Origin of the sequence: Rubricoccus marinus (assembly GCF_002257665.1) — a bacterium.
In the GTDB taxonomy this organism is placed as follows: Bacteria; Bacteroidota; Rhodothermia; order Rhodothermales; family Rubricoccaceae; genus Rubricoccus; species Rubricoccus marinus.
The window spans coordinates 2,890,619-2,945,023 of sequence record NZ_MQWB01000001.1 but is presented as its reverse complement, the minus strand read 5'-3'; the positions used below and the strand labels follow the sequence as shown (position 1 = coordinate 2,945,023).

64 protein-coding genes and 2 pseudogenes (1 of these 66 running past the window's edge) are annotated in these 54,405 nt (G+C 67.2%); 58 read left to right on the top strand and 8 right to left on the bottom strand.

All coding sequences use genetic code 11. The annotated features are described in order from the left end of the window. Both BSZ36_RS12480 and BSZ36_RS12475 read left to right on the top strand, forming a co-directional pair. Positions 1-399, top strand: the 3' portion of a protein-coding gene (locus tag BSZ36_RS12480) for a carbonic anhydrase family protein (RefSeq protein ID WP_094549442.1). 363 nt of this gene lie to the left of the window's left edge; only the last 399 of its 762 coding nucleotides appear in the window; its start codon lies off the left edge, out of view; its stop codon occupies positions 397-399. Positions 400-470: 71 nt separating this feature from the next. Beyond that, entirely contained in the window at positions 471-1,610 is a 1,140-nt protein-coding gene (locus BSZ36_RS12475; protein ID WP_143536887.1) for a hypothetical protein, read from the top strand. Between the two features lie 252 nt (positions 1,611-1,862). Here the strand turns inward: BSZ36_RS12475 and BSZ36_RS12470 are convergent, their stop codons facing one another. Together BSZ36_RS12470 and BSZ36_RS12465 are read right to left on the bottom strand one after the other, a co-directional pair. Continuing rightward, positions 1,863-2,492 carry a response regulator transcription factor gene (locus tag BSZ36_RS12470; protein WP_094549438.1) on the bottom strand — a complete coding sequence of 210 codons (630 nt, stop codon included), beginning with the start codon at positions 2,490-2,492 and terminating at the stop codon, positions 1,863-1,865. Positions 2,493-2,540: 48 nt separating this feature from the next. Further along, the gene (locus BSZ36_RS12465) at positions 2,541-3,326 is read right to left on the bottom strand and encodes a DUF2279 domain-containing protein (protein WP_143536886.1); all 786 of its coding nucleotides are present in this window, start codon (positions 3,324-3,326) and stop codon (positions 2,541-2,543) included. 229 nt (positions 3,327-3,555) lie between these two features. Between BSZ36_RS12465 and BSZ36_RS12460 the strand changes: the two genes are divergently transcribed. From BSZ36_RS12460 to rplQ, 43 genes and pseudogenes are all read left to right on the top strand, one after another. Beyond that, positions 3,556-4,245 carry a response regulator gene (locus BSZ36_RS12460; protein ID WP_094549434.1) on the top strand — a complete coding sequence of 230 codons (690 nt, stop codon included), beginning with the start codon at positions 3,556-3,558 and terminating at the stop codon, positions 4,243-4,245. 102 nt (positions 4,246-4,347) lie between these two features. Continuing rightward, the gene (gene pyk / locus BSZ36_RS12455; protein ID WP_094549432.1) at positions 4,348-5,790 is read left to right on the top strand and encodes a pyruvate kinase; all 1,443 of its coding nucleotides are present in this window, start codon (positions 4,348-4,350) and stop codon (positions 5,788-5,790) included. A gap of 387 nt (positions 5,791-6,177) precedes the next feature. Then, positions 6,178-9,558: a tetratricopeptide repeat protein gene (locus BSZ36_RS12450; protein ID WP_094549430.1), complete on the top strand. Its 3,381-nt coding sequence runs from the start codon at positions 6,178-6,180 to the stop codon at positions 9,556-9,558. 196 nt (positions 9,559-9,754) lie between these two features. Continuing rightward, positions 9,755-11,854, top strand: coding sequence for an ATP-dependent zinc metalloprotease FtsH (ftsH, locus tag BSZ36_RS12445; RefSeq protein WP_218827659.1), 2,100 nt, complete (start codon positions 9,755-9,757; stop codon positions 11,852-11,854). A gap of 18 nt (positions 11,855-11,872) precedes the next feature. Continuing rightward, positions 11,873-12,196 carry a T9SS type A sorting domain-containing protein gene (locus tag BSZ36_RS12440; protein ID WP_094549427.1) on the top strand — a complete coding sequence of 108 codons (324 nt, stop codon included), beginning with the start codon at positions 11,873-11,875 and terminating at the stop codon, positions 12,194-12,196. A 307-nt stretch (positions 12,197-12,503) separates the two neighbouring features. After that, a complete protein-coding gene (gene rpsL, locus BSZ36_RS12435; RefSeq protein WP_094549425.1) occupies positions 12,504-12,878 on the top strand; it encodes a 30S ribosomal protein S12 in 375 nt (124 codons plus the stop codon). 107 nt (positions 12,879-12,985) lie between these two features. After that, positions 12,986-13,456 (top strand): 30S ribosomal protein S7, encoded by a 471-nt coding sequence (gene rpsG, locus BSZ36_RS12430; RefSeq protein ID WP_094549423.1) that lies wholly within the window; start codon positions 12,986-12,988, stop codon positions 13,454-13,456. A 58-nt stretch (positions 13,457-13,514) separates the two neighbouring features. Then, a complete protein-coding gene (gene fusA, locus BSZ36_RS12425) occupies positions 13,515-15,614 on the top strand; it encodes an elongation factor G (RefSeq protein WP_094549421.1) in 2,100 nt (699 codons plus the stop codon). A gap of 50 nt (positions 15,615-15,664) precedes the next feature. Continuing rightward, a complete protein-coding gene (gene tuf / locus BSZ36_RS12420; protein WP_094549419.1) occupies positions 15,665-16,852 on the top strand; it encodes an elongation factor Tu in 1,188 nt (395 codons plus the stop codon). Positions 16,853-16,920: 68 nt separating this feature from the next. Then, positions 16,921-17,229: a 30S ribosomal protein S10 gene (gene rpsJ / locus BSZ36_RS12415; RefSeq protein WP_094549417.1), complete on the top strand. Its 309-nt coding sequence runs from the start codon at positions 16,921-16,923 to the stop codon at positions 17,227-17,229. A 72-nt stretch (positions 17,230-17,301) separates the two neighbouring features. Then, positions 17,302-17,925 (top strand): 50S ribosomal protein L3, encoded by a 624-nt coding sequence (rplC, locus tag BSZ36_RS12410; protein WP_094549415.1) that lies wholly within the window; start codon positions 17,302-17,304, stop codon positions 17,923-17,925. Between the two features lie 68 nt (positions 17,926-17,993). After that, positions 17,994-18,686 (top strand): 50S ribosomal protein L4, encoded by a 693-nt coding sequence (gene rplD, locus BSZ36_RS12405; RefSeq protein WP_094549413.1) that lies wholly within the window; start codon positions 17,994-17,996, stop codon positions 18,684-18,686. Positions 18,687-18,697: 11 nt separating this feature from the next. Further along, the gene (rplW, locus tag BSZ36_RS12400) at positions 18,698-18,988 is read left to right on the top strand and encodes a 50S ribosomal protein L23 (RefSeq protein WP_094549411.1); all 291 of its coding nucleotides are present in this window, start codon (positions 18,698-18,700) and stop codon (positions 18,986-18,988) included. 73 nt (positions 18,989-19,061) lie between these two features. Further along, positions 19,062-19,892 (top strand): 50S ribosomal protein L2, encoded by an 831-nt coding sequence (rplB, locus tag BSZ36_RS12395; RefSeq protein WP_094549409.1) that lies wholly within the window; start codon positions 19,062-19,064, stop codon positions 19,890-19,892. A 6-nt stretch (positions 19,893-19,898) separates the two neighbouring features. Then, positions 19,899-20,183, top strand: a complete 285-nt coding sequence (gene rpsS, locus BSZ36_RS12390; RefSeq protein ID WP_094549407.1) for a 30S ribosomal protein S19 — start codon at positions 19,899-19,901, stop codon at positions 20,181-20,183. 72 nt (positions 20,184-20,255) lie between these two features. Then, entirely contained in the window at positions 20,256-20,615 is a 360-nt protein-coding gene (gene rplV, locus BSZ36_RS12385; protein WP_094549405.1) for a 50S ribosomal protein L22, read from the top strand. An 82-nt stretch (positions 20,616-20,697) separates the two neighbouring features. After that, positions 20,698-21,516, top strand: coding sequence for a 30S ribosomal protein S3 (gene rpsC / locus BSZ36_RS12380; RefSeq protein WP_094549403.1), 819 nt, complete (start codon positions 20,698-20,700; stop codon positions 21,514-21,516). 28 nt (positions 21,517-21,544) lie between these two features. Continuing rightward, positions 21,545-21,946, top strand: a pseudogene (rplP, locus tag BSZ36_RS19875) (50S ribosomal protein L16); the annotation flags it as partial. Positions 21,947-22,452: 506 nt separating this feature from the next. Next, positions 22,453-22,650 carry a 50S ribosomal protein L29 gene (gene rpmC / locus BSZ36_RS12370; protein WP_094549399.1) on the top strand — a complete coding sequence of 66 codons (198 nt, stop codon included), beginning with the start codon at positions 22,453-22,455 and terminating at the stop codon, positions 22,648-22,650. Positions 22,651-22,980: 330 nt separating this feature from the next. After that, positions 22,981-23,283 (top strand): 30S ribosomal protein S17, encoded by a 303-nt coding sequence (gene rpsQ, locus BSZ36_RS12365; RefSeq protein ID WP_094551310.1) that lies wholly within the window; start codon positions 22,981-22,983, stop codon positions 23,281-23,283. A 21-nt stretch (positions 23,284-23,304) separates the two neighbouring features. Beyond that, on the top strand, positions 23,305-23,673 hold the full coding sequence (gene rplN / locus BSZ36_RS12360; RefSeq protein ID WP_094549397.1) for a 50S ribosomal protein L14: 369 nt from the start codon (positions 23,305-23,307) through the stop codon (positions 23,671-23,673). A gap of 4 nt (positions 23,674-23,677) precedes the next feature. After that, on the top strand, positions 23,678-24,070 hold the full coding sequence (rplX, locus tag BSZ36_RS12355; RefSeq protein ID WP_094549395.1) for a 50S ribosomal protein L24: 393 nt from the start codon (positions 23,678-23,680) through the stop codon (positions 24,068-24,070). A 121-nt stretch (positions 24,071-24,191) separates the two neighbouring features. Next, the gene (gene rplE / locus BSZ36_RS12350) at positions 24,192-24,764 is read left to right on the top strand and encodes a 50S ribosomal protein L5 (protein ID WP_094549393.1); all 573 of its coding nucleotides are present in this window, start codon (positions 24,192-24,194) and stop codon (positions 24,762-24,764) included. Between the two features lie 14 nt (positions 24,765-24,778). Further along, the gene (rpsN, locus tag BSZ36_RS12345; protein WP_094549391.1) at positions 24,779-25,048 is read left to right on the top strand and encodes a 30S ribosomal protein S14; all 270 of its coding nucleotides are present in this window, start codon (positions 24,779-24,781) and stop codon (positions 25,046-25,048) included. A gap of 116 nt (positions 25,049-25,164) precedes the next feature. Beyond that, entirely contained in the window at positions 25,165-25,566 is a 402-nt protein-coding gene (gene rpsH / locus BSZ36_RS12340; protein WP_094549389.1) for a 30S ribosomal protein S8, read from the top strand. Positions 25,567-25,584: 18 nt separating this feature from the next. Continuing rightward, entirely contained in the window at positions 25,585-26,151 is a 567-nt protein-coding gene (rplF, locus tag BSZ36_RS12335) for a 50S ribosomal protein L6 (RefSeq protein WP_094549386.1), read from the top strand. A gap of 99 nt (positions 26,152-26,250) precedes the next feature. Beyond that, entirely contained in the window at positions 26,251-26,604 is a 354-nt protein-coding gene (rplR, locus tag BSZ36_RS12330; RefSeq protein ID WP_094549384.1) for a 50S ribosomal protein L18, read from the top strand. 18 nt (positions 26,605-26,622) lie between these two features. Then, the gene (gene rpsE / locus BSZ36_RS12325) at positions 26,623-27,168 is read left to right on the top strand and encodes a 30S ribosomal protein S5 (RefSeq protein ID WP_094549382.1); all 546 of its coding nucleotides are present in this window, start codon (positions 26,623-26,625) and stop codon (positions 27,166-27,168) included. A gap of 73 nt (positions 27,169-27,241) precedes the next feature. Beyond that, positions 27,242-27,421: a 50S ribosomal protein L30 gene (gene rpmD, locus BSZ36_RS12320; RefSeq protein WP_094549380.1), complete on the top strand. Its 180-nt coding sequence runs from the start codon at positions 27,242-27,244 to the stop codon at positions 27,419-27,421. A 174-nt stretch (positions 27,422-27,595) separates the two neighbouring features. Beyond that, complete coding sequence (locus BSZ36_RS12315; RefSeq protein WP_094549377.1) at positions 27,596-28,003, top strand: hypothetical protein; 408 nt, start codon at positions 27,596-27,598, stop codon at positions 28,001-28,003. Beyond that, positions 27,987-28,151, top strand: a complete 165-nt coding sequence (locus tag BSZ36_RS19465) for a hypothetical protein (protein ID WP_179271172.1) — start codon at positions 27,987-27,989, stop codon at positions 28,149-28,151. Before BSZ36_RS12315 ends, BSZ36_RS19465 begins: the two co-directional genes overlap by 17 nt. 125 nt (positions 28,152-28,276) lie before the next feature. After that, positions 28,277-28,675: a hypothetical protein gene (locus BSZ36_RS12310; protein WP_143536885.1), complete on the top strand. Its 399-nt coding sequence runs from the start codon at positions 28,277-28,279 to the stop codon at positions 28,673-28,675. A 270-nt stretch (positions 28,676-28,945) separates the two neighbouring features. Beyond that, the gene (rplO, locus tag BSZ36_RS12305) at positions 28,946-29,404 is read left to right on the top strand and encodes a 50S ribosomal protein L15 (RefSeq protein ID WP_094549373.1); all 459 of its coding nucleotides are present in this window, start codon (positions 28,946-28,948) and stop codon (positions 29,402-29,404) included. Positions 29,405-29,455: 51 nt separating this feature from the next. Then, positions 29,456-30,769, top strand: a complete 1,314-nt coding sequence (gene secY / locus BSZ36_RS12300; RefSeq protein WP_094549371.1) for a preprotein translocase subunit SecY — start codon at positions 29,456-29,458, stop codon at positions 30,767-30,769. A gap of 9 nt (positions 30,770-30,778) precedes the next feature. Continuing rightward, positions 30,779-31,636, top strand: a complete 858-nt coding sequence (gene map, locus BSZ36_RS12295) for a type I methionyl aminopeptidase (RefSeq protein WP_094549369.1) — start codon at positions 30,779-30,781, stop codon at positions 31,634-31,636. A gap of 25 nt (positions 31,637-31,661) precedes the next feature. Beyond that, positions 31,662-31,880 (top strand): translation initiation factor IF-1, encoded by a 219-nt coding sequence (gene infA / locus BSZ36_RS12290; protein WP_094549367.1) that lies wholly within the window; start codon positions 31,662-31,664, stop codon positions 31,878-31,880. A 55-nt stretch (positions 31,881-31,935) separates the two neighbouring features. After that, positions 31,936-32,052: a 50S ribosomal protein L36 gene (gene rpmJ, locus BSZ36_RS12285; protein WP_094549365.1), complete on the top strand. Its 117-nt coding sequence runs from the start codon at positions 31,936-31,938 to the stop codon at positions 32,050-32,052. 69 nt (positions 32,053-32,121) lie between these two features. Beyond that, complete coding sequence (rpsM, locus tag BSZ36_RS12280; protein WP_094549363.1) at positions 32,122-32,502, top strand: 30S ribosomal protein S13; 381 nt, start codon at positions 32,122-32,124, stop codon at positions 32,500-32,502. Positions 32,503-32,507: 5 nt separating this feature from the next. Next, positions 32,508-32,714 (top strand): hypothetical protein, encoded by a 207-nt coding sequence (locus BSZ36_RS19460; RefSeq protein WP_179271171.1) that lies wholly within the window; start codon positions 32,508-32,510, stop codon positions 32,712-32,714. Then, complete coding sequence (rpsK, locus tag BSZ36_RS12275; protein ID WP_094549361.1) at positions 32,707-33,102, top strand: 30S ribosomal protein S11; 396 nt, start codon at positions 32,707-32,709, stop codon at positions 33,100-33,102. Before BSZ36_RS19460 ends, rpsK begins: the two co-directional genes overlap by 8 nt. A gap of 212 nt (positions 33,103-33,314) precedes the next feature. Further along, positions 33,315-33,917, top strand: a complete 603-nt coding sequence (rpsD, locus tag BSZ36_RS12270; RefSeq protein ID WP_094549359.1) for a 30S ribosomal protein S4 — start codon at positions 33,315-33,317, stop codon at positions 33,915-33,917. 138 nt (positions 33,918-34,055) lie between these two features. Further along, the gene (locus tag BSZ36_RS12265; RefSeq protein ID WP_094551308.1) at positions 34,056-35,015 is read left to right on the top strand and encodes a DNA-directed RNA polymerase subunit alpha; all 960 of its coding nucleotides are present in this window, start codon (positions 34,056-34,058) and stop codon (positions 35,013-35,015) included. A 71-nt stretch (positions 35,016-35,086) separates the two neighbouring features. Next, a pseudogene (gene rplQ / locus BSZ36_RS20105) lies at positions 35,087-35,638 on the top strand (50S ribosomal protein L17); the annotation flags it as partial. A gap of 294 nt (positions 35,639-35,932) precedes the next feature. Here rplQ and BSZ36_RS12255 read toward each other — a convergent pair. Together BSZ36_RS12255 and BSZ36_RS12250 are read right to left on the bottom strand one after the other, a co-directional pair. After that, positions 35,933-36,445: a hypothetical protein gene (locus tag BSZ36_RS12255; RefSeq protein WP_094549354.1), complete on the bottom strand. Its 513-nt coding sequence runs from the start codon at positions 36,443-36,445 to the stop codon at positions 35,933-35,935. Positions 36,446-36,929: 484 nt separating this feature from the next. Next, positions 36,930-38,075, bottom strand: coding sequence for a glycosyltransferase (locus BSZ36_RS12250; RefSeq protein WP_179271170.1), 1,146 nt, complete (start codon positions 38,073-38,075; stop codon positions 36,930-36,932). 158 nt (positions 38,076-38,233) lie between these two features. Between BSZ36_RS12250 and BSZ36_RS12245 the strand changes: the two genes are divergently transcribed. The 5 genes from BSZ36_RS12245 to rlmB all read left to right on the top strand — a co-directional run bounded on the left by BSZ36_RS12245 (position 38,234) and on the right by rlmB (position 43,637). Next, entirely contained in the window at positions 38,234-39,133 is a 900-nt protein-coding gene (locus BSZ36_RS12245) for a TerC family protein (RefSeq protein WP_094549350.1), read from the top strand. 129 nt (positions 39,134-39,262) lie between these two features. Next, entirely contained in the window at positions 39,263-40,060 is a 798-nt protein-coding gene (locus BSZ36_RS12240; protein WP_094549348.1) for a class I SAM-dependent methyltransferase, read from the top strand. A gap of 176 nt (positions 40,061-40,236) precedes the next feature. Beyond that, the gene (locus tag BSZ36_RS12235) at positions 40,237-41,256 is read left to right on the top strand and encodes a prolipoprotein diacylglyceryl transferase (RefSeq protein ID WP_094549346.1); all 1,020 of its coding nucleotides are present in this window, start codon (positions 40,237-40,239) and stop codon (positions 41,254-41,256) included. Then, positions 41,253-42,680 (top strand): pyridoxal phosphate-dependent decarboxylase family protein, encoded by a 1,428-nt coding sequence (locus BSZ36_RS12230; RefSeq protein ID WP_094549344.1) that lies wholly within the window; start codon positions 41,253-41,255, stop codon positions 42,678-42,680. The genes BSZ36_RS12235 and BSZ36_RS12230 overlap by 4 nt, the downstream gene beginning before the upstream one ends. 114 nt (positions 42,681-42,794) lie before the next feature. Continuing rightward, positions 42,795-43,637: a 23S rRNA (guanosine(2251)-2'-O)-methyltransferase RlmB gene (rlmB, locus tag BSZ36_RS12225; protein WP_094549342.1), complete on the top strand. Its 843-nt coding sequence runs from the start codon at positions 42,795-42,797 to the stop codon at positions 43,635-43,637. A gap of 52 nt (positions 43,638-43,689) precedes the next feature. Here rlmB and BSZ36_RS20025 read toward each other — a convergent pair whose 3' ends face one another. Beyond that, positions 43,690-44,202, bottom strand: coding sequence for an acyl-CoA carboxylase biotin carboxyl carrier protein subunit (locus tag BSZ36_RS20025; protein WP_094549340.1), 513 nt, complete (start codon positions 44,200-44,202; stop codon positions 43,690-43,692). A gap of 79 nt (positions 44,203-44,281) precedes the next feature. Here BSZ36_RS20025 and aat point away from each other — a divergent pair, with 79 nt between their 5' ends. The 6 genes from aat (at position 44,282) to BSZ36_RS12190 (ending at position 49,299) form a co-directional block, all read left to right on the top strand. Beyond that, positions 44,282-44,920 (top strand): leucyl/phenylalanyl-tRNA--protein transferase, encoded by a 639-nt coding sequence (aat, locus tag BSZ36_RS12215; RefSeq protein WP_094549338.1) that lies wholly within the window; start codon positions 44,282-44,284, stop codon positions 44,918-44,920. Between the two features lie 347 nt (positions 44,921-45,267). Next, positions 45,268-46,233 (top strand): N-acetylmuramoyl-L-alanine amidase-like domain-containing protein, encoded by a 966-nt coding sequence (locus BSZ36_RS12210; protein ID WP_094549336.1) that lies wholly within the window; start codon positions 45,268-45,270, stop codon positions 46,231-46,233. A gap of 189 nt (positions 46,234-46,422) precedes the next feature. Beyond that, positions 46,423-47,406: a 6-phosphofructokinase gene (gene pfkA / locus BSZ36_RS12205; RefSeq protein WP_094549334.1), complete on the top strand. Its 984-nt coding sequence runs from the start codon at positions 46,423-46,425 to the stop codon at positions 47,404-47,406. A 101-nt stretch (positions 47,407-47,507) separates the two neighbouring features. After that, on the top strand, positions 47,508-48,173 hold the full coding sequence (locus tag BSZ36_RS12200) for a response regulator (protein WP_094549332.1): 666 nt from the start codon (positions 47,508-47,510) through the stop codon (positions 48,171-48,173). A 91-nt stretch (positions 48,174-48,264) separates the two neighbouring features. Then, positions 48,265-48,747, top strand: coding sequence for a C2 domain-containing protein (locus BSZ36_RS12195; protein WP_094549330.1), 483 nt, complete (start codon positions 48,265-48,267; stop codon positions 48,745-48,747). Positions 48,748-48,807: 60 nt separating this feature from the next. Further along, positions 48,808-49,299, top strand: coding sequence for a hypothetical protein (locus BSZ36_RS12190; RefSeq protein WP_094549328.1), 492 nt, complete (start codon positions 48,808-48,810; stop codon positions 49,297-49,299). A 61-nt stretch (positions 49,300-49,360) separates the two neighbouring features. On the opposite strand, the gene BSZ36_RS12185 is transcribed toward BSZ36_RS12190, so the two are convergent. The 3 genes from BSZ36_RS12185 to BSZ36_RS12175 form a co-directional block, all read right to left on the bottom strand. Next, on the bottom strand, positions 49,361-50,629 hold the full coding sequence (locus BSZ36_RS12185) for a glucose-1-phosphate adenylyltransferase (RefSeq protein ID WP_094549325.1): 1,269 nt from the start codon (positions 50,627-50,629) through the stop codon (positions 49,361-49,363). Positions 50,630-50,714: 85 nt separating this feature from the next. Further along, the gene (locus BSZ36_RS12180) at positions 50,715-52,163 is read right to left on the bottom strand and encodes a glycogen synthase (RefSeq protein ID WP_179271169.1); all 1,449 of its coding nucleotides are present in this window, start codon (positions 52,161-52,163) and stop codon (positions 50,715-50,717) included. Positions 52,164-52,256: 93 nt separating this feature from the next. Further along, on the bottom strand, positions 52,257-52,814 hold the full coding sequence (locus BSZ36_RS12175; protein WP_094549321.1) for a ComEA family DNA-binding protein: 558 nt from the start codon (positions 52,812-52,814) through the stop codon (positions 52,257-52,259). 140 nt (positions 52,815-52,954) lie between these two features. Here BSZ36_RS12175 and recO point away from each other — a divergent pair, with 140 nt between their 5' ends. Continuing rightward, entirely contained in the window at positions 52,955-53,713 is a 759-nt protein-coding gene (gene recO / locus BSZ36_RS12170) for a DNA repair protein RecO (protein WP_094549319.1), read from the top strand. A 77-nt stretch (positions 53,714-53,790) separates the two neighbouring features. Next, on the top strand, positions 53,791-54,405 hold a 615-nt coding region (locus BSZ36_RS12165), incomplete at its 3' end, for a LexA family protein (protein ID WP_094549316.1).

Below are 54,405 nucleotides of genomic sequence, written 5' to 3'. Positions count from 1 at the left end.
TTCGTGAACACGGACATCCTGGGCTCGCTGGAGTTCGCGACGGCCGTGGCCGGTGCCAAGGTGATCGTCGTCCTCGGCCACACGGAGTGCGGCGCCGTGAAGGGCGCGTGCGACCACGTGGAACTGGGCAACCTCACCAGCACGCTCGCCAACATCTCGCCTGCGGTCTACGCGATCAACGACTTCGAGGGCGAGCGCTCGTCCAAGAACAAGGACTTCGTGCAGGCCGTCGCCCACGAGAACGTGGAAATGACCGTCCGCAACATGGTGGACCGTAGCACGGTGATGCGCAACCTCGTGCAGGAGGGCAAGCTCATGGTCATCGGCGCGATGCACGACGTGGCGACCGGCGAAGTGATGTTCATGGAGGAGTCGATGATCACCGCAGAGACCCTCTAAGCGACCGTTCTCTTCTCCTTGACGGCCCGGAGCGCACGCCCGTGCTCCGGGCCGTCCTGCATCTGACTCCCATGATCCGACTCCCGATTTCCGCCAGAGGCCCGCGCTCTTCCAGAGGGCCCCGCCTCTCCAGAGGCCTCGCAGTGCTGGCTCTGGCCGCTCTTTTCTCCGCCGCGCCCGCAACGGCGCAGCGCCTTTCGATTGCGCCGGACCTGGACCTCGAGGTTTCCGGCGGCGTGCAGCCGCGCGTGAGCCTCGGCGTGCAAGACCGCGCCGACGAGGACGACACCCGCTACGGCGCCGGCCTGCGCCGCGCTCGCATCCAGGCGCGCGTGCTCTACCGCGACCTCGCCGGGGTGGAATACGATGTCGACGGGGCCTCTGGCGCCGTCGAGAGCGTGGACCTGTTTGCGTTCGCGAACCTCTCCAAGAGCGTGCAGGCGCGCGTGGGGTACTTCCCCATCGCGCAGCCGCGCGGCGGCGTGCTCACGCCATACTTCCTCATCGACGCCGTAGACCGAGCGGCCACGGTCGAGCGGTGGCTGGGCGGCACGCTGGGCGGCGACGGCCGCGATATGGGCGCCGACCTCACGTACCGCTCCGGTCCGGCCTTCGCGTCGCTCGCCGTCCACAACGGCGCGGGCACGTTTGGGCGCGAGGCGGGCAACTACCGCGAAGGAATCTCCAGCCCGGATGTCGTCGGCGGACCCGAGACGGGCGGCCTCGCGGTCTCCGGAGCGGCGTCCTACACGCTGGCCTCTGGCGTCGAGGTCGGCGCCTTTGGGAGCGTCAACGGCGCGGACCCTGCGCGGACGGCCCGCGGGAGGGGCGGCCGGGACTACACGAGCGGCGGCGCGCACCTGTACTGGGGCGCCGAGCCCGGCAGCCAGCCGGTCCGCCTCAAGCTGGACGCCCTCGCGCTCCGCTACGCCGACGACGGCGGAGGCGCGCAGGAGGTGGCCGGCCTCTCGGCCCTCGCCGCGCTCGGCCTCGGGGCCTCTGGCGAAGCGTTCGCCCGCGCCGAGAGCTACTGGAGCGACGTGGACGCCAGGGGCGACACGTACCTCACGGCGGGCGCCAGCTACAGCCCCAGCGCCGCGCTCGGTGGCCCGTACCACCGCGCGCGCCTCACGCTGGCCTACCAGTACCGCGATGGCGCGTTCCTCCCCGACGCGCACCTTGTCATCCTGCAAGGACAACTGGCGTTCTAGCACGCGGGAGCCGCTCACGGGGCCTCTGGCGACGGAAGGGGCTCCTGCCTTCTCGGGACGCCAGAGGCCCGGCGCGTGCGGCTACACGCGGATACGCTCCCGCCCCTACGGCGCTCGCATGCGCTCTTGCCTGCCGCATTAGGCCTCGCGCCAAAGGCCATCGCCCGCGTGAGCCGGACGGTCGCGGTCCGTACGCCCTCAGGTGGACTGCAAGCGCGCCGCTGCTCCCGTGGACGCCTCTGGCGTGCCGATCTAGTCTCCGCTCGTCTCGCCCACCAACCCTCGCTTCCAGGCCCACGCAATGGCCTCGCGCCAGGAGCCCACGTCCAGCTTCTCGTAAATAGAGGAGACGTGGTTGCGGACGGTGTACGGCGAGATGCTTAGCTCGGCGGCGATCTCAGCGTTGCTCTGCCCACGCGCCATGTGGCGTAAGACCTCCACCTCGCGATCTGTAAGGGGCGGCTCGTCGGCCTCCGGCGGCACGACGGAGACAAACCAGCGGCCTTCGCCTCTGGCGACGGCCTCCACCGCCTCGGCAACAAGCGCGATGGGCTTGTCCTTGGTGATGTAGCCTGCCGCGCCTGCCTGCAGCATCGCGGCGACGTAGGCATGATCGTCGTAAGCGGAACAGGCCAGCACGCGCGTGGAGGATTCGGCCTCGCGAAGCGCCTGGGCGACGGCTACACCATCCTCCTCAAGCATCTCCACGTCCAGCAGGATCACGTTGGGTTCCATCTGTGCGACGAGCCGGCGCGCCTCGGCGCCAGAGGCGGCTTCCCCAACGACGTCGATGCGGCCTGTGGCCTCCAGGGCGGCTCGTACCCCGGCGCGGAGTGCGGGGTGATCGTCGGCGATGACGAGGCGGACGGCGGGCGTGCTCATGCGAGTACGGCCACCAGGGGCGAGTTCTCTCGCGTTCTCGCCAGAGGATCAGTACGCCAGCACGAAGCTCGGGCGCGGCGTGAGCCGGATGCCCGGCGCCGGGAGGTGCACGCGCTGCAAGAACGGCAGGACGGCCTCCCAGACCGGCCCCGCCAGAGGCAGCCCTGCGGGCTCGAAGTCCAACGCGAGCGTGACGTGGTTCTCTTCGAAGCCGCCGAGGGAGACGCTGCCTTCGCGCACGCCGTAGCCCAGCGCCACGTTGATCCACGGCGGCAGCCACTCGGCCTCTGGCGCGAAGGCGCGCGGGTTCACGGCCAGCCAGGCCGTCTGCCCGGCGTAGTCGCACGTGGCGTCGCAACTGTCGCCGGATGGCCAGTAGGAGATCTTGAGGCGCGCGGCTTCCAGTTCGGGGACGTAAGCGCGCGCGGCCACGAGCCCGGCGCCCGCGGCGTTGGCGGCGAGGTCGGTGGGGTCGAACACCTCGTGGCTGCCGTAGCCGTCCAGGATCTCGTAGTGGAGCATCCACGCGAACGACGTGGCCGCGCCCCACGTGGCGGAGCTCTTTCTGGAATGGCCCGCAAGGCGGTAAGCGGCGGCGTACCCCTCAGCCTGCACGCCAGAGGAGATCATGTGCCCCAGCTTGTCTGCGCCGTCGGCATACGCCCACTCCACCTCCACGTCGAACGGGCCGGTCAGGCGCCGGTCGTCCTGCGTGCGCCGTGCCGTCTCCAGCACGCCCAGCGCGACGGCGCCAGAGGCCACGGCGACGGTTCCCCACGTGCTCGGTCCTCTGGCGGGGCGGAGCGTGTCCGCGACGGCCGGAGTCTCCATCATGGGCTGGGCGCTGGCGACGGAGGCGGCGAGGATCCCCAGCAGGAGGAGGGGCAGCCGAGAAGGGCGAGAGAGCACGAGCGGAAGAGGAAACGGCCAGTTTACGAGGGGATAGGTGGCCGCTGGCTAGAGGGAATGCCCTATGTGTACATTCGGCGTGTCGTCAAGACCCGAGCGGGGGGACGACGTCAGACCCCTCTCCCCTGTACAGCCGTTGTGCTGCTGTTCTTGTATGGCCTCTACAGGCACCCCCACGCGCATTCTCGTCGTCGATGATCACGCCATCGTGCGGCACGGTTTGGAAAAGCTGTTCGAAGCCGAGCCCGACCTCGTCGTCGCGGCGGAGGCGGAGTCGTCGGATGACGCGCTCCAACTCATCGACAAGCAGTCGTTCGATTTTATCACGGTCGACATCGGCCTCAAGAAAGGCTCTGGCCTGGACCTCATCCGCCACATCCGCGCGCGCGATGAGAAGATCCCGATCCTGGTGCTCTCCATGCACCAAGAGGCGTACTACGCCGAGCGCGTGCTCCGCGCTGGGGCGCAGGGCTACCTCTCCAAGCAGGGCGACCCCGGTGCGATCGTGCCCGCCATCCGCCGCATCCTAGGCGGCGAGCTGTATGTGTCGCCTTCGCTGGCGGACGACATGGTGCGGCGCACCATCGAGGGGGGAGAGGGCCGCAAGGCTGTCGAGGACCTTTCGGACCGTGAGACAGAGGTCGTGCGGTTTATCGGGCAGGGGCTGTCTACGCGAGAGATCGCCGAAGAGCTGAGCCTATCGGTTAAAACCATCGAGAGCTACCGCGCCAACGTCAAGCGGAAGCTGGGCCTCCAGAGCGGCGCCGAGCTGGCGCGCTTCTGCTACGACTGGACCACCAACGCGCTCGGGCTGAGCACCGGCGACTCGCCAGAGGCGCTGTAGACGCGGAGTGATGCCCGGGTGGGGCGCCAGAGGCCGAGAAGGGGCCGCGGGCGGGCGGGGAGGGCGCGTAGCTTTGTGTCCTTCCCGACTCCCCCTGTGCCCATGCGGACCCGCCGCACCAAAATCGTCTGCACCCTCGGACCCGCCTCCGACAGCCGCGACGCCATCTCCGCGCTTATCAAGGCGGGCATGGACGTTGCCCGCATGAACTTCTCCCACGGCTCTCACGCCGACCACGAGCGCCGGATCGGCATCGTGCGGGAGGAGGCGAAAAAGCAGGGCCGCGTGGTGCCCATCCTGCAAGACCTCCAGGGCCCGAAGATCCGCTTGGGCGCGATGGAGGAGGGCGGAGCGCTTATCCACGCGGGCAACACGATCCGGCTCACGGCGCAGCCTGTGGCTATCGGGACCGAGGAGCGCGTGCACGTGAGCTACGACGCCCTCGCGGAAGAGGTGGTACAGGGCGGCCGGATCCTTATCGATGACGGCAACATCGAGCTGAAGATCATCGACGTGGACGGTCAGGACGTGGTCACCGAGGTCGTGATCGGCGGCGTGCTCAAGACCAAGAAGGGCGTCAACCTGCCGCAGATCGTGGCGGCGCGGCCGGGCATGACGCCAAAGGACATCGAGGATCTGGCGTTCGGGCTCACCCAGGACGTGGAGTTTATCGCGCTCTCGTTCGTGCGGACCGCCCGCGACATCGACAACCTCGCGCAACGCATCCGCTCGGAGGGCAAGTCGGTCGGCATCATCGCGAAGGTGGAGAAGCCGGAGGCGGTGGAGAACTTCGACTCGGTTCTCCGCGCGGCGGACGGCATCATGGTCGCCAGAGGCGATCTGGGCGTCGAGATCCCGATCCAGCGCGTGCCCATCGTGCAGAAGCAGCTCATCCGCGGCTGCCTGCAAGCGTCGAAGCCGGTCATCACGGCCACGCAGATGCTGGAGAGCATGATGGAGAACCCCCGCCCGACGCGCGCCGAGGCCACCGACGTGGCAAACGCTGTTTTGGATGGGACCGACGCGGTAATGCTTTCAGGCGAGACGGCCGCCGGCAAGTTCCCCGCACGGGCCGTCGAGATCATGGACGAGATCGTGCGCGAGGCGGAGAGCAACCGCCGCCGCTTGGGCGGGCGTCAGGCGCTGGACAGCGATACCGCAGACGCCTCGCAGATCACCCGCGCGATCTCGTCGCAGGCCGTGGACCTCGCGGGCGCTATTGAGGCGCGCGCGCTGTGCTGCCTCACGCACTCGGGGAGCACCGCGCGTGAGATCGCCAGCCACCGGCCAGACATGCCGATCTACGCGTTTACCGACAGCGAGAGGACCGTTGGGCGGATGGGCCTCACGTGGGGGACCGAGGCAGTCAAGATCCCGTTCCAGGAGCACACCGACGACGGTATCCGCACTATCCACCGCCGGATGATGGAGGAGGGACTGGGCAAAGCCGGTGACCACGTCGTTGTCACGGCGGGCCTGCCGCTCGTGGCCGTGGGCAAGACGAACATGGTGCACGTGACGACGCTGGGCGAGGACTGGGTGTAGCCGCGCGGTCCCGCCAGAGGCGTGGTCTCGCCGCCAGAGGCCTCTGGCGGCAGTGCGTGCCCTGGCGGTGTGCGCGTTGCAACACGCACCTACGGGTTGCTCATCCGAGGGAGGTTGGCGTTGCGGTGGGGCCGCACGCCCCGATGTCCTGAGCGTCGTCCGATGGATCACCTTTAAGAGGAAGAGCTCGGAGCCTCTGGCGCCAGAGGCGGGGCGGGACTTGATACGGATAACCGAGACTCGCCAGAGGCCCGCACACGCATCGCGGCGGTACTCCGTTCGTGCCCTCTGGAGCGCGGGCGGGCGCCGTAGTTTTCGGGCTCCCTCCCCGGTGCGCGCCCCCGACGTTCCCTACCCTCGCAGTTTCGTCCCCCACCTCCCGGATTGATGCGCCCAGCGCCGTCGGCCCGCCGCGCCCTGTTCTCCGCCTCGCTCTTCGCGAGCGCGTTCCTGCTCGCCGGTTGCGGCGCGCTGTTCGGGAGCCGGTACAACGACTTCCGCGCGTACTACAACGCGTACTACAACGCGGAGCGCGTGTTGGAGGAGGGGGAGAGCCAGCTCGACCGGCAGGACCAGGCCATCGACCGGACAAAGCTGATCTCGCTGTACCCCTCGGCCTCTGGCGGGCGCGGCTCGGGGTTTCAGGAGGCCATCGACAAGAGCAGCGAACTGCTCCGCGCCAGAGGCGACTCCAAGTGGGCGGATGACGCGCTGTTCCTGATCGGGAAGGCGTACTACTACCAGAACAACGCGGTCGGCGCGGAGCAGAAGTTCCGCGAGACGATCGAGCTGGCGACCGTGCGCAACAACGACCGCCTGGCCGACGAGGCGCGGATCTGGCTGGGCCGGACGCTGGCCTCTGCGCAGCGTTACGAGGAGGGGACGGAGATCCTGCAGGACCGTCTAGCTGCCGCCGAGGGCAACCGGGGCGACCTCGCGCGCATCCGGCTCGTCCTCGGCGAGCTCTACGCCCGCGAAGGCCGCTACGCCGATGCGGCCGAATCCATTCGCATGGGGCTTGAGGACGAGCGCGACAGCGACTTCGCGGCCCGTGCGTCCATGCTTCTCGGGCAGGTGCTGGAGGCCGATGGCCGCTACGCCGAAGCGGCCGACGCCTACCGCGAGGTCACCCGCCTGGCGCCACCGTATGAGCTGGCCTACGCCGCCAACCTCAGCCGCGCCCTCGTGCTCGGTCTGGACGCGGAACAGACGCCAGAGGCCATTGACCTCATCCGCCGCATGCGGCGCGACGACAAGAACTACGCGCACCGCGCCGAGGTGGAGTTGGCCTACGGCCGCCTGCTCGCCGCCTCTGGCGAGCCGCAGGAGGCGCTGACGGCCATGCGGTCGGTGTTGTACGATCCGCTGATGGCGGGGGGCTCCCTGCGCGGCGAGACCCACGCCCGCCTGGCGGAGTTCTACCGCGACGCCAGAGGCGACTTTGTCCGCGCTGCGGCGCACTTCGACACCGCGTCTACGGTCCTGCGCACATCGATCGCGCCTGGCGACACGCCGACGCGTGCGGCGCTGCTGGACGTTCGCCGGACGGCCGGGGCCTTTAAGGCGTACTCCACGGTCGCGGTCCGGCTCGCGGAAGCCGATTCGCTCTACGAGCTAGGCAGCCTGGACGACGAGGCGTTTGCGGCGCGGATCCAAGAGATCGAGGCGCAGCGTTTGGTGGAATTCGAAGAGGAGCAGCGGAGGCTGGCTGCCTCGCGGGCGTCTCAAGACTTCGCAGGCGGTCAGAGCGCGTTCCAGGGCGGAGGCGTGGCGGGGGGCGATATCCCGGGAGCGGGGGCGAGTGCCGCGGCAGCGTCGAACGCGGGCGGTCGGGATCTGGGCTTCCTGAGCTTCCGCGAGCCTTCCAGCGTCCAAGCCAACCTTCTCAACTTCCAGCGCGTGTGGGGCGACCGTGGCCTCGTGCCCAACTGGCGCCGCTCCGCAGCAATCGAGGCCGGCGGCGTCGCGACCGTCGTGGGGCCTGGGTTGGATCCGTCGCGTTTGGGACGCCGCTTTCCCGGCAACGGTCCGCCACCGCTCGACCTGACGCCGATCCCGCGTACCCCCGCGGCCTTGATCAAGCTGCGCTCGGAGCGTGCTGCGCTGCGCTACGAAGCGGCCAACAGCCTCTTCTTCTCGCTCGCGCGGCCCGATTCTGCCGCGGCGCTCTACGCCCTCGCGCTTGAGGATGGGCCTGAAGACGAGGTTGCCGGTCAGATCCGGTTCGCGCTTGCCGAAGTGGAGGCCGCCAGAGGCCGGGCCGACCGCGCGAGCGAGCTGTACCAGTCGCTGATCGACGACTCGCCGGACTCCGACCTCGCGGCGGCGGCGCGTCTCCGCCTCGGCATGGAGGCGCCGCCAGAGGTCGTCGCGGTCGACTCCACCTCAGAGGCGTACGAAGCCGTGCGGAGCCTCTGGCGGCAGGCGGAATACCCCGAAGCGGTCCGCGGCTTCCTCGCGCTCGCGGCGGACTCCTCGCGCGCCACGACCGCGCCCCGCGCGCTGCTCGCGGCTTCGGCCACGTACATCGAGTGGGCCAACGTGGACGGCTTCGAGCCTCTGCGGCCCCTGCCCGACTCGCTCGTGCCGTCCGGCCTGTTCCCCACGCGCGCGGCCAACGCCGCCGCGGCAGGACCCGCGCCAGAGGCCTCTGGCGCGACGCCACGCATTGGCGTGATTCCGCAGCCAGCCGATGCCGCGCGTCCCGGAGCGCCGCCACCCCCGCCGCCGGGCGGGATCCCAGACAAGCCGTCTCGTACTCCCCAGGAAAACGGGATTCCAGACAAGCCCTCTCGCGTTCCGCGTGCAAGCGGGACTCCAGACAGGCCTGTAAACCCGCCAGGGGCGCAACCCGAGCGCCCCGCGACGCCGCTGCGCGCTCCCGAAGTCCAACCTGCTCCCCAGCGCGAGCTTCCTCCTGGGGAAATCGCTCCAAGCGAAGAGAGGGGAGGGAGCGAGTCGCTGCGGATTGGCAACGATGCCACCATCACGCTGGGCGACGTGACTGTTCGGCAGCCGGGAGACCAAGAGCCCTCTCCGGTTTCACCGCTGCCGGCAGGTTCGGACCCTGTCCTTCTGGACAGTGCCGCCGCGCTGGACACCACCATCGTCCCAGACGCCGGAGCTGTTCCGGCGGACTCCACAACGGCGCCAGAGGCCGAAGCCGTGCTCACGGACTCTACGGAAGCGCCAGAGGCGGAGCCAATCGCTGAACTGCCCCTCGACGAGAGCAATGAGGAGCCTCTGGCGGCAGACTCCGCGCAGGTGAATCCGGTACGGTCCGATTCCACGACCGCTGTACCGACCGGCCCGACGGTGATGGACGTGCTCGCCCTCGTGGAAGAGCGCGCGCCCAGTACTCCGTACGCTCAGCGGGCCGCTACCCTTCGTGCCGGCCTCACACCCTCGTCAGAGGCGGAGGCCTCCGAGAGCGCGCCCGCGGCCTCTGGCGCCGCGCCGGGCACGTACGGGTTCGAAGGGCGCGATGCGCTCAACGCCTCTCTCGGCGGGTTTACGTGGCGGGCGCAGCGCATTCCAGATACGGCCTCGGCGTACACGATTCTCGCGGACTACCTCTCCCGAAGCATTCGCGCCGCCGCCGTACGAGACGGCGATGCGTACCGGATCGTGGTGGGGCAGTTCGAGACGCGGCCCGACGCGTTCGGCGTGCGCGAGGACCTGCCTGCCGAGGTGCAAGGAGCGGGGGCGAGCATCGTGCCCCTCACGGATCTCGTGCTGCTCGGACTAGACGATCTGATCGGGCAGTAACACGGAGCGCGCCGCGTACGTTCGCCACCCGTTGCCTCTGGCGTGCGGGGGTGCAGACGAAGAGGAGGCGTAGGGGCACGCACGTTCGGAACTTGCCCGTTTGCCACCCGGTATCGCTCGGCCCCGTTCTGTGCGGGGTCATCCGCCGCGCATGCGGCGTCCGCTTCCCCGGCGCGCTTCACGCCGCGCCCTACGCATGGCTCGTCAGAAGAAGACCCCCACTCCTCAGAACCCCCGCGACGGTCAGAACGGTCGCTCTCCCAAGCGGCCCCGGTTGTCGCTCGGCGGGTTCTACCTCTTCGTCCTCCTCGCGCTCGGGCTCCTCGCGCTCCAAACCGTCTTGCTCGGCGGCAGCACCTCCAAGGAGGTGGATTACTCCGAGTTCCTCGATCAGGTGCAGTCTGGCGCCGTCGCGGAGTTCACCGTGGTCAACGGCGCCGATATCACGGGGCTGTACACGCCAGAGGCCGTCGAGAACGAGGTCGTCGAGACCGAGGAGCCGCAGGCGGCTTTCGGGCGCGAGCCCGACGAGAAGGCCCGCCTCCGCTTCAGCACAACCAAGCCCGCCGATCACGACCTCACGGAGTTCGTGAACACGGTCAACGCCGCGCGCGAGGAGGCGGGAACGGAGCCCGTCGAGTTCGCGGCCAAGTTCCAAGAGAACTGGCTGGGCGGGCTGCTCTCATGGGTCGTCCTGTTCGGCATCATCGCCATTTTCTGGATCTTTATCCTGCGCCGGATGGGTGGCCCGGGGCAGCAGGTTCTGAACATCGGCAAGAACAAGGCGACACTCGTCGACCAGACGGAGGGGACCAAGATCACGTTTGACGACGTGGCCGGTCTGGACGAGGCCAAGGAGGAGATTGAGGAGGTCGTGCAGTTCCTCAAGGACCCGAAGCGGTTCACGAGGCTCGGCGGCAAGCTGCCCAAGGGCGTGCTGCTCGTCGGCCCTCCCGGTACGGGCAAGACACTCTTGGCGAAGGCCGTCGCGGGCGAGGCGGGCACGCCATTCTTTTCGCTCTCGGGCTCGGACTTCGTCGAGATGTTCGTCGGCGTGGGCGCCGCTCGCGTGCGCGACCTGTTTAAGCAGGCCAAGGAGAAGGCGCCGTGCATCATCTTTATCGACGAGATCGATGCCGTGGGCCGCTCGCGCGGACGCGGGTCGGTCATCGGTGGCAACGACGAGCGCGAGAACACGCTGAACCAGCTCCTCGTTGAGATGGACGGGTTCAACACGGATAAGGGCGTCATCATCATGGCGGCCACCAACCGCCCGGACGTGCTGGACTCGGCCCTGCTCCGCCCTGGCCGCTTTGACCGCCAGGTGCTGATCGACAAGCCGGACCGCCGCGAGCGCGAGGCCATCTTCAAGGTCCACACCGAGAGCCTGACGCTCGCGCCCGAGCTCGATATGGGGCTTCTGGCGGGCCAGACTCCCGGGTTCGCAGGAGCGGAGATCGCCAACGTCTGCAACGAGGCCGCGCTTCTGGCGGCACGCGAAGAGAAGGACGCGATCGAGATGATCGATTTCGAGCGCGCCATCGACCGCGTGATCGGCGGGCTGGAGAAAAAGAACAAGCTGATCTCGCCCGATGAGAAGCGCATCGTGGCCTATCACGAAGCGGGCCACGCCGTTGCAGGCTGGTTCCGCGAGTACACGGACCCCGTGGTGAAGGTGTCCATCGTGCCGCGCGGCCTTGCCGCGCTCGGCTACGCGCAGAGTCTGCCTCAGGAACGGTACCTCTACACGAAGGAGGCTCTCATTGACCGCATGGTGATGACCATGGGTGGGCGCGTGGCGGAGGAGATCATCTTCGGCCAGATCTCGACCGGTGCGCAGAACGACTTGGAGCGGATCACGGCCATGGCCTACGCCATGATCGTGGACTACGGCATGAGCGAGGAGATCGGCTACGTCTCATTCAACATGAGCAAGCAGAAGGACCAGCCGGTCTTCGACAAGCCGTACTCCGAGGACCTCGCGCGGCGCATCGACATCGAAGCGAAGGTGCTGATCGACGACGTGCGCGTGCAGACGCGCCGCCTGCTCGAAGAGCGCGCCGACAAGCTCGAAGACCTCGCGCAGGCGCTTCTCGAAAAGGAGGTGCTCAACGAGAACGACCTCAAGGCCGTGCTCGGCGAGCGCCCGTACGCGCTGCCCGACCACGAGCGCGGCGTGACGGCCGAAGGCGAGCCGACCAACATCGAGCCCAACTCCGCCTCTGGCGCGATGGGTGACGGCGCCGCTACGCCAGAGGCGGAGGCCCCGCCGATGGGCAGTCCGCCAGAAGCCTAACCGATCGCTTCTGACGAGATGATCTGCGCCCCGGCCCTCGTGAGAGAGCCGGGGCGTTTTGCGTGTGCGCCAGAGGCCTCTGGCGCGAGCATTGGCGTGAGCCCGAACCCCACCTCTGGCGCCACGACGGTCCGCCTTCAACTCCCGTCACGCCAGACCGACGTGCGGGTCTCGATCTTCGACGCCAGAGGCCGCGAGGTCACAACGCTGGCCTCTGACGCGCGAGAGTCAGGAGCGCACGTGTTGGCCATAGACACGTCGGCGTGGGCGGCGGGCGTGTACATCGTACGTGCCGAGGTCGGCGGCGTGGTGGCGAGCGCGCGGTTCGTCGTTGCGCAGTAGGGAGAAAGTCTCTGCCCAGGGCCACCACAAAACGTGCGCGTCATGTGAACCGGTCGTGTGTGGTACAGATCGGTATACCGTATTCCCGTTCGCTTAACGCGCCAGAGGCCGCATCTGCACGATCCTGGGGTCGCGCCACCCGTGCCAGATTGAAGGCGGGCCTCTGGCGCCTGTACCTTTGTGTCTGTCGTTACGCGCGGCCTTCCCATCGCCAGAGGCGAACGCTCGGTGAACCGAGCCGGGAGAATGCGCCGCGCTCCAGGCCCTCCGTCGAGGGCCGTCCTGACTCCCAGCTTTCCGCACCGCTGTGCCAACGATCAACCAGCTCGTCCGCAAGGGCCGCACGCCAAAGCGCAAGACCTCCGGGTCCGTCGCGCTGCAGGAGAACCCGCAGCGCCGCGGCGTCTGCACCCGCGTGTACACCACGACTCCGAAGAAGCCGAACTCCGCCCTCCGCAAGGTGGCCAAGGTTCGCCTCACCAACGGAATGGAGGTCATCGCCTACATCCCGGGCGAGGGCCACAACCTCCAGGAGCACTCCATCGTGCTCGTGCGCGGCGGTGGTGCTAAGGACCTCCCCGGCGTGAAGTACCACATCGTGCGCGGCGCGCTCGACACCGCCGGTGTCGCCGACCGCAAGAAGAGCCGGTCCAAGTACGGCGCCAAGAAGCCGAAGGCGTAGTCGGTTCTCGGCTCGCCCCTCGCCAGAGGCCGCGCCCACCCGGGCGCCCCGCCAGAGGCTAGGGCGCGAGACCGCCGACAACCGATCACCGACACCCGACAAAACCAATGCGCAGGAAGCAAGCAGAAAAGCGGATCCCCATCCCCGATCCGATCTACGCCGACGTCACCGTCGCCAAGTTCATCGCCGCTGTCATGCGCGATGGCAAGAAGAGCCTCGCCCAGAAGATCGTCTATGGCGCCTTCGACGTGATCGAAGAGCGCACCGCCGAGCCCGGCGTTGAGGTCTTCCGCAAGGCGATCAACAACATCGCGCCCCTCGTCGAGGTGCGCAGCAAGCGCGTCGGCGGCGCCACCTACCAGGTGCCCATCGAGGTCCGCCCAGAGCGGCGCACCTCGCTCGCCTTCCGGTGGCTCCTCCAGTACTCCCGCCAGCGCGGCGATAAGTCGATGGCCAACCGCCTCGCCGCCGAACTCCTCGCCGCGTCCCGCGGAGAGGGCGGTGCCGTCAAGAAAAAGGACGACACGCACCGCATGGCAGAGGCCAACAAGGCTTTCTCCCACTTCGCGCGCTTCTAAGTAGCAACGGCCCTCCGGGCCGCCCGCCAGAGGCCTCTGGCGACACGACCGACCCACCATGAGCATCCACGGCAAGCAGTTCCCGCTCGACAAGACCCGAAACATCGGGATCTCGGCGCACATCGACGCGGGCAAGACCACGACGACGGAACGCATCCTGTACTACACGGGACGCCTCCACCGCATCGGCGAAGTCCACGAGGGCGGCGCCACGATGGACTGGATGGAGCAGGAGAAGGAGCGTGGCATCACGATCACCTCTGCCGCCACCACGGCGCAGTGGGCGGATCACCGCATCAACATCATCGACACCCCCGGGCACGTCGACTTCACCGTGGAGGTGGAGCGCGCGCTGCGCGTGCTCGATGGTGCGGTCGCGCTTTTCTGCTCGGTCGGCGGCGTGGAGCCGCAGTCCGAGACGGTCTGGCGCCAGATGGACAAGTACAAGGTGCCCCGCATCGCGTTCGTCAACAAGATGGACCGGACGGGCTCTGACTTCTTCAACGCTGTCCAGATGATGAAGGACCGGCTCGGCGCCAACGCCGTCCCCGTCCAGATCCCCATCGGAGACGGCGAGATGTTCCGCGGGGTCATCGACCTCATCGAGAACAAGGCCATCGTCTGGGACGAGGCGACTCAGGGCTCCACCTGGGACGAGATCGAGATCCCGGAGGACCTCAAGACCGAGGCGCGCAAGTGGCGCATCAACCTCATGGAGGCCGTCGCCGAGCACGACGACGAGCTCCTGATGCTGTACCTGGAGGGCGAGACCATCGACCCCAACCACATCAAGCGCATCGTTCGCGAGGCCACCATCGCGCTCGACATCACGCCGGTGTTCTGCGGCTCTGCCTTCAAGAACAAGGGCGTCCAGCGCCTGCTCGATGGCGTCATCGATTTCCTCCCGAGCCCGCTCGACGCGCCTCCAATGGAGGGCCACGTCCCGCGTACGGACGATATCGTCATCCGCAAGCCCAGCCCCGACGAGCCACTTTCGGCCATCGCGTTCAAGATCGCGACCGACCCTTACGTCGGTAAGCTGACGTTTGCCCGCATCTACTCGGGAACGCTCAACAAAGGCGACTCGATCATGAACGCGAGCAACGAGAAGAAGGAGCGCGCTGGCCGCCTCCTCTTCATGCACGCCAACACGCGCGAGGACGTCGATCAGGTCAAGGCCGGCGACATCTGCGCGATCGTGGGTCTCAAGGAGACGAAGACCGGTGACACGCTCACCGACCCCAACGCCCCGGTTGTGTTGGAGTCGATGGACTTCCCGGAGCCCGTGATCCGCATCGCTATTGAGCCCAAGACGAAGGCAGACATCGACAAGCTCGGCGTCGGTCTCCAGAAGCTCGCTGAGGAGGACCCAACCTTCAAGGTCACCACCGACGAGGAGACGGGTCAGACCCTGATCGCCGGAATGGGCGAGCTGCACCTCGAGATCATCGTGGACCGCCTCAAACGCGAGTTCAAGGTCGAGGCCAACGTTGGTCAGCCGCAGGTGTCGTACCGCGAGGCGCTCCGCAAAGAGGTCACCCACGCGTACACGCACAAGAAGCAGACCGGTGGTCGCGGCCAGTTCGCGCACGTCGAGATCGAGTTCACCGCGACCGAGGACGGAACCGGCTTCGAGTTCGAGAACGGCATCGTTGGTGGCTCCATCCCGCGCGAGTTCATCCCGAGTGTCGAGAAGGGCATCAAGGAGGCCATGAGCCGCGGACCGATCGCGGGCTACCCCATTGAGGGCGTCAAGGCCCGTCTCTTCGACGGCAAGTTCCACAACGTCGACTCCGACCAGCTCTCGTTCGAGCTCGCAGGCCGTATGGCCTTCCGCGAGGCGAGCCGTCTGGCGAAGCCGGTCATCATGGAGCCGATCATGAAGGTTGAAGTCATCACGCCAGAGGAGTACATGGGCGACGTCATCGGCGACCTCAGCTCCCGCCGTGGTCAGATCGGCACCATGGGGCAGCGCAACGATGCGCAGGTCATCGAAGCGATGGTCCCCCTGAGCGAGATGTTCGGGTACTCCACCGACCTCCGCTCCAACACGCAGGGTCGCGCCATCTACTCGATGCAGTTCGACCACTACTCCGAGGTGCCCCAGTCGGTCGCCGAAGAGATCGCCGCCTCCATGAAGACGGAGGTCGCTGCGTAACCCAATAGATATTCAATACAGCGGCCTGGCCGCACAGACAACACAGCACAATGGCTAAAGAGCAATTCCAGCGGACGAAGCCCCACGTCAACGTGGGCACGATCGGCCACGTCGACCACGGGAAGACCACGCTGACGGCGGCGATCACGAAGGTGCTCGCCGAGAAGTCGGGCGGCGTGGCGAAGGGGTTCGACGAGATCGACAACGCGCCCGAGGAGCGGGAGCGCGGCATCACGATCGCGACGGCGCACGTGGAGTACGAGACGGAGGCGCGGCACTACGCGCACGTGGACTGCCCCGGGCACGCGGACTACGTGAAGAACATGGTCACCGGCGCGGCGCAGATGGACGGGGCGATCCTCGTCGTGGCGGCGACCGACGGGCCGATGCCGCAGACGCGGGAGCACATCCTCCTCGCGCGGCAGGTCGGCGTGCCGTACATCGTGGTGTTCATGAACAAGGCGGACTTGGTCGACGACGAGGAGCTCCTCGAGCTCGTCGAGATGGAGGTCCGCGAGCTGCTGTCCTCCTACGAGTTCCCCGGCGACGACCTCCCGGTCGTGCAGGGCTCGGCGCTCGGCGGCCTCAACGGGGAGCCGCAGTGGGTGGCGCAGATCGAGGAGCTCATGCAGAGCGTCGACGACTACATCCCGACGCCGGAGCGGGCGGTGGACCAGCCGTTCCTGATGCCGGTCGAGGACGTGTTCTCGATCACCGGCCGCGGGACGGTCGTCACCGGCCGCGTCGAGCGCGGCGCGATCAAGGTCGGGGACCCGGTGGAGATCGTCGGGATCGCCGAGGAGAAGCAGACCTCGACCGTGACGGGCGTGGAGATGTTCCGGAAGCTGCTCGACTCCGCGCAGGCGGGCGACAACGCGGGGATCCTGCTCCGCGGCATCGACAAGGAGGCGGTAGAGCGCGGCATGGTGCTGACGAAGCCGGGCGCGGTGACGCCGCACAAGGAGTTCGAGTGCGAGGTGTACATCCTCTCCAAGGAGGAGGGCGGCCGGCACACGCCGTTCTTCAAGGGGTACCGCCCGCAGTTCTACTTCCGCACGACGGACGTGACCGGCGACATCGAGCTCAACGAGGGCGTCGAGATGGTGATGCCCGGCGACAACACGCAGTTCAAGGTGAAGCTGATCCAGCCGGTGGCGATGGAGCAGGGGCTCCGGTTCGCCATCCGCGAGGGGGGGCGGACGGTCGGCGCCGGCGTCGTCTCCAAGATCCTCGACTGATCAATAGCTGACTCCGAGCCTCTGGCGGCACGCCGTCGCCAGAGGCCGGGCTCAACCCAGCCAAACACATGGCCAACCAGAAGATTCGGATCAAGCTCAAGTCGTTCGACCACACCCTGGTCGACAAGAGCACCGAGAAGATCATCCGCACTGTCAAGCAGACTGGCGCCGTGGTAAGCGGCCCGATCCCGCTCCCGACGCGCAAGCAGATCTTTACGGTGCTCCGCGGACCGCACGTGGACAAGAAAGCCCGCGAGCAGTTCGAGACCCGGGCGCACAAGCGCCTGATCGACATCCTTTCGACCTCGTCTAAGACGGTGGACGCCCTCATGAAGCTTGAGCTTCCGAGCGGTGTCGACGTCGAGATCAAGGTCTGATTCCAGGGCAGTCGGCCTCTGGCGCAAGCCAGCGGTGAGACTGTCCCTGCTTAACTAAACCAACAGGTTTCAATGAGCGCCATTCTCGGCCGCAAGGTCGGTATGACCACCGTGTACGATGAGGCAGGCCGCCAGACGGTCTGCACCGTCATCGAGGCAGGACCCTGCCACGTCACACAGGTCAAGACCGACGAGATCGACGGCTACAACGCCGTCCAGATCGGCTTCCAGGACAAGAAGGAAAAGCACACGACGAAGGCCATGCGTGGCCACTTCGAGGCTGCTGGCACGACGTTCAAGCGTCACATCGTGGAGTTCAAGAACTTCAAGAACGATGTCAACATCGGCGACGAGTTCGGTGTAGCCGACGTGCTCGCCGAAGGCGACAGCGTCCACGTGGCAGGCAAGTCCAAAGGCAAAGGCTTCCAGGGCGTCGTCAAGCGGCACGGCTTCGGCGGTGTCAACGACGCGACGCACGGACAGCACAACCGCCAGAGGGCTCCCGGCTCCATCGGCCAGGCGTCGGACCCATCGCGCGTGTTCAAGGGCACCAAGATGGGCGGCCGGACAGGCAACGAGCGCGTGACGGTCAAGAACCTCCGCGTCGTCCGCCTCTTCCCGGACAACAACCTCGTGCTCGTCAAGGGTGCCGTCCCCGGCCCCAAGAACGGCATCCTCGAAATCCGGAAAGCGTAATCCGTACTGCGTGATCCGTGAGGCAGCCTCTGGCGCCCCTCGCGCATTACGAATCACGACCCAGACACATGAAACTTCCTGTCTACACCCGTACCGGCTCCGAGGCTGGACGCGAGGTCGAGCTCGACGACGCCATCTTCGGCATCGAGCCCAACGACCACGTGATCTGGCTCGACGTGCGGTCCATCCAGGCCGCGGGCCGTCAGGGCACGCACAAGACTAAAGAGCGTGGCGAAGTCGCCAAGTCTCGCCGCAAGCTGTATCGCCAGAAGGGCACCGGCAACGCGCGCGCTGGTGACGCCAAGAGCCCGCTCCGCAAGGGCGGCGGTACCATCTTTGGGCCCAAGCCGCACAAGTACTCCGTCGGCGTTAACCGCAAGACGAAGCAGCTTGCTCGCCGTAGCGCTCTCGCGCACAAGCTCCGCAACGACGCGGTCCGCATTGTCGAGAACATCGAGATGGCCGCGCCGAAGACGAGCGAGATCGCGACGCTTCTCAGCGGTCAGTCCATGGAGAGCAAGAAGGTGCTCCTGCTCACGGCAGGCCGCGACGACGTGCTCTACCGCTCGGGCCGCAACATCCCGAAGCTCACCGTCAAGGACGCCGCTCAGGCTTCGACGCTCGACCTCATGGGTGCCGCTCAGGTGCTCCTGACCGAAGGCGCCGTTGAGACGCTGACCGACGCGCTTCGCCCGCAGGGCAAGAAGACGGCGACCACCGCGCCCGAGACTTCTGGCGTTGAGACTGCCGACGAGGCGTAACCGAACCGACTATGAACATCCTGATCGAGCCCATCCTGACCGAGAAATCCGCCCGCCTCGCTGAGACGGAGCAGCACTACGCGTTCAAGGTCATGAAGGAGGCCAACAAGATCCAGATCCGCGCCGCGATCGAGGAGCGCTACCCCGACGTCACCGTCAAGGAAGTGCGCACCATGATCGTGCGCGGCAAGCGCCGCCGCCAGATGACCAAGAAGGGCGTCGTGGAGGGCCGCGTGGCTGGCTATAAGAAGGCCATCGTCACCCTCCGCAGCGGCGAAATCGACCTCTACGAGGCCGTATAACACCCTGGGCGCAAAGCCTCTGGCGGGTCCCTGGACTCGCGCCAGAGGCACGTATGCCCACATTCCCAGACCCATGGCAATTCGCAAGCTCAAGCCCAACACGCCAGGCCAGCGCCAGCGCTCGGTCTCGGCCTTCGACACGATCACGAAGTCGGAGCCCGAGAAGAGCCTCCTCGCGCCCCTGAAGCGCTCGGGCGGACGCAACAACACCGGCCGCAAGACCTCCCGCCACCGCGGCGGAGGCCACAAGCGCCGCTACCGCATCATCGACTTCAAGCGGAACAAGCACGGCATCCCCGCGCGCGTCTCCGCGATCGAGTACGATCCCAACCGCTCGGCGCGTATCGCCCTCCTCGTCTACGCAGACGGTGAGAAGCGCTACATCATCGCGCCGGACAAGGTGACGGTCGGCATGTCGCTCCTGAGCGGCCCCGACGCTCTGCCGGACCTCGGCAACTGCCTCCCGCTGTCGAACATCCCGCTCGGCACGTCCGTGCACGCGATCGAGATGATCCCCGGTAAGGGCGCGCAGCTGGCACGCAGTGCTGGCACGTACGCACAGCTCACCGCCCGCGAGGGCAAGCTGGCAACGCTCAAGCTTCCTTCCGGCGAAGTCCGCCAGGTCCCCGTGCTCTGCATGGCGACGATCGGGCAGACCTCGAACCCGGACCACATGAACATCGAGATCGGCAAGGCCGGTCGCTCGCGCTGGCTCGGCATCCGCCCCCAGACGCGCGGCGTTGCGATGAACCCCGTTGATCACCCGATGGGCGGTGGCGAGGGCAAGTCCTCTGGTGGTCACCCGAAGAGCCCCACCGGCGTGTACGCCAAGGGCTTCAAGACGCGCAAGAAGAAGAAGGCGTCCAACCAGTTCATCGTCCGCCGCCGCAAGGCCAAGAAGTAACCAGATATGGCACGCTCGCTCAAGAAGGGCCCTTTCGTCTACTACAAGCTCCGCCAGAAGGTGGACGCGATGCAGGAGGGCGCCGGCCGCAAGAAGGTCATCAAGACGTGGAGCCGCGGCTCCATGATCACCCCCGACATGATCGGACTCACCTTCGCCGTGCACAACGGGAAGCAGTTCATCCCGGTCTACGTGACCGAGAACATGATCGGCCACAAGCTCGGAGAGTTCGCGCCCACGCGCACCTTCCGGGGCCACGCTGGTTCGAAGGCGGACAAGCGCCGTCGCTAATGGTCGACGGCGTTCCGTCGCCAGGGGCCCGGCCTCTGGCGACGCGCCGAACACCGAACACCGAATACTGACATGGAAGCACGCGCCAAGCACAAGTACATCAAGATCAGCCCGCGCAAGCTGCGGATCGTGGCCGACGTCGTCCGGGGCAAGAACGCCCAGGAGGCCCTCGCCACGCTGCAGTTCCTGCCGCAGAAGGCTGCTCCGATCCTCGACAAGGCCATCCGGTCTGCCGTCGCCAACCTCTTCGACCGGAGCGAGGACCGCGTTGACGAGACCGAGCTCGTCGTCAAGACCGTCATGGTCGACGAAGCGCCGGTCATGAAGCGCTTTCAGCCGGTTTCTCGCGGTCGGGCCCACCCGATCCTGAAGCGGTCCAGCCACCTCACGGTCATCGTCGGCACGCCAGAGGCCTCTGGCGCCGAGGCGTAATCATCAGCACGTAGAGGTCGCGCCAGAGGCTTCGCGCCGTGCGCGCCTGCCCTCGCGACCTGCAAAGCACACCCCCACACTCATGGGTCAGAAAATCAACCCCGTTGGATTCCGCCTCGGCGTCATCCGCGGCTGGGACTCCAACTGGTTCGAGACCGGTTCCTTCGCGGAGAAGCTCGTCGAAGACGAGGAGATCCGCCGGTACCTCAACGCTCGCCTGAAGCGCGCGGGGCTCTCCCGCGTCGTCATCGAGCGGACGCCTCGCCGCGTCATCCTCACGCTCCACACCTCCCGTCCCGGTGTCATCATTGGCCGCGGCGGTTCCGAGGTCGAGAAGCTCCGCGAGGAGTTGAAGACGCTCACAGACAAGGACGTCCAGATCAACATCAACGAGATCAAGCGTCCCGAGTTGGACGCCAGCCTCGTCGCGCAGAACATCGCGCAGCAGCTGGAGGGCCGCGTGTCCTACCGCCGCGCGATGAAGCAGGCGCTCGGCGCCGCGATGCGCATGGGTGCCGAAGGCATCCGCATCAAAGTCGGCGGCCGCCTCGGCGGCTCCGAGATGCGTCGCGTGGAGCAGTACATGGAAGGCCGCGTGCCGCTCCACACGCTCCGTGCTGACATCGACTACGCCGAGGCCACTGCCTTTACCGTTGCAGGCACCTGCGGCGTGAAGGTCTGGATCTTCCACGGCGAGGTCATCGGCAAGCCCGACCTTTCCCCGAACGCCTACGCACAGCGCCAGCAGTCCGCTGCTCCGAGCGTGCCCGAGCGCCGTCGCGGTGGACGTGACGACCGCGGTGGACGCGGTGGCGGTCGCGACAACCGCGGTGGCGGAGGCGGCCGCGGCGGACGTGGCGGCAACACTGGAGGTAGCGGCGGAGGCCGCGGCCGACGCTAACCGACCCCAACCCTAAACCTCTGAGATTATGTTGATGCCGAAGCGGACCAAGTTCCGCAAGATGCAAAAGGGCCGGGTGAAGGGGCTCGCGCAGCGCGGTGCCCGTGTCACCTTTGGGGACTACGGAATCAAAGCGCTCGACGCGGGCTGGATCACCTCCCGTCAGATCGAAGCCGCTCGTATCGCCATGACCCGTCGCATGAAGCGACAGGGTAAGGTGTGGATCCGCGTCTTCCCCGACAAGCCTATCACGAAGAAGCCGGCCGAGACCCGCATGGGTAAGGGCAAGGGCTCACCCGAGTACTGGGTGGCCGTTGTCAAGCCCGGCCGCATTCTGTTCGAGATCAGCGGCGTGACCGAGGACGTGGCGCGTGAGTCCATGCGACTCGCGATCCAGAAGCTCCCGATCAAGGCGAAGATCGTCATGCGGCCCGAGTTGACCCCCGTTGCCCCGGCAGCGGACGCGTTCACCTCTGGCGGTGACACCAGCCTCACGGCCACGGTCAGCAACGACGACCTCACGAAGATCTACGGTCTCGGCGGCTCCATGCTGGAGGCGCTCGCGAACGAGGGCATCGAGACCTACGCGGCACTTGCCGACATGGACCTCGAGAAGCTCCGTGCGGTCATCGAAGCCGACGGCACCGATCAGGAGTTCGTCAACGAGGAGACGTGGACGAAGCAGGCACGCCTGCTCGCCGACGGCGACTTCGAGGCGCTCACCGATTACGTTGACAGCCTCCGCGCGGAGGACGGCAACGAAGTCGAGATCCCGACCGACGAGACGCCAGAGGCTTCTGGCGACACGGCCGGCGAGGACGCCTCTGGCGAGGACACGACCGACGCCACGGGCGGCGACGCCGACCTCAACCCCGCTTAGATCCATTTAGCGCGCCCCGGTCCTTGTGGCCGGGGCGTTCTGTGACCCCCCGATAGATGAAGGCCAAAGACATCCGCGAGATGAACTCGAGCGAGATCGAGGAGCGCATCGCCGAAAACCGTCAGGACATCACCGAGCTCCGTTTCCGCCGCGTTGTTGCGGGCCTGGAGGACCCGGTGATCCTGCGCGAGAAGCGCCGCGAGATCGCTCGCCTCAAGACCATTCTGAACGAGAAGAAGAAGGCCGACGCCTAGCGCTCCTGCCTCTGGCGCCGCGCCAGAGGCAAGAGGGTGAAGTCTCGGTGGCCTCCGCACCAGCGGGTAGGCTTCCCGGTGCCTTCACTGCGCCCCTCCGTATTCTCATCCGTTCCGACCCCGGCGGTCGGACGCTCGCCAGCGCGCGCCTCGCCAGAGGCCTCCTGCGAGCACGATATCCCACGTAGTTGGTGAGGTGCCGGCTCACCAAGCGAATTAGCCGCCCCCTCAAGGGGCACCGCCGCTATGGCAGATTCCCAGCCCGAGCTGGACGCGCCCGAGACGGGCACCGAGATCCCCGAGCAGGAGCCCGCGCAGACGAGCCCCTCGATGGCCTCGCTCTCGCAGATCGCGACCGGATCCTCCGTTTCGACGGACTCCGAGCGCGGCGCGCGCAAGTTCCGCGTCGGCCTCGTCGTCTCCGACAAGATGGATAAGACGATCACGATCGCGATCCAGCGTCAGGTAAAGCACCCGATCTACGGGAAGTTTATCAAGCAGACGACGAAGCTGAAGGCCCACGATGAGTCCAACGACGCCAACGAAGGCGACGTCGTCCGCATCCAGGAAACACGCCCGATCTCCAAAACGAAGCGCTGGCGCCTCGTCGAGGTGGTTGAGCGCGCGAAGTAATCACCCCTACGTCTCCCACCCATGATCCAGCAGGAATCCCGGCTCGCAGTAGCCGATAACAGCGGGGCGAAGGAGGTGCTGTGCATCCGCGTCCTCGGCGGCTCCAAGCGTCGCTATGCCAGCGTTGGTGACAAGATTGTCATCAGCGTCAAGAGCGCCATCCCTGGCGGCAACGTCAAGAAAGGCGACGTCTCCAAGGCCGTCATCGTTCGCACCAAGAAAGAGCTCCGTCGTCCCGACGGCTCTTACATCCGCTTCGACGAGAACGCGGCCGTGCTGCTGAACGACTCCGACGAGCCGCGCGGCACGCGCATCTTCGGGCCTGTGGCCCGTGAGCTCCGCGAGCGCCAGTACATGCGCATCGTTTCCCTCGCTCCTGAAGTCCTTTAGACCGATGCCGCGTACCAAGAACAAGCAGAAGAAGCTCCACGTCAAAAAGGGCGAGACCGTCGCCCTCACCAAGGCGATCACGAGCGCGAAGAACCTCAGCCCGAACCAGGACCGCCCGAAGGGCTACCAGGCTCGCGTGCTGGAGGTGTACCCGAAGCTCGATAAGGTGCTCGTGGAGGGCGTCAACGTGCGCTACAAGCACACGAAGCCGAACCAGCAGTACCCCAACGGTGGCCGCATCGAAGCCGAGCGACCGATCCACATCTCGAACGTGGTCCCGGTCGACGGCAACGGCGCCCCCACTCGGATCGGACGCAAGCGCGTCGAGGATTCCGGGACGGGCAAGGGCCGCTGGGTCCGCTACGCCAAGACCACCGGCGAAGAGCTGGACAGCTAACCACTTTGGCGCCAGCCTCTGGCGCCGCATCCGTCCACGAGGCGGCCCGCCTCTGGCGCCAGAGGCCCTGAGCCTTTCCGGCTCTCCTCCGCGCCAACTGGCCCGCTCGACGACGACACACATGGAGAACTACACACCCCGACTCAAAGAGCGCTACCGCTCTGAGATCACCTCGGCGCTCACCGAACGGTTCGAGTACGCCAACCCGATGCAGGTGCCCCGGCTGACGAAAATCGTCATCAACAAGGGCATCGGCGAGGCTTCCGTCAACAAGAAGATCCTGGACGACGCCGTCGAGGAGCTCCGCAAGATCACGGGTCAGCAGCCTGCGATCCGCGCGTCGCGGAAGTCGATCTCTAACTTCAAGCTCCGCGAGGGCATGCCCGTCGGCGTTGCGGTAACGCTGCGCGGGGAGCGCATGTGGGAGTTCCTGGATCGCCTGATCACGCTCGCACTTCCTGGCGTCCGTGACTTCCGTGGCATCCCCGACCGCTCGTTCGACGGCCGCGGCAACTACACGCTCGGCATCAAGGAGCAGATCATCTTCCCCGAGATCGACATCGACAAGGTGGACCGCGTCACGGGCCTCGACATCAGCTTCGTCACGACGGCTGAAACCGACGAGGAGGCGTTCGCGCTCCTGAAGGAGCTCGGCATGCCGTTCGTGCGTCGGGAGGAGGAGGAAACCGCTTAAGACCCCAACACACCATGGCCAAGAAGAGCGTTATCGCCCGCGAAAAGAAGCGCCGCAAGCTCGTTGAGAAGTACGCCGCCAAGCGTGCCGAACTCAAAGCAGCTGGCGACTACGAGGGGCTCCAGAAGCTTCCCCGTGACTCCGCTGCCGTTCGCCTCCACAACCGCTGCGCCCTCACGGGTCGCCCCCGCGGCTTCCTCCGGAAGTTCGGCATCAGCCGCGTGATCTTCCGTGAGATGGCACACGACGGCAAGATCCCAGGCGTCCGCAAGGCGAGCTGGTAAAGCGCCTCTGGCGCCAGAGGCCTCGGGCCTCGCGCCATCGGCACCCATTTCTATTCATCTAGCGGTCAAGCGGCGCCGCCCTAAGGGGCACCCGCGTCCGAACTGACCGAAGACACATGAGCGCAGTTACCGACCCCGTCGCGGACTACCTCACGCGCATCCGCAATGCGCAGAAGGCCCGCCACCCGCACGTCGACGTGCCCGCCAGCAACCTGAAGCGGGCGATCACCCAGATCCTCAAGGATAAGGGCTTCGTGCAGGACTTCGTCAACGTGGAGGACAGCAAGCAGGGCCTGATCCGGGTCTACTTGAAGTACCTCCGCGGCGGCAAGCCCGTCATCCAGAAGATCACCCGCGTCTCCAAGCCGGGCCTCCGCCGCTACGTTGGCGCAGCCGACTTGCCGCGCGTCCTCAACGGACTCGGCATCGCCATCGTCTCTACGAGCCGTGGCGTGATGACCGACAAGGAGGCTCGCCGCGCCGGAATCGGTGGCGAGGTTCTCGCGACCGTCCAGTAACCCCCGACCCCTAACACAATGTCTCGAATCGGAAAACAGCCGGTCTCGATCCCGGGTGGGGTGACGGTAGACGTCGCCAAGAACAACACCATCACCGTCAAGGGCGCCAAAGGAGAGCTCTCTTTCCAGGCTGACCCGGACATGACGGTCACGGTCGAAGGTGACGAGGTCATCGTCGAGCGTCCCACGGATCAGAAGCGTCACCGCTCGTTCCACGGCCTGACCCGCTCTCTCGTCGCCAACATGGTGCAGGGTGTGAGCGAGGGCTACACGAAGGAGCTCGACGTGATCGGCGTGGGCTACCGCGCCGACGCAACGAAGATGTCCGGCATGGACGTCCTCGAACTCGCGCTCGGCTTCTCGCACCCGATCTACTTCGTTCCGCCGGAGGGCATCGACATCCAGGCCGAGACCATTCGTGGTCAGAACCCACGGATCAAGATCACCGGCGTCGACAAGCAGCTCGTGGGCCAGGTGGCCGCGAAGATCCGCGCCCTCCGCCCGCCGGAGCCCTACAAGGGCAAAGGCATTCGCTACACCGACGAGTTCGTCCGCCGCAAGGCAGGCAAGACCGCCGCTCGCTAGCGCACTCCCGCCAGAGGCTGACACCAAGCCTCTGGCGTTCGCGCTCCTCTTTCGCGTGGCTCGCCGGTCGGCAATCGCCGAGCCCTCACGCACACCCCGATGGCTAAGACTTCTCTCAAGGCGCGCAACCGCGCCCGCATCCGTCGCCGCATCCGCGCCAAAGTGGCCGGAACGGCTGAGCGCCCGCGTCTCGCGGTCTTCCGCTCGAACAAGTACATCTACGCGCAGCTAATCGACGACGCCGCTGGCGTCACGTTGGCCGCTGCATCGAGCCGCGAGGCCGACATCAGCAGCACCGGCGTTGAGGCGGGCAAGGCCGTGGGCGAGACCCTCGCCGAGCGCGCCAAGGCCGCTGGCGTGGACGTTGCGGTCTTCGACCGTGGCGGCTACCGTTACCACGGTCGCGTCAAGGCCGTCGCTGAAGGAGCCCGCGAAGGCGGCCTCCGCTTCTAACCCCATCCGAACAGAACAATGGCTCAGCAGCAAGGACGGGGAAACGACCGCCGTCGCAACAACCGGGACGACTCCAACCAGTCCAACCTCATCGAGCGCCTCGTCGAGGTGAACCGCGTGTCGAAGGTCGTCAAGGGCGGCCGTCGCTTCTCGTTCAACGCCGTCGTCGTCGTCGGTGACGGAGCGGGCAAGGTCGGCTCCGGGCTCGGCAAGGCCAACGAGGTCGCAGACGCGATCTCGAAGGGCACCGAGGCCGCGAAGAAGAACATGATCTCCGTCCCCGTAACGAGCAAGGGCACCATCCCTCACTCGGTCCGCGGCCGTCAGGACGCAGGCATCGTGCTCTTGAAGCCCGCTTCCGAGGGTACCGGCGTGATCGCCGGTGGTGGCGTACGCGCCGTCTTGGAGTGCGCAGGCATCCGCAACGTGCTCTCCAAGAGCCAGGGCTCGTCCAACCCCCACAACGTCGTCGCGGCCACGATGGACGCGCTCGCGCAGGTCCAGGACCCGGCCGAGGTCGCCGCACGCCGCGGTATCTCTATCAAGCGCGTCTTCGAGGGCTAGAGCAGACCGTCTCCGGCGCGGGCTTCGGCCTCTGGCGCCAGAGGCCTGCTAGGCCCCACAGCCAATACCAACTATGTCGAAGATCAAGATTACCCAGGTCCGAAGCGCCATTAACCGCTCCACCAAGCAGAAGCGGACGCTCGTCGCGCTCGGCATCCGCAAGATGAACCAGACCGTTGAGCACGAGGTCACGCCTCAGCTCGAGGGCATGGTCCGCGTGGTGAAGCACTTGGTGACGACCGAAGAGGCGTAGCCTCTGGCGACTGTCTCTAAAGACTCCGGCCTCTGGCGTGTTCGCGCCAGAGGCCGCGTTGTATACGAGGGACAGGGTGGGAGCCTCTGACGCCAGAGGCGCGCGCAAACGTGCGTAGGAATTAGCATTGGCGCAGGGTTACCTACGTTCGGGCGCCTGCCACTCTCTCTGTCGATGCGGTTCTTCTTCGTCTTGCCTCTGGCGTGCGTCCTCGCACTGACCGGCTGCGACTCCTTCGCCAGCGGCTTCGACCCCACGCCGCCGGATCTCCCGCTACCCCCGCTCGGCATGTGTACCTACACCGTTACGGACGAGAACGGTGCGGCGACGACTATCGAACAACGCGCGTACTTCGTTCAACTACTCGACTCCGAGACTGCCCCTGCGCGCGTGATCTGCGACGCGGACGGGGAGGTCGGCCTCTTGGACCTGCCCTACCTCAGGCTGAGCGGCGTCAACGAGGACGAGTTCCTCACCGTCCCTGTCGGCGAGTCGTTCAATCCTATCGTCTCCTACGTTAAGGAGAACGGCGCACTCTACTACAACGAGCAAGGCCAGGTCACGATTGACGTGCGCGATTGAGGAGCGGATCGGCGGCCGGTTCCGATTCCGCACGCTGCTCTTTCAGTCCGCGCGCAACCCTCCCGAGGTCATCGTCGAGGGCGCCTTCCACGCGCCGGTCGTCGACGAGCAGCCTCTGGCGCCAGAGGCCGTCGGGCCGGGGCGGTAACTTGAGTGCTCTTTGTCACTGACCGCTGACTTCGGATGCGAGCGCTCCACCTCTGGCCCCTGGCGGCTCTCCTGTTGTCCGCGTGCGACAGTGGGATCCCCAATCGGCCTCTCCCCGCGCTCGGCATGTGCGAGTACACCGTGACCTACGAGGACGGCGAGGTCGAGCGCTACGAGCATCGCGCCTACGTCGGCGTCTCGGGGCTAAGCCCGCGTTCCGGCCTCTTCTGCGACGCTGAGGGCGACGGCTTCCCCTTGCTTACTCCGTACCTCGAAATCAGAGGGGGTGAGCTCCTCGTCGCTCCCATCGGCGAGCCATTCCGTGAGCACATAGAGTATCGGAAATCGGAATCCCCTATCGTGCTGTATAGCGAGGGGCAGGGCAGGGGGAGCGTAGTCGACGTGCGGACGGAGGGCGAGGTCGGGGGGCGGTTCCGGTACCGCCTGGAGCGGATCGAGTCCAGCGCCAACCCCCCGAAGGTCACCGTCGAGGGGGCCTACTACGCACGCATTCCCACGCCGTAGCCTCTGGCGCCTGAGGCGTATCCGTAGTGGTCCCGTCGGAGCATCCTCGCAAGAGGCTGGTTCCGCCTGCTCGTCAGGGATCCCGCTGAGGTCCCACATCTGGCCCGCTTCACGTAAAACGCTCTGCCTCGCGCCAGAGGCCACACAAAGGGGGCTCTATCTTCTGCGCCCGTCGTGCTCTAGACGCACGGCACACAGCGAGTCCGCTCCCGGCCCGGCATTCCGCCAGAGGCGCAGCAGGAGCGGGCGACTCTAGCCACCCCTCTTACGATGGATCTCAGCAAGCTGACGCCCGCCAAGGGCTCAACGAAGACGAAGAAGCGCATTGGCCGCGGCGAAGGCTCCGGCAACGGCGGCACCGCCGGCAAGGGCCACAACGGCCAGAAGAGCCGCTCCGGCGCGAGCATTCCCGCGTGGTTCGAAGGCGGCCAGATGCCGCTCCAGCGCCGCGTCCCGAAGTTCGGGTTCAAGAACCGCTTCCGCGTCGCCTACGACGCGCTCAACCTGGACCGCCTCGCAGCACTCGTCGAGACCGGCGCGATCTCCGAGGGCGACACGGTGAACCCCGCGAGCCTCAAGGCGATGGGCTTCGGCGGCAAGAACGGCCGCGTGAAGGTCCTCGGTGGTGGCGATATCAACGTCAAGCTCGACGTGCACGCCCACGCCTTCTCCGCCTCCGCTCGCGAGAAGATCGAAGCCGCTGGCGGCTCCGTCACCATCGTCGACTAATCGCACGGCCCGCCTCTGGTGGGCCGTCGCACGATCACGCACAGTAGCACTATGCCATCGGTTGCCGAAAGCCTGCGGAACATCTGGCGGATCCACGAGCTCCGCCAGAGGATCCTCTTCACGTTGGGGATCCTCATCGTGTACCGCCTGGGCTCTTACATCACGCTCCCCGGTATCGACGCCGGCATCTTGGAGCAGATCAACGCTCAGAACGATCAAGGCGGCCTCTTCGGGCTGTTCAACCTGTTCGTCGGCGGCGCCTTCTTCCGAGCGGGAGTGTTCGCGCTGGGCATCATGCCCTACATCACCGCGAGCATCATCTTCCAGCTGCTGGGCGCGGTTATGCCCGCCATCCAGAAGCTCCAGCGCGAAGGCGACGAGGGCCGGCGGAAGATCACGCAGTGGACGCGGTACGCGACGGTCATCATCACGGGCTTCCAGTCTGTGGGGTACGCCATCAACCTGAAGGCCACCTCTGGCGCGGCCATCGTCGTCCCGGATTGGCTGTTCTTCGCCTCGGCGGTCATCTCGCTCACGGCGGGTACGGTCTTCGTGATGTGGCTCGGTGAGCGCATCACCGAAAAGGGCATCGGCAACGGCATCTCGCTGATCATCATGATCGGCATCATCGCCTTCCTCCCGGCCTCGCTCTTCAACGAGATCACCGGTAAGGCGAACCTGTTCGTGTTCCTGATCGAGATCGGCGCGCTCTTCCTGGTGACGATGTTCGTCGTCCTGGTGACTCAGGGCACGCGCCGCATTCCAGTCCAGTACGCCAAGCGCGTGGTGGGCCGGAAGGTGTACGGAGGCACTACGCAGTACCTCCCGCTCCGCGTGAACGCCGCTGGCGTCATGCCGATCATCTTCGCGCAGTCGATCATGTTCATCCCGAGCACGTTCGCCTCGTTCTTCCCGGACAGCACGTTCTGGCAGGGTGTCGGAACGGCGACGACCAACATCTTCGGATTCTGGTACTCGCTGATCTTCTTCATCATCTGTGTCTTCTTTACCTACTTCTACACCGCCATCGCGGTGAACCCTCAGGAGATGGCAGACACGATGCGGCGCCAGGGTGGCTTTATCCCGGGCGTGCGCCCAGGCCGCCAGACGAGCGAGTTCATCGACACCATCCTGACGCGCATCACCTTCCCGGGTGCTCTGTTCATCGGCTTCGTCGCCATCCTGCCCGCCTTTGCCGCCTACTTCGGCGTGCTTCCTGGCTTCGCGCAGTTCTTCGGCGGCACGAGCCTGCTCATCCTCGTCGGCGTTACGCTGGACACGTTGCAGCAGATCGAGAGCCACCTCCTGATGCGCCACTACGACGGGTTCATGAAGACCGGCCGCGTGCGCAGCCGTCGCCGCTAGGTACTGGAGATGGCTTCGGGCTCGATTGTTCTCAAAGACGACCGCGACGTGGCGATGCTTCGCCACGCCGCGCGTTTGGTTGAGCGCGTACTGGCAGATGCCGCCACGCGGATCAAGCCTGGCGCGAACACGCTGGAGATCGACCTCGAAGCAGAGAAGATCATCCGCGAGGCTGGCGCCCGGCCCGCGTTTAAGGGCTATCAGTTCGATCCGGACGAGATGCCGTTCCCGGGCTCGCTCTGCATGTCCGTCAACGATGTCGTCGTCCACGGCATCCCGAGCGAGGACGTGATCCTGCAGGAGGGAGACGTGATCTCCGTCGACTGCGGCGTTGAGCTCGACGGCTACTTCGGGGACTTCGCGTACACGTTCGCGGTCGGCGAGATCTCTGAGGAGAAGCGCGCTCTGCTGGATGCGACGAAACAGTCGCTCTACGAGGGCATTGCAAAGGCAAGCGCGGGCAACCGCGTCGGCGACATCGGCAACGCGGTTCAAACGTATACCGAGAGCCGAGGCTACGGCGTCGTCACGGCGCTCGTGGGTCACGGCATCGGTCAGCGGTTGCACGAGCCGCCGAGCGTGCCCAACACCGGCCGCCGCGGCTGGGGCAAAAAGCTCAAGCGCGGCATGACCATCTGCATTGAGCCGATGATCAACATGGGCACGGATGAGGTCACCGTCGACGACGACGGCTGGACCATCCGGACCGCTGACGGGTTACCGAGTGCACACTATGAGCACATGGTCCTCGTTACCAAAGGCTCGGCCGAAGTCATCTCTTCGTACGACGCCATCGAAGCTGCCCTTGCAGCCTCACAGGGCGGCGTCGCGCCAGAAGCCTCTGGCGCCGAACCCGCTCACGCATAACCAAGCAATCACCCTCCGATACCGTATGGCTAAGCAGCCCGCGATCCGTCAAGACGGAAAAGTCACTGAAGCCCTTCCGAACGCCCAGTTCCGGGTCGAGCTCGAAAACGGACACGAGATCCTCGGTCTCCTCTCGGGCAAGATGCGGAAGTTCTACATCCGGATCCTCCCGGGCGACCGTGTGACCGTGGAGCTTTCGCCGTACGACCTCACGAAGGGTCGCATCGTTTACCGATACAAGTAACCGCCTCCGGCGCCGGGCCTCGCCCGTTCTCGCCAGAGGCCCGAACCGCACCACTATGAAGGTCCGCGCCAGCGTCAAGAAGCGCTCTGCCGACGACAAGATTGTCCGTCGGAAGGGTCGCGTCTACGTCATCAACAAGAAGAACCCCAAGCACAAGCAGCGCCAGGGGTGATCTAGGAGGCCGGCCGCCAGAAGCCTCTGGCGAGTCGGGTTCCGATTCATCGTACACCGAATACAGCATATGCCACGCATCGCAGGAGTCGACGTGCCGGGCAACAAGCGCGGCCTGATCGCGCTGACCGACATCTTCGGCGTCGGGCTGAGCCGCTCCCAGGAAATCCTGGAGGCCGCCGGTCTGGACCCGAACGCTCACCCCGACACATGGACCGAAGACGACTCGCGCAAAGTCCGCGCGATCGTTGAGGACAACTACGTCGTCGAGGGTGCGCTCCGCACCGACGTCCAACTCAACATTAAGCGGCTGATGGACATCGGCTGCTACCGCGGCCTCCGTCACCGTAAGGGCCTCCCCGTTCGCGGGCAGCGCACCAAGACGAACGCGCGCACCCGTAAGGGCCGCAAGCGCACCGTCGCCGGTAAGAAGAAGGCACCGCGCAAATAGCGCTCTTGCGAGCCCCGCGCACCCCGGCACGCCGTGCCGCTGGCGCCAGAGGCTCGCACCGCTTTGCACTTTCGCCGCTGGCGCGGCCTTCGGGCCGCCCGCCAGAGGCAACGGGAGCAGACGCAGGCAGGCATCTCCAGAAGGCTCTGGCCTCTGGCGAGACCACCCCTGACGCGTTCGCACCGGACTCCAACATCTACAGACATGGCTAAGCAACAGCGGGGCCGCGGCGCCCGCAAGAAGAACGTACAGGTCGAGTCCAACGGCTCGTGCTACGTCAAGGCGACGTTCAACAACGTCCTGATCACCATCACCGACGCCTACGGCAACACGATCTCGTGGAGCTCGGCCGGCAAGATGGGCTTCCGCGGATCGCGGAAGAACACGCCGTACGCCGCCCAGGTGGCCGCGGCGGAGGCTGCCAAGGAAGCACACGACCTCGGCTTGCGCCGCGTCGACGTGTACGTCAAGGGCCCGGGTTCGGGCCGCGAAGGCGCCGTTCGCGCTCTCGCCAACGCGGGCCTGGAGGTTCTCTCCATCCGCGACACCACTCCTCTCGCTCACAACGGCTGCCGGCCGCCGAAGCGCCGCCGCGTCTGAGTGATTGGGACGGGGGAGACCCCGCTCCATCCTCACCGCTTGGCGCCAGGCAGAAGCCCGGCCGCGATTGCTGATCAGCCTCTGGCGCGGTTCACGCCGCACCGCCAGAGGCTGGTCGGGAGCGGAGCATTCTGGCACCCGCCAGAGGCTCCAGCGAGGCTCCCCGCTGGGCAGTCGCAACGTTTTCTTTTCAACGAAGCCCCCCACAGCTCATGGCCCGTTACCGCGGACCCAAACAAAAGCTCGCCCGCCGATTTGGCGAGCCCATCTTCGGCCCCTCCAAGGCGCTGGAGCGCAAGCCTTACCGTCCCGGCCAGCACGGCAACGCACGCCGCCGCAAGGAGTCTGAGTACTCCGTGCAGCTCGCCGAGAAGCAGAAGGTGAAGTACACCTACGGCCTGCTCGAGAAGCAATTCCGGAACCTCTTCGAGAAGGCCGCCCGCAAGAAGGGCGTCACCGGAGAGAACCTCCTGAAGTTCCTCGAGTCCCGTCTCGACAACGTCGTCTTCCGCCTCGGCTTTGCGCGGACGCGCCGCCAGGCCCGCCAGCTCGTCGCCCACGGGCACGTGATGGTCAACGACCGCGTGAGCGGCATCCCGAGCCACCTCCTCCGCCCCGGCGACATCGTCGAGGTCCGGCCCAAGTCCAAGAACTTGGAGATGGTCAAGGAGTCCGCCGAGCGCAACCGGCGCTCGTTCCCCTACCTGGAAGTCGACCGGAACCGCCTCGTCGGCAAGTTCCTGGACTACCCGGAGCGGGAGGACATCCCGGAAAACATCCGCGAGCAGCTCATCGTCGAGCTCTACTCGAAGTAAACCGCCGCCGCCAGCCGCTGCCCCGCGCAGCCTGCCTCCGCGCCTCTGGCGCCAGAGGCAGCCGGCCCCCGTGGCCTCTGGCGGCTCGCTCTCACGAACACACACCCCTACCTACGCATGGTTACGATCCAGCTCCAGATGCCTGACGGCGTCCAGGTCGAGGAAATGAGCGACACCTACGGGCGGTTTGTCGTCCAGCCGCTCGAACGCGGCTACGGTCTCACGATCGGCAACGCCTTCCGGCGCGTGCTGCTCTCGAGCCTCGGCGGCACCGCCATTACGGCCCTCAAGGTCGACGGCGTCCAGCACGAGTTCTCGACCGTCCCCGGCATGACCGAGGACATCTCCGACGTGATCCTCAACCTCAAGGGCGTGCGCTTCCGCGCGCACGAGGAGGACGAGGGTTCCATTTCTATCCTCCTCGAGGGCCCTGGTGAGTGGACGGCCAAGGACATCGCAGACGCTACGGCGGACTTCGACATCCTCAACCCCGACCACCACATCGCGTACCTCGCAGAGGACGCTGAAGTCCGCGTCGATCTCCGGATCGGGCAGGGACGCGGCTACATCCCCGCCGAGGAGAACAAGCGTGCAGACGACCCCATCGGCGTTGTCGCTGTGGATTCCATCTTCACGCCCATCCTGAACGTCAAGTACGAGGTCACCCCGACCCGCGTCGGTGACAGCCTCGACTTCGAGCGGCTCACGATGCAGATCGAGACCGACGGCTCCATCACGCCAGAGGACGCTCTCACCGAAGCGGCTGCGATCCTCCGGGATCACATCGGCCTCTTCGTCGAGGTGGACACGGCGCCGGAGGAAACGGAGGAGACGACCGAGGTCGACGCTGAGGTTCAGCGCGTCCGCGCCATCCTCCACCAGTCCGTCGACGACCTCGACCTCTCCGTCCGCGCACAGAACTGCCTGCGTGCGGCCTCCATCAAGACCATCGGCGACCTCGTCGGCCGGGAGGAGAGCGAGATGCTCAAGTTCCGCAACTTCGGCCGGAAGAGCTTGCAGGAGCTCGTCCAGGTCCTCGATGAGCGCGGCCTCCGCTTCGGCATGGAGGTCGGGCGCTACGCTGAACAGCCCGCCTAGCGGTTGTCGGTTCGCGGCCCGCGGCATTCCTGCGCGGGCCAGAGACCGAAAACCGACAACCAGAAACTGATATGCGACACGCAAACAAGAAAAAGCGGATCGGGCGGAATGCGTCCCACCGGAAAGCGACCCTCCAGGCGCTCTCTACCGCGCTGATCCGCCACAAGCGGATCGAGACCACCCTCGCCAAGGCGAAGGCGCTCCGGCCCTTCGTTGAGCCCATCATCCACCGCGCCCAGGACGACTCCACAGCGAGCCGTCGCCAGGCGTTCCGCAAGCTCCAGGACAAGGAGGCGGTCAAGGAGCTGTACGCCGAGATCGCGGGAGCCATTGACGGCCGCCCCGGCGGCTACACGCGGATCGTGAAGCTGGGCCAGCGCGGCGGCGACGCCGCGGAGATGGCGGTCATCGAGCTCGTCGACTTCAACGACGTCAAGCCCGAAGGCACCGGTGGCACGAAGCGCAAGACGCGCCGTTCGTCGTCCCGCCGTCGCGGCGGTTCCGCCGGCGCAGCTGCTACGTCTTCTTCGAAGGCCGAGGCTCCGCAGACGGAGGACACGCCAGACGCCGCGCCAGAGGCTTCTGGTGAGGAGAGCGAAGCCCCGGAGCAGCAGGAAGCTGAGGCTGTGGCCTCGGACTCCGCCAACCCGGACGCCACCGGCAACCCGCAGGTCCCCCAGACCGAGGCGGGCGCGGATCACCCCGACGCCGAGCAGGGTGCTGCAACCGGCACGGGCGAGCCGCCGCCAGAGGCGCAGGCCGAGAACCAGGGACGCAGCGCGGACAACCGCTAGGCCTCTGGCGCATCGCGTCTAGACCACGACGCCCCGCTCGGAATCTCCGGGCGGGGCGTTTTTTGTGGGGTTCGGGCGCCAGAGGCGCAGGCCTGCGTCGAGAGCTCGCGCGCTCCGGCGGCCTTACTCCTTGTCCTTCTGGCGCGCGTCGACGGTCGCCTTCTGTCGGTAGAGGTCGAGGTAGCTGGAGACGTCGTAGCGGTCGCCGTAGATCTCCTTCATCTTGCTCCACCGCAGCTCGCACGCGAGCCGGAACGCGGTGTCCTCCCCATAGCGCTTGATGGAGAACGAGGTGCCTCTGGCGACGCCCGGCTCCGGGTTCCAAGAGACGGCGTAGACCTCGTGCTTGATGCCGCGGCGGTCGCGCTTGTACGTGCGCGAGATGCCGACGACGCCTGTCGAGTTGTTCTTGTTATGGCGGATCAGGCGGCGCCGTGGCGCGGCCTCGGGCAGCGCGGCGACCTCGGCTTCGAGCTCCTCCCGGTACGCTGCTGCCGCTTCGTACGACTCCTCTCGACCCCCATGCTTCCGGTCAGAGAACAACTTGGAATACGTCTTGCCGTGTCGGTAGACCCGGACCTGCCAGCCGTGGGTAGAGTCGGAGTCGATCCGGATGACGCCTTTTGAGCGGGGCATGGATCGGAGAGTGCAAACGAAGAAAAGCCCTGGCTTTGGGCGGTGTTCACAAGCTACGATCCTGATCCGAATTAGGATGCGCCCTGGAACGACTGGAACGGATACGTAGCTACACGGCCTGCGCGTGTTGCTGAATACGTCTCTTCGCAGAATCAGCCGCAACGATGGAGAGAGCGACAGTCTGGTGCTCTCTACTCGACACCCATCCCGCCTCTGGCGTCTTGCAAGCGTGAGTCACGCCTCGCGAGAACGCGAAGATGACGCCGTGAAGGCCACTGTGCCCGTTCAGAGGCACGAGAGAGGGGCGGGGAATCGGGGGAAGGCGACCGATCGTTCTACAACGAACGCTCTGTTATACTCCAGGCCTAACCGGCTTCGCTTCGCCAGAGGCTAATGGCGGAAGGTCGTCCGATTCGAGCTTTGGTTCTGCCCAGCGGGCTCCTCGCTTTGAGGGCGGGTGCGCTCTGCGTCCGGACTAGGCCCTTCAATGCGTCCGGCCTTTCCAGCGGATCTTGGGCGCGAGCAGAAGCGCCAGAGGCAGCGTGGTCATGTAGAGGAAGAGAAAGCATTCGAACACGAGAAAGGACCCCGCTCGGAGTTGGTCGCCCTCAACGCGGGACGTCACCGCCGAGAGCAGCAGCGCATCTGCGCCGAGCTTGACGGCGAGGGCCGCGAGCCCGGCCGCTGGCGCTAGAGCCAGGCCGAGGAGCGGCACCAGGTGCGCGAGGTGGGCGAGTGCGTAGGCCGCCCACAGCGTCGGGCCCGCGCGCATTCCGCCTCGCGCCCAGCGGCGCCTCTGGCGATACGCGTGCGAAAACGAGCGCGCCGGCAGCGTGCGGACACGTGTGCTCGCGTGGAGCGGGAAGCGCACGCGCCAGAGGCCTTGGTCTGCGATGGCTTTGAACAGCGCGTAGTCCTCCGTCACGGAAAACGGGAGACCGGGGTAGCCGCCGACCGCGTCGTAGGCCTCGCGGCGAAAGGCGAGGTTGTTGCCCATCGCCGTCGCGGGCAGGCCCGCCTCGGTCAGCGCGCTCGCCACGCCTAGGAGGTAGCTCCAATCCAGCGACTGCGCCGCTTCAAAGCGCGTGCGAGCCTCCATCAGCGTGAGCCCTCCCGTGAGCCCAACGTCGGGGCCGAGCGAGCTAACAAGCCCGCGCACCCACGCCTCTGGCGGAGCGCAGTCGGCGTCGGTGACGAGCAGAACCGGAGCGTCGGTGGCGTCGAGTGCGGTGTGGATCGCGAGGGGTTTGCCACAAAGCGGGCCGTCGGGATCGGGGACGCTTACGAGACGAACGCGCGGCGTCGCCTCTGGCGCCAGAGGCGACGCGTACCGCTGGACGATCTCCGCCGTGCGGTCCGTGGAGTGGTCGTCGGCGACGATGATCTGGAGCCGGTCCGCCGGGTAGTCCTGCGCGAGGAGCGCGTCGAGGCACCTCGCGATAGAGACCTCTTCGTCGCGCGCAGCCACGAGGACGGCGACGTGCGGCCACTCCTCACCGGCGCCTCTGGCGCGATCCGCTTCCCCGCCAGAGGCATCTTCGCCGGGCGCCGTGCGGACGCGCCACGCGCACCACCCGACAAACGCGGCGTAGACAACGGCGACCGTCGCCAGCAGGGCGGGAAAGGGCACAGCGGGGGAGGAGGTGGACGCGCAAGATCGCCCCGGCCTCTGGCGCCAGAGGCGAAAGCGCGGCGGATCGGCGTGGGGCAAACTCCAGGAATGGCCGGGCAAGGTTCGGGGGCGCCGTCGGGCTAGCTTTCGGCCCCTCTCTTCCACACCTCTCGCTCATGTTTGACTGGCTCGCAGATCCGAATGCGTGGGTCGCGCTCGGGACGCTCACCCTTTTGGAGGTCGTCCTCGGGATCGACAACATCATCTTTATCTCGATCCTGACCGGCAAGCTGCCGGAGGAGCAACAGGCGCGCGGGCGCACCATCGGGCTCGGCCTCGCGATGGGCATGCGGATCCTGCTCCTGCTCTCACTCTCATGGGTGATGGGGCTGACGAGCACGCTGTTCGAGCTGCCGTTCCTGGACACGCTGATCGGATTCGGCGAGGGCGCAAGAGGCGTGGGTCACGGGGGCGTGCCGCCGGAGGGGACGCCAGGCGCGATCACGGGCCGGGATCTGATCCTGCTCCTGGGCGGCTTCTTCCTGATCGGCAAGAGCACCCACGAGATCCACAACAAGCTGGAAGGCGACGCCCACTCGTCTCAGGAGACCAAGAAGGCCGTCTCGTTTACGAGCGTCCTGATCCAGATCGCGATCTTGGACATCGTGTTCTCGCTGGACTCCGTCATCACGGCCGTCGGCATGGCCGACGAGATCATGGTCATGATCATCGCCGTCGTGATCGCCGTGGGCGCGATGATGGTCTTCGCGACGCCGATCTCCAACTTCGTGCACAAGCACCCGACGGTGAAGATGCTGGCGCTCGCGTTCCTGATCCTTATCGGTGTCACGCTCGTCGCCGAGGGCCTGGACCAACACGTCTCCAAGGGCTACATCTACTCCGCGATGGCATTCTCGCTGCTCGTCGAGTTTCTCAACATCGCGTCCAAAAAACGGAAGGGCACCCCGGAGCCGGTCGAGCTCCGCGAGCCGTACGCCGTGCCGGACGGGACGGGCGGGATGCCGTTCCCGGAGTCCATCCAGCGCCCCGTGCCCATGGCGCGGCCGAACGCGTAGGCCTCTGGCGCCAGAGGCGGCCGGGGAAGGCTTCCGGCCGCCGGGGCACCCGCGCGGGTGTCCGTACGTTCACGGTGTGACTTCCACGCCGTCCACGGCGTCCTGCTCGTGCACACCCCTCGCACATCCATGACGACCCGCCTCGTGCTCGCCGCCGCCTTTCTGGGCACCGGCGCCGCGCTCGGCTGCTCGGCGCAGAGCCCGCCGGAACCGCAGCCTCTGGCGCCCGCCGAGACCACCCAGACGACGCCCTTCGCCAGAGGCTCGTTGAGCCAGGCGCGCGATGGCGTCTTCTACGAGGAAGGCGAGGCCTCGCGCGATGGGACCGGCCGGTTTTACATGGGCCGCGAGATCGCGCTCGTGATGGACCACCGCGGCGCGGCGTGGCTGGAGCGCCCGGACCGCGCGCGCCAGGAGCGCCCGGACTTGCTCGTGGACGCGCTGGACCTCGCCCCCGACGCCGTGGTGGCAGACCTGGGCGCGGGCACGGGCTACTTCACGTTCCGCCTCGCGCCCCTCGTCCCAACGGGCAAGGTGCTCGCCGTCGACATCCAGCGCGAGATGCTCCAGATCGTCGCCGGGCGCGCAGAGGTGGAGAACGCGACGAACGTGGAGACCGTCATGGGCACGGTCTCAGACCCCGGTCTAGAGCCGGAGTCCGTGGACCTCACGCTGATCGTGGACGCGTACCACGAGTTCTCGCACCCGCGCGAGATGCTGGCTGCCATCCTCCGCGGCACGCGGCCGGGCGGTCAGCTCGTTCTCGTGGAGTACCGCGGCGAGGACCCCACGATCCCCATCAAGCGCCTTCACACGATGACGGAGAGGCAGGCCATCGCCGAGGTGGAGGCCAACGGCTGGCGCTTCGTGGAGAACCGCGACGTGCTCCCGCAGCAGCACATCCTCGTCTTCGAGAAGCCGGAGTAACCGACGCCCAACTGAGCCTCTGGCGCCAGAGGCGCGCCACGCACTCAGTCGCGGCAGGAGTGGACGTGCGCCAGAGGCCTCTGGCGTGAAGACCTGGGGCGTCGCGGGCGCGAGAAACGGCGGGGGCCCCGTTGGGGCAGGCGGCGTGCGATCTTGCCGTCCCCAGCCTCGCGCCCATGTACCCCCGCGTCAGCGACATCTTTCAGGATCTCTTCGGGTTCACCTCCCCGATCCCGCTCCACTCGTTTGGCCTCATGGTCGCGACGGCCTTTCTCGTCGCCGCGTGGCTGACGAAGAAGGAACTGGACCGGCTGTACAACCGTGGCCTCATCGCGCCCGTCCGCGCGACGGTTACGGACGCGAAGGGGCGGGAGAAGAGCAGCCTCGTCAGCCCCTCTGTCTACGTGTGGACGCTGATGGGCATCGGTGTCGTCGCGGGCATTGTGGGCTCCAAGCTGTTCAACATCCTCGATTTCTGGGACGAGTTCGTCCGCAACCCCGTCGAAGTCCTGTTCTCCGGCGCGGGGCTGACGTTCTACGGCGGCCTCATCCTCGCGACGCTCTCGGTGATGTGGTACGCGCGCAAAAAGAAGATCGAGGTGCCGCGTCTTTCGGATGCTGCCTCGCCGGGGCTCATGATTGCCTACGGCATCGGCCGCATCGGCTGCTACCTCTCCGGCGATGGTGACTGGGGCCTGTGCTCCACGCTCGCGGACAAGCCCGCCTGGGTCCCCGGCTTTCTCTGGACCGAAACCTTCCCTCGCGCCTACGTCTACGGCGGGCCGATCCAGGACCCGGTAACGTTCAACGCCCTCGCCAGACAGATCGAGTGTGACATCCCAGGCGCGATCGGCGTGTACCCGACGATGCTCTACGAGACGTTTGCCGCGCTCGTGCTCGGCGGGCTCCTGTGGATCATGCGCAAGCACCCGTTCAAGGCCGGCTGGCTCTTCTCGGTCTATCTCATCCTGACGGGCGCCGAGCGGTTCCTGATCGAGTTCATGCGCACCAACAAGGTCTGGGCGCTGGGCCTCTCGCAGTCGCAATGGATCTCCATCGGCCTGATCACGCTCGGCGCGATCGGCGTGGCGATGCTCACGCGACGCATCACCACGCCGCCCCAGGCGGGCACGCCCGGCGCCTCTGACGCGCCCGGCACGTCGGCCTCTGGCGACGCCGTCCCGGTCTCGGCATGAGCGCGGACGCCGTCGATCCTCGCGCGTTGCTCGCGCAGATCCTGGACCCGGTAGAGGCCTGGGAGGCCGAGCACGGCGCGTTCGAGGCACACCCCTCGCTCGGCGTGCCGCGCCAGAGGCTGGACGGCGCCATCGCGGAGTTCACCGCGCGCCTCACGGCGCCGACCGATGGCGAGGAGGACGGCATCTATCCGTTTTTCCACCCGCGCTACGCCGGGCAGATGCTCAAGCCGCCGCACCCGGTCGCATGGGCGGCCTACGCGGCGGCGATGCGGCTCAATCCCAACAACCACGCGCTCGACGGCGGCCCGGCCACGGGCAGGATGGAGAAGGAGGTGGTGGCGGATCTGGCCGCGATGTTCGGCTTCCCGGCCGAGCACCTGGGCCACCTGACCGGCGGCGGAACGGTCGCCAACCTCGAAGCGCTCTTCGTCGTCCGCGAGCTCGCGCGCGAAGCAGGCACGCCCCCAGCCATCGCGGTCAGCGAAGCGGCGCATTACACGCACGCCCGCATGGCGCACGTCCTCGGCCTGGACGTCGTCACGGTCCCGACCGACGACAGAGGCCGCATGGACCTCGGCGCGCTGGAGGGGCCTCTGGCAGAGGGCGCCGTGAGCGCCGTGGTCCTGACCGCCGGCACGACGGGGCTCGGAACGGTGGACCCCATCCGCGAGGGCATCGCGCTGTGCCGCCGCTACGGCGCGCGCGTCCACATCGACGCGGCGTACGGCGGCTTCTTCCGCCTGCTGGCCTCTGGCGAGAACGGAGAAGGGGAGACCTCTGGCGCCAGAGGCCTGAGCGGCTTCCCCGCCGGGGACTTCCTCGCGATCGAGGACGCCGACTCGGTCGTGGTGGACCCGCACAAGCACGGGCTCCAGCCCTACGGCTGCGGCGCCGTCCTCTTCCGCGATCCGTCGGTGGGCCGCTTCTACCGGCACGACTCGCCGTACACCTACTTCACGTCCGACGCGCTGCACCTGGGCGAGATCAGCCTGGAGTGCAGCCGCCCGGGAGCCGCCGCCGCTGCGCTGTGGCTCACGCTCCGCGCGCTACCCCTGGCGCCTGACGACGGGCTGGGCCCGGTCCTGGCCGCCACGCTCCGTGCCGCCCGCGCCTTCGCAAGAGGCATTGAGGCGTCGCCCGCGTTCCGTCTCTGGCGCGAGCCCGAACTCGACATCGTGGGCTACTACCCGGCCAGCGCGTCGCTCTCAGAGATCGACGCGGCCTCTGGCGCGCTGTTCGACCGCGCGATGGCCGCGCCAGAGGCCGTCTATCTCAGCCTCTACCGCGTGGACGCGGACGCCTTCCCGCCCGAGATCGTGCGCGACCGCCCGCACGCGCGCATCCTCCGCAGCGTGCTGATGAAGCCGGAGCACGAAGCGTGGGCCGAGAGCCTCGTGACGCGGCTGGAGGAGATGGTCTGAGCCTCTCGCGCTAGAGGCACGGTGCGGCGCCGCACTCGCCAGAGGCGCACGCTTTTCGTTTGTCCCGGACGCCAGTGGCTGGCACCTTGCCGCCTCACGACCGCACGCCGAGACATGTCCGATCCCACCATCGTCGCCGGGCGCAACCCCGTCCGCGAACTCCTCGACGCCGAGCCGTCGCGCATCGAAAAGATCATGCTCGCGCGGGGGAGCGGGCGCATCGAGGGCGCGCTGGAAAAGGTCCGCAAGGCCGCTAGCGCCGCAGGCGTACCGGTCCAGATGGTGCCGCAGCAGGCGCTGGAGCGCTCCGCCAAGGGTGCTGTGCACCAAGGCGTCGTCGCGCTCGTGGCGCCCATCGCCTACCGCGACGTGGACGAGTTGCTCAGCCAGATCGCGCCGACCAACGACGAGGTGCGCGAGCGGAAGCCGCTCGTCCTCGCGCTCGACGGCGTGGAGGACCCGCACAACTACGGCGCCATCATCCGCAGCGGCGTGGGCGCGGGCGTTGACGCGATGGTGGTGACGGAGAAAGGCATGGCGCCGCTTTCCGCGACCGCCGTCAAGGCCAGCGCCGGGACGGCGCTCCAGGCGCCTCTGGCGCGCACGCGCGACCTCGGCCGCGCGCTGGGTGCCATGAAGGAGCGCGGCTACTGGGTGGTGGGCCTGGAGGCCGCGCCAGAGGCCGACAGCCGCGCCACGACGGTCTGGGATTGGGACTGGGACCGCGCGACCGTTCTCGTCATCGGCAGCGAGGGCCGTGGCCTGAGCGTAGGCGTACGCAAGGCCTGCGACGGCCTCGCCGCGATCCCTATGCGCGGGCCGGCTGAGAGCCTCAACGCGAGCGTCGCCGCTGGCGTCGCGCTCTTTATCGCCACGAAGGACCGCCCTGCGAGCACGTGGGGCACGTCCGAGTGGGGCATGCCCGAAGCCGAGCCGAACGCGCCGGAAGGGGAGTAGGCCGGAGGCCTCTGGCGCCAGAGGCCGGGGGGCGCCGCCCGTGGGCCAGTGGCTACTCGCCGAGTTCGATCAGCAGGTCGTTCTTGCCGACCGCCGCGCCGGCCTCGGCGTGGACCGCCGCGACCGTCCCCGCTGCGGGCGCCTTCAGCTCGTTCTCCATCTTCATCGCCTCCAATACGGCCACGCCTTGGCCGGCTTCGACGGCGTCTCCGGGCTTGACGAGCACGCGGAGAACGAGTCCGGGCATCGGCGCGCGGATCTCGCGGTCGGCGGTGCTCGCGCCCGCGTCCATGCCGAAGGACTCCAGCAGAAGGTCTGTTGCCGTCTTGATCTCCACCGGGATCCGCTTGCCGTTCACCGTCGCGATCACAGAGCCGTCGTCCTGGCGCTCGATGCCGACGACGGTGGTTTTGCCGTTCTCCGTAAAGAGAACCGCGTGATCGTCCAGGCGCACGACGCGCGCGTCGCTGGCCTCGCCGTTGACGAGGAGCGTATCGCCATCGCGCTCTACGGTGAACGTGTGGTCGCCGGTACGGGCTTGGAGGGGGCCGGAAGGAAACTGCATAGGTGCGGGGAGTCGGCGGAAGATACCCGAAGGGGCTTGCACCTTCAGCGCGCGGGGTCCACCTTCCACGCACCCTCTTATGCTAACCCCCGCCGTCCTGCTCCACGCCTACCGCATCGGGTTCTTCCCGATGGCGGACCCGGACGACGGCGACCGCATCTACTGGTTCGCGCCGGACCCGCGCGCCATTCTCCCGCTCGATGGCCTCCGCGTCTCACGCTCGCTGCGCCAGAGGCTCCGCCGCGGAACGTACTCCGTGACGGTGGACCAGGCGTTTGAGGCCGTAATCGGGGCGTGCGCGCGCCCGGCTCCGGGCCGGGAGCAGACCTGGATCTCGGCCGAGGTGGAGTGGGCCTACACCGAGCTCCACCGCGAGGGCGCGGCGCATTCGGTGGAATGCTGGGATGCCTCTGGCGAGCTGGTCGGCGGCCTTTACGGCGTCGCGGTTGGGGGCGCGTTTTTCGGCGAGAGCATGTTCAGCCGCGCGACGGACGCCTCCAAGGTGGCGCTCGTGCACCTCGTGGAACGGCTTCGCGCCAGAGGCTTCGTGCTTCTCGACGTGCAGATGCAGACCGATCACCTCGCGAGCCTGGGCGTCGTCGAGATCCCGCGCGATGAGTACGAAGCGCGTCTGGCCGCCGCCGTGTCCCTACACGCCGACTGGCGCGGCGACGCGGTTGCCGCCTCTGGCGGAGGGTGTGAGGGTGTGAGGGTGTGAGGGTGTGAGGGTGTCCGCGGCCCGATTTGTTCCGCCGGAGGCCGCGTTCGGCACACACCTCTGGTGTTCGGCGTGGCCTCCGGCAGGGGCGTGTTGCACACGCCCGGCTCGCAGGATGCCTCCGGGTCCCGCCAGAGGCCTCTGGCGGTCGGATCGCCCCTCACCCTGTCCCTCTCCCGAGGGGAGAGGGGACCTCGCCTGTGGGTTCCAGGAATCCTCTGGCGCCAGAGGCGAGCGCGGGACAGCTTTACCCAGAACCCAGAACCCAGAACCCAGAACCCAGAACCCAGAACCCGCAACAGCCCCGCGCCTCGGGCGTTCTTGAGTCGCCCTGCCCCCGCCAGTCTATGCCAGCCGTGCTCGCCTTCCTCCTCGCCGCGCTTCTCGTGGTGCCCGCCCTCTCCGGTTGCACCGATCCCGGCCCGGCCGAAGCCCGCGCGCCAGAGGCCTCTGGCGCCGCCGCGCCGCCCGCCTCCAACGCGTTGCCCAACGCGGGCGAGTTGGTCGCCGCCGACACGCTCGTTGCGCTGGACGCCGAGACAAAGGCGCTCTTCACGTCCGTGATAGAACGCGCCGACGTCGAAGAGTGGGCCACATTGCCCTACGGCGAGTTGGTCCAGAAGGTGGGCGAGATGATGATCGGCCAGCCGTACATCGGGGGCTTGCTGGACGAGCCCGCTACGGAAACCCTCGTGGTCACGCTCCGCGCGTTCGATTGCGTGCTCTACATCGAGAACGTGCTCGCGCTCGCGAACGCTATCGCGACCGGTCAGACGGACCACGCCAGCTACGTGCGTGGGGTGCGCGAGCTCCGGTACCGCGGCGGCGAGATGGGCGCCTACTGCTCCCGCCTGCACTACTTCTCGGACTGGATCCGCGACAACGAGGCTCGCGGCACGCTCACCAACATCACCGAGGCCTCTGGCGGCGAAGCGTTCGACAAGCGCATCGACTTCATGTCCACGCACCGCGACGCGTACCCGCACCTCGCCGCAGACTCCTCGTACGCCTGCATCGTCGACATGGAAGCCGACCTCGCGGGGACCGAACTCTACTACATCCCGCAAAACCGGATCGCGCAGGCCTACGGCTTTATGCAGCCCGGCGACATCATCGCGACGGCGACGAGCATCGGCGGTTTGGACGTGACGCACACCGGGTTTGTCCACAAAACGGCCGCCCATACCGGGTTTATGCACGCCTCGCTTTCGTCCGAGCAGGTCAAGATCTCGGACGACTTGCAGAGCTACGTCCAGGGCATCAAGTCCCAGGTCGGCATCGTGCTCGTCCGCCCGAAGGACCCGCGCGGCTAGCCTACGCCGCCAGAGGCCGGGCGATGGGCCTCTGGCGGCGCGGTGAGCGGCTTTCGGCCGGCGCGGTGAGCGGCTTTCGGCCGGCTCTGGCACCTGGCGCGCTCTTTCCCGAAGGCTTCCGCCTCTGGCGCCAGAGGTGGCGGTAGACTTCGTGCTCCCGCCCGTCTCTGTTTCTAGCCCCCAGTCCTCGTGAAGGAGCTTTCCCGTATCGGCGTGCTCACCTCTGGCGGTGACGCTCCCGGCATGAACGCCTGCATCCGCGCTGCCGTCCGCCGCGCGCTCGCCGAAGGTCTGGAGGTTGTCGGCATCCGGCGCGGCTACGCGGGCATGATTGACGGCGACTTCGTGGAGATGGACCGCCTCTCGGTCTCCAACATTTTGCAGCAAGGCGGTACCATCCTCAAGAGCGCCCGCAGCAAAGCGTTCCGCACGAAAGAGGGACGCGAGCGCGCCGCCGAGCACCTCAAGGCGCACGGCGTGGACGCCCTCGTCGTCATCGGTGGCGATGGCACGCTGGAGGGCGCGACGCGCCTGGGCGAGGAGCACAACATCGCCGTGGTCGGCTGCCCGGGCACGATCGACAACGACCTCTTCGGAACCGACGAAACCATCGGCTTCGACTCGGCGCTGAACACCGCGCTAGAGTCCATCGACAAGATCCGCGACACGGCCGACGCGCACGACCGCCTGTTCCTCATCGAGGTGATGGGCCGCGACACGGGCTTTATCGCGCTCTCGTGTGGCATCGGCGGCGGCGCCGAATTGGTCCTCATCCCCGAGATGCTGACTGACATGGGCGCGATCAAGGAGCGCATCCTCTCGCTGATGTCCAGCCAGAGCCGCTCCAGCATCGTCGTCGTCGCCGAGGGCGACGAGTTGGGCGGCGCGCAGAAAATCGCCGAGGCGCTCCGCGAAGAAAGCGCCTTTGACGACATCGACACGCGCGTGACCGTTCTCGGCCACGTCCAGCGTGGCGGCAGCCCGACGGCCCGCGACCGCGTCCTAGCCAGCCGCCTCGGCAACGCCGCGGTGGAGGCGCTCTTGGAAGGCCACTCCGGCGTCATGGTCGGCATCGTCAACAACGACGTCAAGCTGACGCCCATCCGCAACGTGTGGGGGCGCAAGAAAGAAGTGGACTACGACCTGCTCCAACTCACGGCGCTGCTGAGCTAGCCTCTGGCGCCAGAGGCCTCCGGGCACAGAGTCCCGAGATCTCGGGAGCCGTGACAACCCGCCCGCGTCGTTTCTTGCGGTTCGTCCGCCGCCCCCGTCGCATGCCCGCTCCCGTCCGTCTCGCTGTCGTCGAAGACCGCGACGACCTCCGCCAGAGGCTCCTCCAACGGCTCGCGCTGTTCGACGAGGTGGAGGTGCTCTTCTCCTCGGCCGACGGTGCCGCCTTTCTCGCCGATCTCGCGCTCGCGCCTCTGGCGCCAGAGGTCGTGCTGATGGACATCGAGATGCCGGAGATGGACGGCGTGGAAGCCACGCGGCACCTCAAGGCAGAGCACCCGGAGATCGAGGTGGTAATGTTGACGGTGTTCGACGCCGAGGCGCGCATCGAGTCCGCCCTCGCCGCTGGCGCCAGCGGCTACCTCCTCAAGGAAGAGCCCGCCGATAGGATCGTGGACGCGGTACTCGACCTCCGGAAGGGCGGCGCCCCCGTCAGCGCCCGCGTGGCGCGCACGCTCGTCGAGCGCGTCCGCGCTGACGCCAGCCGCGCGCACGAGGCCGAGCGGGAGCGCGCGGCCCTCGGCCTCACGCCGCGTGAGCAGGAGGTTCTCGCCCTGATCGCGAGGGGCGACACCGATGACGGCATGGCCGCTGCGATGGGCGTGAGCGTCCACACGGTCCAGAGCCACGTCAAGAGCCTCTACCGCAAGCTGGACGTGCACAGCCGGGGCGAGGCCTCGCGCCGCGCAGTCGAACTCGGCGTCGCCTAACCGGCTCAAGGGACTCCGGCGCCAGAGGCCTCTGGCGTTGCGGCGAGACCGGGAGGGTATACGGCGCCTGTACCCACTCCCGCCTCTCCGAATGCGTCGTCTCGCCCTCCTCCTCGTGCTTCCTCTCGCTCTCACCGCCTGTGACTCCGGCGGCGAAGAGGAGATCACCAGCGTGCGCATCACCAACGTCACCGTGGACCAGATCCCCGAGAACAAGCCGGACGGCTCCGATTGGGACAACGCGGTCGGCAGTGGTGGTCCAGACGTGTACGTCCGCGTTCGCCTCGATGGCGTGGATGTCGCGACGACGAGGGACCGCGAGTTCGGCGACCTCGACCAAGATGAGCTGCCGCAGACGTTGAACATCGGCGGGACGATCTCGCTCAACCAACTCGATCGCTCGCTCTCTTTCCAGGTAGTCGACAAGGACGGCGGCGCCGCGAGCGCGGACGACATCATGGGAACGACGGCCGCGGTGGCCGTGCAGTCGTTGGTGGACGGCAACGTCCGGGTCCGCTCCTTCCAGGACACCGCCGCGGGGGTCGACCTGCGCGTCACCTTCGACTACAACTAAGCGCGTCGGCACCGAAGCATCGCGGGCACGATCTTGTGATCCCGCGACGCCCACGCTCCGATGCCACAGCTCCTGCTCTCGCGCATTCTCCCGCTTCTCCTCATCGGAGTGGTAGCGGGTTGCGACTCGAACCCTCTGCGAGCCAACGATGTGCGCAGAGGGTTCGTCCGGACGTTCGAACTCGAAGACTTCCCATTGGTCCAGCCCGACGGCAACGAATGGGACAGCGGCCTCACGTCTCCGAACCCGGACATCTACCTCGTATTGGAGACGAGGTCCGGGGAACTGATCATCGAGACGGCTCCGATTCCCAATGTGGACAGCCGTGACCTCCCCGTCTTTTACGATGTCCCGGCCACCGAGGTCGGCATTGACGAGGAGGTCTACGTGGTGTTGTACGACGACGACGGGCTCTTGGACGACGAGTTCATCGACGAGATCGGCCCGTTTCGGCTGGGCGACTACCTAGAGAGCGATCTCAACGAGTCGTTCCGCGTGACCAGCGGGAGCGGCGATACCGAAGTCCGCCTCAGCGTACGCTGGAGCGACTAGCGCCGTCGGTCGCTCCAGCCGGCCTCTGGCGCCAGAGGCCAGTGACGCTAGGGGCGAGCGGTCAGATCACCGTCCCGTCCGGGATGATGGCGTTCTTAGCGAGCACGACGACGCCGTCGCGGATGTACCAGCCGTCGCCGTCGGCGTCCGGCTTGTTGCTGGCGTCGGTGATGCGGCAATCGGCGCCGATCTGGACGTTTTTGTCGATGATGGCCCCCTCTACTAGGCTCCTCGGACCAACGCCCGGGTTGGGTGGCGGGTTGATGCCGGGACGCCGCTCGGCATCGCGCCAGGGGAGGTAGTCGGCACCGAGCATGACGGTGCGCCGCAGCGTCGAGCCCTCGCTGAGATAGGAGCGGATGCCGACCACGGAGTTCTCGATGGTGGCGTTGGTGATGACTGAGCCCTCGCCGATGATGGAGTCCCGGATGTGGGAGTTCTGGATCTTGGCCGGCGGCAACATGCGCGCCCGGGTGTAGAGCGGCGCGTCCTCGTCGTAGAGGTCGAACTGCGGTTGGGGGACGGCGAGGTCGAGGTTCGCGTCGTAAAACGAGCGCACGGTCCCGATGTCGGACCAGTAGCCGTCGTGCGGGTAGCTCACCACGCGCCGCTGCTCGATGGCCGCAGGGATGATCTGCTTGCCGAAGTCGATCTCCTCGGGGTTTGCGCCGAGCACGTCTCCAAGCGCCTCGCGCTCGAACATGTAGATGCCCATGCTCGCGAGGTAGATGCGTCCCTGCTCGCGCATCTTAGCGGAGACGGGGCTTTCCAGCCCGTCGAGCTTGTCTCGCGCGGGCTTCTCGTGGAACTCCGTGATCACGCCAGAGGCGTCGGTCTTGAGAATGCCGAACGCTGGCGCCTCGTCGGCCGTGACCGGGATGGTGGCAACGGTCAGGTCCGCCCTCGACGCGGTGTGGTGCTGCCCGAAGGTGGCGAAGTTCATCCGGTAGAGCTGATCGCCCGAGAGGATGAGCACGCGGCGGTGCGGGTACGGGTTGATGTGCGGGAGCACCTGACGCACGGCGTCCGCAGTCCCCTGAAACCACTCCTTCGAATCCGCGGTCTGCTCCGCAGCCAGGATGGAGACGAACCCGTGGCCGAACCGGTCGAAGCGGTAGGCGCGCGAGACGTGCCGGTTGAGGCTCGCGGAGTTGTACTGCGTGAGGACGAACATGCGCAGCAACTCGCTGTTGATGCAGTTCGAGATCGGCACGTCGATCAGCCGGTACTTCCCCGCCAGAGGCACGGCGGGCTTGGAACGGTGGTCGGTGAGGGGGAAGAGCCGGGTCCCGGCGCCACCGCCGAGGATGACCGCGAGAGTGTCACGCATGAGAAAGAAGGGAGAAGGAGAGGGCCAGGGGAGTCCTACGCGCGAGTGCGCGAGAAGAACCCGCCTCTGGCGCCAGAGGTGGAAATCAAGCGCCGAGAGCGTTGTACAGGTGAACGTAGGCGCTCGCGGACGCCGCCCACGAGTGGTCCGCGGCCATGCCGTTGTGCTGGAGCCGACGGTACGCCTCTGGCGCCGCGAACACGTCTAGCGCGCGGCGCACGGCGTCCACGAAGGCGTCCTCGGTGAAAGCGTCGAACGCGAAGCCCACGCCGGCCTCCCCGTCCCACGGCCGGACCGTATCGCGCAACCCGCCGACCGCGTGGACGATGGGCGGGGTGCCGTAGCCCATCGCGTAGAGCTGGCCCAGACCGCACGGCTCGCTTCGCGAGGGCATCAGGAAAAAGTCGCCCGCGGCGTAGAGCCGGTGCGCGAGCGCGTTGTCGAAGGCGAGCGTGACGGAGAGACGGCTGGCCTCGGCGCCAGAGGCGAGCCGGCGCATCTGCGCTTCGTACTCGGGGGCGCCGGAGCCGAGGAGGGCGATCCGCGCGTCCGTCTCCTCCAGGATCCGCGCGAGGGCTCCGGGCAGGATCTCGGCGCCCTTCTCGCGCATGAGCCGCCCGACAAACGTGAGCAGCGGGCCTCTGGCGTCCACCCCGAGTTCGGCGCGGACGGCGCGCTGGGTCTCGGCCTTGCCGCTGAGGTCGGCAGCAGAGAAAGGCGCCGGCAGGTGCCGGTCCGTTGCGGGGTCCCACTCCGACGTGTCCACGCCGTTGACGATGCCGGTGAAACGGTCCGCAGCGGCGCGGAACTCGTGCGCGAGGCCGTGCGCCATCTCGTCGTCGGCCTGAAGCTCCTGCGCGTAGCTGGGGCTGACGGTCGTGACGGCATCGGCGTAGCGGAGCGCGGCCTTCATGCTGTTGAGCGTGCCGCCCAGGCGCACGGCTTCTGACGGGACCTCCGGGGCGCCCATGTTCTTCCAGACGGCCTCTGGCGCCCACCCCTGGTGGTCGGCGCTGTGAACGGTGAAAACGGTCGGCACGGTTGCTAGAGACGAGAACCGAGCGTCGTGCTTCAAGAGCGCCGGGACAAAGCCGACGTGGTGGTCGTGCAGGTGGAGAACGTCCGGCGAGAAGCCCTCGCCTGCGGCGAGCCAGTCCAGCGCGGCGAGTTGGAAGACCGGGAAACGGTCGTCGGCGTTCTCGAACGGGAGGTTGCCGGGGCCGAAATAGACGCCCTCGGCGCCAAAGTGCTCGGGCTGATGTAGTAGAAAGAGCGGCGCACCGTCCTCCCGTTCGGCGCGGTAGATCGCGTATGCGAGAGGCTTCTCCCCGTACCGGATCTCGCCGGCAGCCACGCGCGCCAGAGGCCCGGCCTTGGTGGCGACTGCTCCCTCGGGGCCGCCGTAGAGCGGCATCAGGCCCGCGCTCTGGACGCCGAGGCCTGCGAGCGCGCCAGGCAGCGCGCCGACGACATCGGCGAGCCCTCCTACTTTGGCGAACGGGGCGCACTCGGCGGCGAGGTGGAGGACGGTCACAGCAGCGGGGGAGAGGTGGAACAGACGCGGCCTCTGGCGGCACGCTCCCTAGTGTATCCACACAACGCGTGTAGCTGCACGCCCGCTTCGCCGCTACAAATGAGCGTACGGCCTCATCTTCTCGAGCGTTTTCGGCCCGATCCCCCTGACGCCCGTGATGGCGTCGACGCTGCGAAACGGTCCGTTCTGATTCCGGTAGTCGATGATCCGCTGCGCGATGGCGGGCCCCACACCGGGCAGCCGTTGGAGGTCCTGGAGGCTCGCCGTGTTGAGGTTTGCCCGGCCGGCTTCCTTGCGCCCAGAGGCTCTCCCGGCCGTCACCGGCGGGGGCGGTAGCGGCGCCTCCGCGCCAGAGGCCTGGGTGGTATCGGGCGGGACCGCCTCTGGCGGGGTCGGGATGGAGTCCAGCAGCGCGAAGGGGGCCGCGGCCGGCTCAGGCCCCAGCACCTGCGCGGCGGGGACCGCGGCGCGAGAGGCGGCGGCAAACGCGGCGTCGGACTCCGAGTACAGCTCGGAGGAGGGCGCGCCCGCGTGCTGCTGGAGCTCGAACGCGCCCATGCCGAGCGCGCCTGCCAGCGTCAGCGCCAGTAGCCCGGACCCCTCGGGGGAGGTCAGGCGGAGGGCGTTCTGAAACCGGTAGAGGACGCGCATAAGGGCGAACGGGACCACCCGGTAGACCCCGCGCGTGCGCCGGTCTAACAGCCGTTACTCCTCGCGAGATGGACTGAGCCCGCGGTCTCGCCAGAGGCCTCTGGCGGGGCACCGCGTCGGAACTCGGGCGTAGGCCCGCCATGATCGTCCGCACCGACGCCGTCGTCCTCCGCTCGTTCGACTACGGCGAGACCAGCCGCATCGTCACGTTGCTCACGCGCCAGAACGGCATCGTGGGCGCGATGGCGAAGGGCGCGCGCCGCCCCACCAGCACGTTCGGCTCCACGCTCCAGCCGGGGTCGTACGTCCAGGCGGTGTACTACTACAAGCCCGAGCGCGGGCTTCAGACGCTGCGCGAGGTCTCGCACCTCCAGCGCTTTCCGCGCCTCACCACGGACCTGGAACGCGTTACGCTCGCACTCCGCGCGCTCGAACTCACGCGTGCCCTCCTCGACGAGGGAGACGTGCAGCCTCTGGCGCTCGAAGCGCTCGCCCGCACGCTCACGTTCTTGGACGCCGCCGAAGACCGGCTGGGTAACGCGCTGCTCTGGTTCCAGCTCCACTTCGCCAACCTCCTGGGGTTCTCACCCGACCTCCACCGCGCCGAACTCGACGCGCTCCCGGACGAGGGCGGCGTGCTGCTGCTCGAAACCGGAGCCGTGCGGGACGCCGCGGACGGGCCGCGCCAGATCGCTGCAAGCCGCGCGGCGCTGCGCGCCTTTGCGGTGTTCGCCCGGGTGGACCTGCAGACGGCCGGGAGGATGACGCTCGACGCCGACGTGCGCTCCGAAGTCGAGACGTTGGTGGACGCGTATCTCGCCGTCCACGCGGGGAGTAACGTGCCAGACCGTGTGCGTCGCATCGCGGGGGAGATTGGAGCCGGACGCGAGGAGGTCTGAGCCGGAGGCCCGTAAGTTGTGTCCTAACATATGAGTCTCTACTTTCAGCGGACTCCATCCCGGCTTCCACCCCTCCCATGAGCCGCCGTCATCTCACGCAAAAGCAGCACCAGTTCCTCGAATACCTACAGGAGGCGGTCTCCGAAACGAAGGTGTGGCCCACGTACCGTGAGATCGTAGACCACTTCGGCTACCGGTCCCCGAACTCGGTTACGCAGAACCTCCAGGCGCTCTCGAAGAAGGGGTTTCTGCGCCGTGATACGGACGGCTACCACCTCGTGGACCGCAACGGGCGGGATGGCAGCATCGGCGTGCGCTGGTCGGTCAAGGGGGGCGCACTGACGCCGCAGCCGGGCTCCGACCGGCTCACGTTGCAGACGCTCCTGCGCGGCGAGGCCGTCCACGCGTTGCGCCTGGACCCGCAGACAAAGAGGGACGAGGAGTTGAGCAATGCCCGCTTCGTCTTCGTCTCCGACAGCGAGGACGTCGTCGAGGGCGATCCCATCGTGATCTTGGATGAGGGGAAGATCCGCCTGAAGCAGGCCGGGGAGGACCTCGGCAACGCCGAGGCGCTCGGCGTGTACGCCGGCCACGCGGGTCCGTACGGCCTCGTGCTCCCTTTTAGCGAAGGCACCCACCCCGCCGCAGCCCTTTCGGCCGAGTCCGTGGGGCAGCGCAGCGGCATGCGTCAC

Coding starts and splice junctions, on each gene's coding strand:
- BSZ36_RS12175 (WP_094549321.1), bottom strand. CDS start 52,814: ATGCGCGTCCTCTACCGGTTTCAGAACGCCCTCCGCCTGACCTCCCCC.
- BSZ36_RS12210 (WP_094549336.1), top strand. CDS start 45,268: ATGCCAGCCGTGCTCGCCTTCCTCCTCGCCGCGCTTCTCGTGGTGCCC.
- rpsQ (WP_094551310.1), top strand. CDS start 22,981: ATGGCCTCGCTCTCGCAGATCGCGACCGGATCCTCCGTTTCGACGGAC.
- aat (WP_094549338.1), top strand. CDS start 44,282: ATGCTAACCCCCGCCGTCCTGCTCCACGCCTACCGCATCGGGTTCTTC.
- BSZ36_RS12190 (WP_094549328.1), top strand. CDS start 48,808: ATGCCACAGCTCCTGCTCTCGCGCATTCTCCCGCTTCTCCTCATCGGA.
- BSZ36_RS12195 (WP_094549330.1), top strand. CDS start 48,265: ATGCGTCGTCTCGCCCTCCTCCTCGTGCTTCCTCTCGCTCTCACCGCC.
- tuf (WP_094549419.1), top strand. CDS start 15,665: ATGGCTAAAGAGCAATTCCAGCGGACGAAGCCCCACGTCAACGTGGGC.
- rlmB (WP_094549342.1), top strand. CDS start 42,795: ATGTCCGATCCCACCATCGTCGCCGGGCGCAACCCCGTCCGCGAACTC.
- rplN (WP_094549397.1), top strand. CDS start 23,305: ATGATCCAGCAGGAATCCCGGCTCGCAGTAGCCGATAACAGCGGGGCG.
- BSZ36_RS12200 (WP_094549332.1), top strand. CDS start 47,508: ATGCCCGCTCCCGTCCGTCTCGCTGTCGTCGAAGACCGCGACGACCTC.
- rplX (WP_094549395.1), top strand. CDS start 23,678: ATGCCGCGTACCAAGAACAAGCAGAAGAAGCTCCACGTCAAAAAGGGC.
- rpsK (WP_094549361.1), top strand. CDS start 32,707: ATGGCTAAGCAACAGCGGGGCCGCGGCGCCCGCAAGAAGAACGTACAG.
- secY (WP_094549371.1), top strand. CDS start 29,456: ATGCCATCGGTTGCCGAAAGCCTGCGGAACATCTGGCGGATCCACGAG.
- rplB (WP_094549409.1), top strand. CDS start 19,062: ATGGCAATTCGCAAGCTCAAGCCCAACACGCCAGGCCAGCGCCAGCGC.
- BSZ36_RS12245 (WP_094549350.1), top strand. CDS start 38,234: ATGTTTGACTGGCTCGCAGATCCGAATGCGTGGGTCGCGCTCGGGACG.
- BSZ36_RS12450 (WP_094549430.1), top strand. CDS start 6,178: ATGCGCCCAGCGCCGTCGGCCCGCCGCGCCCTGTTCTCCGCCTCGCTC.
- rplF (WP_094549386.1), top strand. CDS start 25,585: ATGTCTCGAATCGGAAAACAGCCGGTCTCGATCCCGGGTGGGGTGACG.
- rplC (WP_094549415.1), top strand. CDS start 17,302: ATGAGCGCCATTCTCGGCCGCAAGGTCGGTATGACCACCGTGTACGAT.
- rpsS (WP_094549407.1), top strand. CDS start 19,899: ATGGCACGCTCGCTCAAGAAGGGCCCTTTCGTCTACTACAAGCTCCGC.
- fusA (WP_094549421.1), top strand. CDS start 13,515: ATGAGCATCCACGGCAAGCAGTTCCCGCTCGACAAGACCCGAAACATC.
- rpsG (WP_094549423.1), top strand. CDS start 12,986: ATGCGCAGGAAGCAAGCAGAAAAGCGGATCCCCATCCCCGATCCGATC.
- BSZ36_RS12235 (WP_094549346.1), top strand. CDS start 40,237: ATGTACCCCCGCGTCAGCGACATCTTTCAGGATCTCTTCGGGTTCACC.
- recO (WP_094549319.1), top strand. CDS start 52,955: ATGATCGTCCGCACCGACGCCGTCGTCCTCCGCTCGTTCGACTACGGC.
- rpsD (WP_094549359.1), top strand. CDS start 33,315: ATGGCCCGTTACCGCGGACCCAAACAAAAGCTCGCCCGCCGATTTGGC.
- BSZ36_RS12310 (WP_143536885.1), top strand. CDS start 28,277: ATGTGCGAGTACACCGTGACCTACGAGGACGGCGAGGTCGAGCGCTAC.
- rplO (WP_094549373.1), top strand. CDS start 28,946: ATGGATCTCAGCAAGCTGACGCCCGCCAAGGGCTCAACGAAGACGAAG.
- BSZ36_RS20025 (WP_094549340.1), bottom strand. CDS start 44,202: ATGCAGTTTCCTTCCGGCCCCCTCCAAGCCCGTACCGGCGACCACACG.
- BSZ36_RS12465 (WP_143536886.1), bottom strand. CDS start 3,326: ATGATGGAGACTCCGGCCGTCGCGGACACGCTCCGCCCCGCCAGAGGA.
- rplE (WP_094549393.1), top strand. CDS start 24,192: ATGGAGAACTACACACCCCGACTCAAAGAGCGCTACCGCTCTGAGATC.
- BSZ36_RS12265 (WP_094551308.1), top strand. CDS start 34,056: ATGCCTGACGGCGTCCAGGTCGAGGAAATGAGCGACACCTACGGGCGG.
- pyk (WP_094549432.1), top strand. CDS start 4,348: ATGCGGACCCGCCGCACCAAAATCGTCTGCACCCTCGGACCCGCCTCC.
- map (WP_094549369.1), top strand. CDS start 30,779: ATGGCTTCGGGCTCGATTGTTCTCAAAGACGACCGCGACGTGGCGATG.
- rplR (WP_094549384.1), top strand. CDS start 26,251: ATGGCTAAGACTTCTCTCAAGGCGCGCAACCGCGCCCGCATCCGTCGC.
- rpmC (WP_094549399.1), top strand. CDS start 22,453: ATGAAGGCCAAAGACATCCGCGAGATGAACTCGAGCGAGATCGAGGAG.
- ftsH (WP_218827659.1), top strand. CDS start 9,755: ATGGCTCGTCAGAAGAAGACCCCCACTCCTCAGAACCCCCGCGACGGT.
- rpsE (WP_094549382.1), top strand. CDS start 26,623: ATGGCTCAGCAGCAAGGACGGGGAAACGACCGCCGTCGCAACAACCGG.
- rpsJ (WP_094549417.1), top strand. CDS start 16,921: ATGGCCAACCAGAAGATTCGGATCAAGCTCAAGTCGTTCGACCACACC.
- rplV (WP_094549405.1), top strand. CDS start 20,256: ATGGAAGCACGCGCCAAGCACAAGTACATCAAGATCAGCCCGCGCAAG.
- rpmD (WP_094549380.1), top strand. CDS start 27,242: ATGTCGAAGATCAAGATTACCCAGGTCCGAAGCGCCATTAACCGCTCC.
- rpsN (WP_094549391.1), top strand. CDS start 24,779: ATGGCCAAGAAGAGCGTTATCGCCCGCGAAAAGAAGCGCCGCAAGCTC.
- BSZ36_RS12240 (WP_094549348.1), top strand. CDS start 39,263: ATGACGACCCGCCTCGTGCTCGCCGCCGCCTTTCTGGGCACCGGCGCC.
- BSZ36_RS12230 (WP_094549344.1), top strand. CDS start 41,253: ATGAGCGCGGACGCCGTCGATCCTCGCGCGTTGCTCGCGCAGATCCTG.
- BSZ36_RS12185 (WP_094549325.1), bottom strand. CDS start 50,629: ATGCGTGACACTCTCGCGGTCATCCTCGGCGGTGGCGCCGGGACCCGG.
- rplD (WP_094549413.1), top strand. CDS start 17,994: ATGAAACTTCCTGTCTACACCCGTACCGGCTCCGAGGCTGGACGCGAG.
- BSZ36_RS12460 (WP_094549434.1), top strand. CDS start 3,556: ATGGCCTCTACAGGCACCCCCACGCGCATTCTCGTCGTCGATGATCAC.
- rpsH (WP_094549389.1), top strand. CDS start 25,165: ATGAGCGCAGTTACCGACCCCGTCGCGGACTACCTCACGCGCATCCGC.
- rpsM (WP_094549363.1), top strand. CDS start 32,122: ATGCCACGCATCGCAGGAGTCGACGTGCCGGGCAACAAGCGCGGCCTG.
- BSZ36_RS12475 (WP_143536887.1), top strand. CDS start 471: ATGATCCGACTCCCGATTTCCGCCAGAGGCCCGCGCTCTTCCAGAGGG.
- rpsC (WP_094549403.1), top strand. CDS start 20,698: ATGGGTCAGAAAATCAACCCCGTTGGATTCCGCCTCGGCGTCATCCGC.
- BSZ36_RS12470 (WP_094549438.1), bottom strand. CDS start 2,492: ATGAGCACGCCCGCCGTCCGCCTCGTCATCGCCGACGATCACCCCGCA.
- rplW (WP_094549411.1), top strand. CDS start 18,698: ATGAACATCCTGATCGAGCCCATCCTGACCGAGAAATCCGCCCGCCTC.
- BSZ36_RS12315 (WP_094549377.1), top strand. CDS start 27,596: ATGCGGTTCTTCTTCGTCTTGCCTCTGGCGTGCGTCCTCGCACTGACC.
- BSZ36_RS12255 (WP_094549354.1), bottom strand. CDS start 36,445: ATGCCCCGCTCAAAAGGCGTCATCCGGATCGACTCCGACTCTACCCAC.
- rpmJ (WP_094549365.1), top strand. CDS start 31,936: ATGAAGGTCCGCGCCAGCGTCAAGAAGCGCTCTGCCGACGACAAGATT.
- BSZ36_RS12440 (WP_094549427.1), top strand. CDS start 11,873: ATGATCTGCGCCCCGGCCCTCGTGAGAGAGCCGGGGCGTTTTGCGTGT.
- infA (WP_094549367.1), top strand. CDS start 31,662: ATGGCTAAGCAGCCCGCGATCCGTCAAGACGGAAAAGTCACTGAAGCC.